This window comes from uncultured Allobaculum sp., assembly GCF_948576815.1.
Lineage (GTDB): Bacteria > Bacillota_I > Bacilli_A > Erysipelotrichales > Erysipelotrichaceae > Allobaculum > Allobaculum fili.
Genome location: NZ_CAPAEZ010000008.1, coordinates 1 through 54,020, shown reverse-complemented (window position 1 = coordinate 54,020; position 54,020 = coordinate 1). Strand labels below are relative to the sequence as shown.

Here is a 54,020-nt window from a genome sequence, read left to right as displayed (position 1 = left end):
TATCCCAAGGAGGCGGTCGAGAAAATACCCGTCTTTTATTTGACGCTTACGTTTCAAGTCCTCCATTCCATATGAAAAAGCGATGATTGCTGATCTTCTGGATCGAATCATCGCTTCTGGCTTTTTCCGTCAATTTTCTGCGTTTTCTGCAGTTGCAGTTTGGCTGGAATTACAGTTCGGCAATTACTTCCACTTCAACGAGAACGCCTTTGGGCAGATCCTTGACGGCTACGCAGCTGCGTGCCGGCTTTTCGGTAAAAGTGTTCGCGTACACGGCGTTGAAGGCCGCAAAGTCTTCGATATTGGCCAGGAAGCAGGTGGTCTTCACAGCCTTTTTCGGGCTGGTTCCGGCTGCTTCGAGAACGGCGGTCAGATTTTTCATGACCTGTTCGGTCTGCTCTTCAATGGTCACAGCTTCGACGGCGCCGGTTGCCGGATTGATCGGAATCTGTCCGGACGTAAATACGAGGCCGTTTACGACAGCCGCCTGACAGTATGGCCCGATGGCCGCTGGAGCGTTCGGTGTAGAAATCTGTTTCATAAAGGTCCTTTCCAGATCGAAGTTCAGGCTCTTTGCTCTCTTTAAAGGAGCTGGAAGCCTTCTTCGATCAGCGTTTTCTCGACCAGATCGATATGGTCCTGGTCGCGGGTTTCAATATTGATGCGCAAAACGCAGTCGGTAATCGATGCGCCTTCGCTCGCTTTTTCATAGAAGACGCTGTCCACATTGGCCCCTAAGGAAGCGAGCAGCGCGGAGACTTTGGCCAGCTGACCTGGACGGTCGGAAAGCTGAATCGCCAGAGTCGCGCTGCGGCCGGACGTGAGAAGACCGCGTTCAATGACTTTCGAAAGAATGGTTACGTCGATGTTGCCCCCCGAGAGGATGCAGACAATGTTCTTGCCTTCGGTCGGGATTTTGTCGAACATGACCGCGGCTACCGATACGGCGCCGGCGCCTTCGGTGATGAGCTTCTGCGTTTCGATCAGCTTCAGAATGGCGGTCGCGACTTCATCGTCGTTAACCGTGACAATTTCATCAACATACTTGCGGCAAAGATCGAACGTGTGTTCGCCAGGTTCTTTTACCTGGATGCCGTCGGCGACGGTACGGACTTTATCGAGGCAGACGATGCGCTCTTCTTCCAGAGACGCCGCCATGCTTGGCGCGCCTTCGGCCTGTACGCCGTACACTTTAACGTCTGGGCGCAAGGTTTTGATGGCGTAGGCGACACCGGAAATCAGCCCGCCGCCGCCAACGGGAACTACAACCGCGTCAAGATCATCGATCTGATCGAGAATTTCGAGACCGATCGTTCCCTGACCGGCGATGACGAGTTCATCGTCGAACGGATGAATGAACGTATAGCCCATTTCGTCGCGCAGACGCAGGGCTTCCGCATACGCATCATCATATACGCCCGGAACGAGAACGACCTGCGCGCCATAGCTGCGGGTCGCTTCAACTTTGGAAATCGGGGCGCCTTCCGGCAGACAGATGATGGCGGGAATGCCGCAGGCCTGGGCGGCGAGCGCTACGCCCTGGGCATGGTTGCCCGCGGAGCAGGCGATGACGCCGTGCGCTTTTTCTTCTTCCGAAAGCTGAGAAATCTTAAAGCTGGCGCCGCGCAGCTTGAACGAGCCGGTTTTCTGCAGGTTTTCGGTTTTCAGAAATACATTGCAGCCGCTTTTAATCTTGGCAGCGGGGATAAGGTCCGTCTGACGGGCGATGTCCTTGAGGACATAACGGGCCTGGTAAATCTTTTCAAGCGTTAACATCTTCGTTCAGTCCTTCCTTTGCTGCCAGATGCGCGGCAAACTGTCTTGCCGCTCTGGCCGATCGGCCGCCCTGCGCAAGCGCAAAGGCCGAAGCCTGTTCATGAATGGCCCTGGGGTCGGCTGCGTGCAGGCCGTATTCTTCTAAAACCGCATCGACAATTTCAAAGAAGCTGCGGTTATCGGGTTTTTCAAAAAAGAGACACTGTCCAAAGCGCTGAGAAAGCGAGAGCGTTTCCTGCAGCGTATCCCGGCGGTGCACGTCGTCCCCGGTACGGGCCGACACGCTTTCCTTGACGAGATGGCGGCGGTTGCTGGTGGCATAAATAACCACATTTGCACTGCGGGCGCAGACGCTGCCTTCTAGCACGGCTTTAAGCGCCGCGAAGGAGTCGTCGTTTTCGCCAAAGGACAGATCATCGATATAGATAATGAATTTCAGCGGCTCTTCAGCCAGGGTATCGAGCAGATCGGGAAGCAGATCGAGCTGTCCCCGGCCGATTTCCACCAGCCGCAGACCCTCGGTTTTAAACCGATTGAGCACCGCCTTGATGCTGGCGGATTTGCCCGTTCCCGCGTCGCCGTAAAGCAACAGGTTGGAACTGGGCAGATTTTTCAGAAGCGCCATCGTGTTTTCGATCAGTCTGGCGTGCTGGTCTTCGTAGCCGTACAGCTGGTCGAACGTGACCGGATCGCCGCTGCGTACCGGAATCAGACGGACTTTGTCTTCGCTGGCCAGCCGGAACATTGAATACTGGGCGAACAGGCCCGTGCCGCGGGTTTTCATCGTTTCCAGACTTTCCAGATACTCCGTTTTCAGATCCTGCGCCTTGCAGTTCCACATTTCGCTTTGCAGGCCGAGATCCCGGCTGGAAAGCCGGCTGGCTTCGCTCAGTGCATCCAGTTCATACATCGCCTGATTGAAAATCAGCTCATTTTTGGGCTGACCGGCGAGATGCCATCGGGACAGACAGGTCGACGTGCGGCAGACCAGATCGCGCAGATAGTCCGGCCAGCTGGGATTTTCCTGCATGTAGAGCAGACCCGCAAAGCGGGCTGCGTACTGGTTCAGACTGCTGGAAAAATGCGAATGGTCCTGAATCATATCCGCAAACGCCTTGAACACTTCGTCTTCGTACAAATTGCGAAACACCGCCAGACCGCAAATCCGATCGTAAAGCAAATCGAGATTTACGCTGCGGCTCATGAAAGAACCGCTCCTTCATCCGCGCCGTGCACCTGAGCGGCATAGCGCTTGAGATAGCCTTCGACCTTGCGCGGTTCTTTTGCGGGCATTTCTTTTTTGCGGCGTTCGATTTCTTCGTCGTCCACGAGCATTTCAATGGAATATTCCGGAATGTTGATGGAAATCAGATCCCCGTTGCATACGTAGCCGATCAGACCGCCTTTGCAGGCTTCTGGCGAAACGTGACCGATCGAAGCGCCGCGAGTGGCTCCGGAGAAGCGGCCGTCGGTAATGAGAGCGACTTCCTTATCGAGACCCATGCCGGCAATGGCCGAGGTCGGCGATAACATTTCCCGCATGCCGGGACCGCCAGCCGGACCTTCGTTGCGGATGACAACGACGTCGCCCGGTTTGACTTTGCCGCCGAAAATGCCGGCAATGCATTCTTCTTCCGATTCAAAAACGTTGGCCGGTCCGGTGTGCACTAACATTTCCGGAGCGACGGCGGAACGTTTTACGACGCAGCCGTTGGGCGCCAGGTTGCCTTTGAGGACGGCCAGACCGCCCGTTTTCGTATACGGATTGTCGATCGGACGAATGACGGTTTCGTCCAGGTTTTTGGCATTGGCCAGATTTTCATGCATCGTCTTGCCGGTTACAGTCATCAGATCGGTTTCCAGCAGACCGGCATCTTCGAGTTCCTTTAATACCGCGTACACGCCGCCCGCTTCATTGAGATCTTCCATGTACGTCGGACCGGCTGGAGCGAGGTGGCAGAGGTTTGGCGTATGTTCCGAAATTTCGTTGACGCTGTCGAGATCGATTTTGATGCCGCATTCGTGCGCGATCGCCGGCAGATGGAGCATCGAGTTCGTCGAGCAGCCAAGCGCCATATCGGCAGTCAGTGCGTTTTTGAACGCTTTTTCGGTGAGAATATCGCGCGGACGGATATCCTTGCGGAACAGTTCCATAACCTGCATGCCCGCGTGCTTCGCGAGTTCAATGCGCTTGGAATACACAGCCGGAATAGTACCGTTGCCCGGCAGAGCCATGCCCAGCACTTCGCTCAGGCAGTTGTGCGAGTTGGCGGTATACATGCCGGAGCAGGAACCGCAGGACGGGCAGGTGTTCTTTTCGTATTCATCGAGTTTGGCTTCATCGATTTTTCCGGCTTTGTAGGCACCGACGGCTTCAAACATGCTGGAAAGCGACGTTTTGTGCTTGTCGATGCGGCCGGCGAGCATCGGTCCGCCGGAAACGAAAATGGTCGGCAGATTCAGACGGGCGGCTGCCATGAGCAGACCGGGAACGTTTTTGTCGCAGTTTGGGATCATGACCAGAGCGTCAAACGCGTGGGCGAGCGCCATGGCTTCCGTGGAATCCGCAATCAGATCGCGGGTGACCAGAGAATAGCGCATGCCGTTATGGCCCATCGCAATTCCGTCACACACCGCAATCGCCGGAAAAACGATGGGTGTTCCGCCAGCCATCGCCACGCCGGTTTTGACCGCTTCGGTAATTTTGTCGAGATTCATGTGGCCGGGAACGATCTCGTTGTAGCTCGAGACGATTCCGACAATTGGACGGTCGATTTCTTCCTGGGTAAGACCCAGTGCGTGCAGCAGACTTCGCTGCGGGGCTTTATCAAACCCCTTCTTCATTTCATCGCTTTTCATTGCGTACTCCTTTGGCCCCGCAAATCCGGAAGCGGATCTGGGAACCTTCCTCTTTTTTCTCTTAGGTAAATCTCTTTTCTCTTTCGTATTCTTCAGTCAAAGGCCGATATTCTGTTGGCCTCGACTGTTCTTTTCTTCTTATGGATTGGATCACTGTATCGGATGATTGTCTTCATCGGACCATGATCTGCATTTTTCCTAGCGCCTATCCGCCTGCTTTATTTGCGGAGTTTTACGCCGTACCAGGCAACGCCTTCACCCTTCCAGCCGTTTTCGGTCAGAAATTTCTGTTCCGCGGCGCTGACGGTAAAGTTGTGCGCGCCGGTTTTCGCGTTCGGGTTATACGCCCTATACAGCGGCAGAGCGCTGGCCTGATCGGTATTGGAATACCAGCCGATTTTTTCCTCCGTCCAGCCCTGGCTGACCAGAAAGTCTTTTTCCGTTTCCTTCAGGGTGTAGTGATGGTCGCCGACATTCGGGTTGTACAGACGATAAACCGCGCTGCCGGTATACGGCGCGATCCAGCCGATGCCTTCATAGCGCCAGCCAAAGCGAATCAGGCTGTTTCGCTCGTTTCGATCGGCGGTATAAAAGTGCTCGCCGGAGTTCGGGTTGTACAGCCGGTACATGTTCTGATTGCCATCGCCTGGCTGGGGTTCCCACGTTCCTTCCAGCGCCTTCTGTTCGTATTCGTTGAGGGCGCCGCGCAGTTCGTCGGTCGTATACATCGTTTCCGCCGCATCCTGGAAAAAGAACACCTGTCCAAAGAGCGGTCCTGGATTTTTGCCGTTTTGCGCAATGGCGAAACCGGTCAGTACATAGCGCGGATCGACGATATTGCGATAATGGCTTCCCCGCTCTGGTTTTTCACGGGTGTACCAGTAGTCAAACGGATTGCTTCCGCTGCCAAAGGGTGTGCCGGTGGACCCGCCCCAGTACAGGTTTTCCCCGACATCAAATATTCGGGAATGATCGAGACTGTTGGAGGAATAGTCGATCTGCACCATGGCGACGGCCATCATCGTCAGCGAAACGCTCAGTTCCGGCTGATTTTCCTGACGGCGCAGCGCGTTGCACTGATCGATATAGTCCAGAGCCTGTCGAAAATGAGCGATAGACATGGCATCGCGGGAATCGTGCAAATCGCCGATGCCGTTTTCCAGGCCGTAAATCAGTACAGCCGCCGCTTCTTTTTCCGGACGCGTCAGCAGAAATCCAAGAATGCCTAAAGACAGCGGATCTTTCCCGTCATACAGGGCGACCCACTCTTCGACCGTTTTTCCGGAGTGCGTCATATCGATGCGCCGAACCTTCTGCGCGGACGAAAGCGAGATTCCGACTCCATCTGCAGGTACGTCACTCCTATGGACTTCCGCTTCTTCCGGTTCCTGTGCCTGCAGGCGCGTTAAATGTTCCGCTGGCACCAAGTGTCAGGCAGGCGGCAAGACTCGAGGCGAGCCATGCGTTTTGTTTTTTGCGGCTGCAGATGGCTTTGTTTTTCTCTGCAGAATGGATACGATTGGTGATCCCGTGTGCTTTGAGCGAACGGGCTTCTTTACTGGACGGACAATCCATGGCCTGATCTCCTTTATTTGAATTCGTTATACTCTCCATTATATATATCGAATATATGTATTCTGAATTCTTCAGCGCGGATGGTTCGGACCGGGTACGATCTGGTCCTCTTTCCGTCAGTCTGTCGTTTTGTGCGATGAATCAAAAGGCCCGTCAAACGGGCCTTTTTTCGGTTGCACGAGGCAATTCCATTAGTTGTTGACGAGTTTGTCTTCGTCAGCCCAGGAATACAGAGCGCGGATTTCTTCGCCGACTTTGGAGCTTGGATGCTCTTTGGCTCTCTTTCGCATTGCGCGGAAGTGCGCCTGGCCGCCTGCATCGGACATGTCGAGCAGGAAGTCTTTTGCGAACGTACCGTCCTGGATGTCCTTGAGGATCTGTTTCATGGCTTTCTTTGTATCTTCGGTGATGATCTTTTCGCCGGTGATGTAGTCGCCGTATTCAGCGGTATTGGAAATGGAGTAGCGCATGCCTTCGAAACCAGACTGGTAGATCAGGTCAACGATCAGCTTCATTTCGTGAATGCATTCGAAGTAGGCGTTTCTTGGGTCGTATCCCGCTTCCACGAGAGTTTCAAAACCAGCCTGCATCAGAGCGACAACGCCGCCGCAGAGCACGGCCTGTTCGCCAAAGAGGTCGGTTTCGGTTTCAGTACGGAAAGTCGTTTCCAGAACGCCCGCACGGGAAGCACCGATTCCAGCTGCATACGCCAGACCGAGTTCAAGCGCGTCGCCGGTTGCATCCTGTTCTACAGCGATCAGAGAAGGAACGCCTTTTCCGGCTTCGTATTCAGAACGAACGGTGTGGCCAGGTCCTTTTGGAGCGACCATGATGACGTTAACGTCCGCAGGCGGAACGATCTGTCCGAAGTGGATGTTGAAGCCGTGGGCAAAGGCGAGTGTCTTGCCGGCTGTGAGGTTTGGCGCGATTTCTGTACGATACACGTCTTTCTGCTTTTCATCCGGGATCAGAATCATGATGATGTCGGCCGCTTTTGCAGCTTCAGCAACCGGCAGAACTTCGAAGCCCTGTTCCTTGGCTTTTTTCGCGGAGCGGCTGCCTTCATACAGGCCGATCACAACGTCTGCGCCGGAGTCTCTGAGGTTGAGCGCATGCGCATGACCCTGAGAGCCGTAGCCGATGATTGCGATCTTCTTGCCTTTCAGACGGTTTACATCGCAGTCCTGTTCATAAAAAATTCTGTTTTCCATGTAGATCGTATGTCCTTTCCTGGGAGTTTTCCCTCAAATTTACGGGCTGCTCCAAACCTTAAAACTGGATGGAGCAGATCTCGCTGCCCGTGGGCAGCGGCCAAAAGTTCCGTTCGGCCAAGACTAGCCGATCAGGTCCTTGCGGTCAGTTTCCATGAAGGCGAATTCATCAAGATCGTCTTCGTACAGGTAGTGGCAGCCTCTCTGAAGCGCCACAACGCCGGTCCGGGACATTTCGAGAATGCCGTAGGGACGGACGATTTCGAGAAACGCGTCAATCTTTGTCGATTCTCCGGTAATTTCCACGCAGAGGGTGTTGGGGGAGAAGTCGATAATCTTGCAGCGGAAAATGTCCACCGCGCTGACGATTTCCGGACGGGTTTCCGGGGTGTTGCGCAGCTTGATGAGCGCGAGTTCGCGCGATACGCGCTGGGCCGGAACCATTTCCTTAACGTTTTTTACGCAATACAGCTTTCTCAGCTGCTTAATGCACTGGGAGCGGATTTTCTCGTCTCCGTTGACCGAGATCGTAATGCGGGAGATCGCCGGATCTTCGGTAGCGCCGACGGTCAGCGAGTTGATGTTGAAGCCGCGGCGGGTAAACATGCTGGCGACGCGCGTCAGTACGCCGGAGTAGTTGTCGACCAGGCAGGCGATTTCAAATTTTTCCATCAGATTTCCTCCCGCAGGGTGATGATCTGCTCCATGCTGCCTCCAGGCGGAAGCATCGGAAGTACGAATTCATCCGGATCGATTTTGACGTCGATCACGACCGGGCCGCTCTTCGCCATGGCTTTGGCGATGACTTCCGGCATTTCTTCAAGCGTATCAATATGGAATCCCGGAACGCCGAACGCTTCCGCGATTTTCGCGAAGTCGCTTTCGCGGTCTTCCAGGTTTGTATTCGAGTAATGGGCGCCATAGAACAGAGTCTGCCACTGACGGACCATGCCGAGCACCTTGTTATTGAAAATGACAACAACGACTGGAGCGCCGGTTGCCTTGAGTGTTGCGAGTTCGCCCAGGTTCATGCCGAAGCTGCCGTCTCCAGTAAAGAGAATCGTGCGCTTGCCAGAACCAAATGCAGCACCGATCGCGGCGCCAAGACCGAAGCCCATCGTGCCCAGGCCGCCGGAGGAAACAAACGTCCGCGGCTGCTGGAACGGGAAGGACTGAGCGACCCACATCTGATGCTGGCCGACATCGGTCGCAATCGGCGTAGAGGCATCGCAATAGCGCGCCACTTCGTGAATCAGCGCCTGCGGCGTCAGCTTATGCGGATTGGCGAGCTGTTCCTGCTGATTCAGTTCCGCCTGCTTCAGATCGGCTATGCGCTGATGCCAGGAGGGATGCGTCTGCAGATTGACCGCGTCGAGCAGTCGCTGTACCGCGTCGTGGATGTCGCCGGCCAGGCCGAGCGTTACCGCTACGTTTTTATTGAGCTCTGCCGCATCAATATCGAGATGCAGGATTTTCGCCTGTCTGGCGTATTTCTTTACGTTGCCTGTAGCCCGGTCGGAGAAGCGGCAGCCGATCGCGATGATCAGATCGCATTCGTTCTGCGCCATGCTCGAGGCGTAGTGGCCGTGCATGCCTTCCATGCCGAGGTAGCGGGGATGGTCGGTCGCTACGGCGGAAAGCCCCATCAGCGTGCAGCCGATCGGCGCATCGATCTTTTCGGCCAGACGCATGATTTCATCGGAAACTTCCGCGCCCAGCGAACCGCCGCCAATATAAATATAGGGGCGCTGGCTTTCGTTGATCATTTCCACCGCAGCAGCCATCTGTTTTTCGTTGACAGTTTTTTCCGGCATTTTTTCGGAATAGCCAAGCGGCTCGTAATCCGTAATTCCCTGCTGAACGTCTTTGGGAACGTCGATCAGCACCGGACCCGGACGGCCGGACTTGGCAATTTCAAACGCTTTATGAATGGTCTGTGCCAGCTCGTCGATGGAGTTGACGAAAAAGTTGTGTTTGGTAACCGGCAGAGTCACGCCGGTAATGTCTACTTCCTGAAAGGAGTCGCGCCCGATCAGATTCGTGGATACGTTTCCGGTAATGGCCACCAGAGGAACGGAATCCAGATAGGCTGTCGCGATTCCGGTCACCAGGTTGGTCGCGCCCGGACCGGATGTCGCAATGACCGTACCGACTTTTCCGGTTGCCCGGAAATAGCCGTCTGCCGCATGACAGGCATGCTGCTCATGCGAACACAGCACGTGCTTAAGACGATCCTGATAGGCATATAAAGCATCATAGAGGTCAATAACCTGTCCGCCCGGATAGCCGAAAACGGTATCCACGCCCTGTTCGAGCAGGCTTTCTACGATGATTTCCGCACCGCTTTTTTTCATGATGAACCTTCCTTTTTTTCGATTAGGTTTGTTATATCACACCGAAATTTTCGGTGGTGAAGAAAATGTAACAAGTTTCCAAAACTTGTGTTTATTTCCATTTTGTTACATTTCTCCTGCTCTCTGTAACCGGTTTCATTAAAAAGACAATAAATTCGGCTTTACCAGAAGAGCGATTTGTATTTATCCATTCTAGGCAAGCCGATTTTTAAAATCAAAATCGTTTCGGTTCTTGTTCAATCCTGTCCAAAAAGAGTGAGAAAAACGTCCATAGTCCGCGATCTTCCCGCCAGCGGCTTAGATTCCCCTGCGCCAAACCGAATCGCTGCCATTAAAAAATGCCTTCTTCATCGTTTCTGGGATGAAGAAGGCATCGTTCATTCGTTTTCTTAAGGCGGACGTATTTTTCAGCGATAGGCAGCAGGACTCTGTTTCCTGTTTTGCAAATCTAAGCCTGCAAAGGAACTGCAGATTCCTGCGGTGCGCTCTGGATGGCATCGCTTGCCGGAGGCGCTGGCTGTTCCACAGGAGGCGTCACTGTCCCCTGATCGCCGCCGCCAGGAGGCGTGACGGTTCCGCCCTGGTCTCCTCCGCCAGGCGGGGTTGTTCCGCCTGTGTCTCCTCCGCCGGGAGGTGTGGTCGATCCGCCCGTATCGCCTCCGCCGGGAGGTGTGGTCGATCCGCCCTGCGAATCGTCGCCCGTATTGTCTCCGGGATTGACAGGCGGCTCAGCTGGAGGCAGATTTGGAGCTTGTCCTGAACTGTTGTTTCCGGGATCATTTCCGCCCGGGTCCGGGGCATATCCGGGATCGGATGGCGGGGTTACAACTGGAGGTACGTAAATGTTGTTGTTGACAGCAGGCGGATAGTAGTAGTCCGGATCCTTGAACTGATCCGCATTTTCTTCATAGAAGTTGCCGTCCGGCTGTTCAACCATTTCGTTTTTCGGCGTGTCGTCTTTCTGATTGCCGCCGTTGGTCTGGTCGCCGCTCATGATGACGTTGTTGTAGTAATCCGACTTGGAAGCAAGTTCCGCATTGAACGCCAGCAGACCAAGGTTTTCGATCAGCGTCTGTTCGTTTGCATACAGGCTTGTTCCCAGACCGAGACGATGGCCTTCGATATCGATGCCCATCGCTTCGATAATGGTCGGGAAAATATCGAGCGTGCAGTATTCACGCGTCTGATTCAGCGTATATTCCGGGCCGTTGAGCACGGTGAAGTACGCCTTGCGCGAATAGTCCGAAGGAATGTTCGGACCGACCGATCCATCCATGCTCAGATGGTCGCCCGAGAGGATGATCGTGGTATTTTCGTAAAACGGCTGTTCCTTGAGCCAGTCGATGAAGGCGCCGACTTTGCGGTCCGAGCAGTGAATGACGTTTTTGTACTGCTCGTCAAATTCGTCCGTGCAGTCCTTGCACTTGTAGCCGTCTACGAAATGCGTGTCGGCCGTGAGCATGGTGAAGTTGAACGGTTCCTCGTTTTTCGAAATCGTATCCAGTTCTGCCTTGGCCCAGTCAAAGAGCTTCTCGTCTTCAAAGCCCCACCATACGCGGTAATCGGAAGGAATCTTCTTTTCGCGGATGGCTTCATCGTAGTCGAGAACTTCGTAATCGCCGTGCTGCTTATAGTAGTTGGTCCGTCCGGCATAGGCGCCTTCCGAACCGCACATGAAGTAGTTTTTATAGCCGTTTTCTTTCAGAATGTCGCCCATCGCCGTCAGATTCGGCATGAACTGCACATCCGAGTCCAGATTGTGAACGAACGCCTGGTTGCCGACATTCAGTGGTACGCCCGCGCTCTGCGCAACGAGTCCGGCAATTGTCCAGCCGGAGTTGTTGGTCACATAGGCGCCCTGTACGTCCGGATTGTCCGCTGCAGCAAAGTTTTCGCCTTCCTGCTGGAGCGCTGTCAGGTTCGGAATGAGGTCTTCCTCATATCCCCCGCCGTTTTCGCGGCTGGCGTACGTGCTTTCCATGGATTCCATAACAATATGGATCACGTTGCGCTTCTTTTCGGGGAACGTCAGCTTGACGTCGTCTGGCTGTACGAAATGGTCTTCATACAGTTCGCTGACGCGGTTGGCGTTCTTGACATATTCTTCGTAGCCGACCGCATCGAGTCCGGTAAAGACGCCGCTGATCGCCAGCGCGGCACAGATCACAATCGCCGCAACCGAAGACAGGTTGAACGCCAGATTCCATTTTTTATCCGCAAACAGCCTGCGGCCTTTTTTCTTTAAGCGGATGCGCTTGATGCAGAAATACATGTACACTCCAAAAACGAGCGTACCGATGATCAGCAGCAGCCAGTTCTGTTCAAAAAATCCCGCTACAGCCGCCCCGATTGTTCCCTGCGCTCCTTCTGCACCCGCGTTCAGCGTATACAGCACCTGGGAGAAGCTGGTCACCTGAATGACCTGCGTCAGGTAATAGATCGTATAGAAAACAATGCAGGCGAGCCAGAACAGGATATAAGCGAGAATTCCAGTAAAAATCCACATAATCCTTTTTCCTTTCCGATTCTGCTTCTTTCCTCATTCAATTTTTTACGGCCTGCTGCATCCGCGTAAACCGTCTTTGGCAGCTTGCCCGTAAAAAGGTTTTTCGTTTTGTGTTTTCGGTTCCGTTTTCTCTTTCCAAAACCGTTTTAAAAGCGGATTCCGATTTTACCTTCGCGTAAAATCCGGTTTTCCGATTGAGAGAAACGGACACTAATTTCACATAATACGGGATTCGGCATGGATTACAAGCGATTGAGGATTTTCCTGAAATCTTCGAAGAAAGGGCCAAATCCTTTTGAAACTATGTGAAATGTTTTTATTCTTTCAAATGAAAAAAGCACCCGAAGGTGCTTTTGCATTTCCTGTTTATTTTCTGTTTTCCGTTACTTCGACGCGGACTTTCTCTCCGCCGTCTACCAGATCGAATGTGATCTTGGAGAAGGCGTCCAAGTTGTCAGCAAGAATTTCACGGACCGTCGAGAACACTTCATCCTGGCTGGCTTCACTTGGCGTGTCGTATTCAATCGACGTTACGATATGTTTTTTTCCCTGAATATCCGTCAGGTCTTTGACAATTGAACTCATAATATATGTCCTCTGGACCAAGTTTAAACCCCGCAGGCGCTGAAATCAAATCTCAGCTTTTGGCTTTTCCCACCGGTTTCTCAGCGGCCGATCGCTCTGCAGGCCTGTTTCCAGTCTTCGTATTCCTGTCTGGCAGCTTTTCGGTCGTTTTCATCAAGCACGCGAATGACGCGGCACGGATTGCCAGCCGCAAATACACCACAGGGAATATCGTCAACCACAACCGAACCGCTGCCGATCACACTGCCTTCATGAATCGTGACGCCGCCGTTGATCACACAGCTGCCGGCGATCCAGACATGATCTTCAATAACGATGGGCAGCGCTTTTTCCAGACCCGTTTTGCGAATGTCTCGATCCATGGGATGAACCGGGGTGTAAAACGAACAGCGCGGCCCGATCAGAACATGATTTCCAATTACGATCTTTCCTTCATCGAGCATCAGACCGTCCATATTGATCATGGAGTGTTCTCCAATATAAATCCGATGACCGAGATCGCAGTAAAACGGCAAGACGATATGCGCGTTGGCACTCATGTTGGGCACAAGCACGCGAAGCAGCGTCTGGGCTTCTTCTTCTGTCGGCGCCTGCGCGATCTGGCGCATCGTCTGGCGGGCAAAACTCCAGTGGCCGTCCTTTACTCCATACACATCGTACAGAAGACCGGCATCTCTGCGGCTGGACTGCAGAGAAATTTCCGGATGGCTCAGATCGGGATCGAGAGGCGAATCGAAAGAAGCGGACGCAACACTAGCCGCGTCCGTATTCTTTTTCGATTCCTGTTTTGAATCTGGATTCATTGTTGAACCGGACTTAGCACACTTTGCGCGTCCAGCCGAATTTGTCTTCGACATTGCCCCACTGAATGCCGGTCAGCGTATCGTACAGCTTCTGGGTGAGGTCACCTGTCTTGAAGTCATTGATAACGGCTTTTTCGCCTTTGTAGCAAAGTTCGCCGATTGGAGAAATAACGGCTGCGGTACCGGTACCCCACGCTTCCTGCAGTCTTCCGTCGCGGGCAGCGGCCATCAGATCGTCAATGGACAGATGTTCTTCGTGAACGGGGTAGCCAAGATCGCGGACGATGTGCAGAATCGAGTCGCGGGTTACGCCCGGCAGTACAGTTCCGTCAACCGGAGCGGTCCAGATTTCGCCGTCGATCAGGAACATGACGTTCATGCTTCCGACTTCTTCGACATATTTCTTGTGGACACCGTCCAGCCAGAGAACCTGGATATAGCCCTGTTCTTCGGCTTTTTCCTGTGCTTTCAGTGAGCCGGCGTAGTTGCCGCCGCACTTGGTGAAGCCGGTTCCGCCTGGAGCGGCACGTACGTATTCATCTTCCACCCAGATTTTTACCGGAGACATGCCTTCTGGATAGTAGGCGCCTACCGGGGAAAGGATGATCATGAATTTATAGGAAACCGCCGGATGTACGCCAACAGCGGCTTCGGAAGCGAACATGTAAGGACGGATATACAGAGATTCGCCCTCGTTAGCGGGAACCCAGTCCTTTTCGACGCGGACGAGTTCTTCAATGGCCTGTACAAACAGATCTTCCGGAACGGCCGGCATCGACAGACGGCTATTGGAGTTGGCAAAACGCTGCGCGTTTTTTTCCGGACGGAAGAGCTGAATGCTGCCGTCTTTTGTGCGGTAGGCTTTCAGACCTTCAAAAGTTTCCTGCGCATAATGAAGAACCATGGAAGCCGGATCCATTTCGATCGGTCCAAACGGGACGATGCGGGCATCATGAAAGCCGCCCTGATCCTTATCGTAATCACAGATGAACATGTAGTCGGTGTAGTATTTGCCAAAGCCAAGCGGGCCCTGGGGTTTTTCTTTCAGTTCTTTGCGCGGTTCAAAACGAATATCCATACAAATAAACCTTCCTTCTTTGAATTTTCTTAACCTTACGCCCCGCATAATTCTTTGGCAATCGGTGCGGGGCAAACGCCGTGATCCCGACGAAAAAATGAATCAAAACCATGCCAAAACCGACAATCTTCTTTCAGGCCGCTTTCAAAATGTTTCTTTGTTTTCACTACTTGACGATTTTAAGAAAAAACACGGCTCCCGGATAGCTGTCCGGGCTGTTCCCGCCGTCACTGCCTTCGGATTTTCCGTCCGTTTCGGTTTGCCGCCGCCTTTTCTCAAGGACACCGCAAAAAATGAAAAATGCTTTCCTTTCCCCACCTTTTTGAACCCTCTTTTCCCGAATTTTGCGGATTGGAATGACCAGAGGAATCAGCCAATGACGTGCGTGCTATACTGTTTCAGATTTTCCAGAAAGAAAGAAGGAAACAAAATGAATCTGATCATCCCAGAAAACTATGACCCGGTCCTCGATATTCGGCAGACCCAGGAAGCCATCAAATACATTCGGGATACTTTTCAGCACGAATTTGGCAAGGAAATGAACCTCACCCGTATTTCGGCACCGCTTTTTGTACCGAAAAGTTCCGGACTGAATGACAACCTGAACGGTGTGGAACAGCCGGTTCACTTTTCCATGAAAGTCCTTCCGGAAGAAGATATTGAAATTGTGCATTCCCTCGCGAAATGGAAACGCGCCGCTTTAGGCAAGTACGGCTTTGGCCTTCATGAAGGTCTCTATACCAACATGAACGCGATCCGTAAGGACGAAGACCTCGACAATCTCCACTCCGCCTATGTGGATCAGTGGGACTGGGAAGAAGTCATCGCCAAAGACGAACGCACGGAGCAGACGCTGCGCGAACATGTACTTCGCATTTTTAAAATCATCAAGCACATGGAACACGAAGTCTGGTACAAATACCCGCAGGCGGTAAACCGCCTTCCCGATTCCATTACCTTCATCACATCCCAGCAGCTTCTCGACCGCTATCCCGATCTTTCTCCGAAAGAACGTGAAGACGCGGCGACAAAAGAATACGGATGCATCTTCCTGATGAAAATCGGCGCTCCGCTGTCCAACGGTCAGAAGCACGACGGCCGCGCACCGGACTACGACGACTGGCAGCTTAACGGCGATATCCTGTTCTGGTACGAACCGCTCCAGACCACGCTGGAAATTTCCAGCATGGGTATCCGCGTCGACGAAAACTCGCTGCACGACCAGCTGAAAGCGGAAAAAGCGCTCGACCGGGAAAACCTGCCGTTCCATAAAGCCATTCTGGAACAGAAACTGCCATACACCATCGGCGGCGGTATCGGTCAGTCCAGACTGTGCATGCTTCTCCTTAAGAAAGCGCACATCGGCGAAGTTCAGGCGTCCATCTGGCCGCAGGATATGCTCGATGCATGCGAAGAAGCCGACATTCAGATTCTGTAAGAATAAGAATCCTGTATTTCCATTCGACACAGGCTAGACACTGGGCAGTTCTTTCCGTCCTGCTGATTCAAAAGAAAAGCAGCCGCTCACGCGGCTGTTTTTGTATGCATTTTTAAAATTCCAGTTTCGATCTTTGCAGGTTACGAAGAACAAAATCGTTTGAGAATCCCTTTATTCTTCGATGAATTCGCGAATCTGATGCAGATCGAGGGAAGGATACTGTTCGAGGAATTCAAGCAGTTCGCGCGCCATGATCTTGGCGCCTTCCGTCTGTTTGGATTCGATGTTGAGCGGAAGCAGATTTTCGTGCAGCGACATGCGCAGCAGAGCCCATCCGTCACCATGATCCGTACCAAATTTCAGACGGACGCCTTCGTAGTTTGGCTGTACGAGCGTAATCGTGCTGCTTTCCTGCGCGGCGTACGCCTTGAGATCTTCAATGACCTGGCGGCCATATTCCTTGAACGCCTTCTCGTTAATTTTGAGACGGAGTTCCTTTTCGGCTTTTGGATGGCCGAGCGAAGCGATCAGATCGCTGATGGAATGCGAAGCCGCTTCGACCACAATCCGGCTGGCGAGATAGGCGCCGTCATCCAGATAGTAGTTTTCACGGAACGCCGCATGACCGCTGGTTTCAATGGCCAGTTCGGCATCGACGCCTTCGTCGTTCAGACGCTTGGCTTCGTTAATGACATTTTTGTAGCCGCGTTTGAAGCGGTGATGCTGGATATTATGCTTCTCCAGGAATTCGCCAAGCTCATCGGACGTAACCGAATCCGTTACTACGGTCATGCCCGGATGATGACGAGCCGCCAGAACGGATGCCAGAGCGACAATATCGTTACGTCCAATCGGGTTCCCATTGCCGTCTACAGCAGAAGAGCGGTCGACATCGGTATCGAAGATGATGCCCAGATCCGCATGATTGTCTTTTACCGCCTTTACGAGCGATGCCATGGCTTCCGGATTTTCCGGGTTTGGAATGTGGTTAGGGAAATGTCCGTCCGGATCGAGGAACTGGCTGCCTTCGGTATTCGCGCCAAGCGGCTTCAGAACCTGATCGACGAAGAAACCGCCGGCACCGTTTCCGGCATCTACAACCACGTGAAGTTCTTCAAGCGGAAGATCGGGGTTCACGGCTTCCTGATCGACTTTTTCCCGAATGATGTTGCGCAGATGCTCCGCGTAGACGCTCATCAGATCCGATTTGGTAATGGAACCGCCGGGTTTATGGTTGAACGCTTCCCGTTCGGCAATATCGATGACCTGAGCAATTTCATTGGAATCCAGGCCGCCGCCTTTATAGAAAAACTTCATGCCGTTGCGGTTGGCCGGCATGTGACTGGCGGTAAGCATAATGGCACCGTCCGCATCGAAATCATCAAAAATGGTCGACATGAACATCGCCGGCGTCGTGGAAAGACCAGTATCAAAAACGTCCACGCCATCATAAACGAGGCCGTCCATGACCGCATTCGCCAGAGCTGGACCCGAAAGACGGGAATCGCGGCCGACCGCGATCGTCATATCCGTTTTGCCGGTCCGTTTGCGCAGCCAGGCCGTAAACGCACGAGCCAGAGCGCGCACTTCCTTATCGGTCAGATTGACCGGTTCTTCCGGATTCAGATCCAGGGCAACTCCGCGAATATCGCTGCCGTTCTGGAGTTCTTTTAAATTCATCGTATTCTCTCCTTTGCGTATGTTTTCTCATCCAGATCCGCAAGCGTGATTTGCCCTTGCGCTCTGGCTTGGTATTCGTATTTCGTCTGAAAACAGATTCTTTCTGGCTTTACCAACCCGATCGAGAATCGTTTTCCATCGTTTTCATTATAGCCGTACCGACATCCTCTCTGCCGGACAGCGCATAAAGAAAACGGCTGTCTAAACCGTGCAGGTTTTCGACAGCCGTTCTGTTCCATCCGCAACGCAGGGTGAAAATGGAATTCAGTTTTTCATAAATTGGAAGAATGTTTAGTGTTCATGGCGGATCAGGCCGAACGCTTTCGAGCATTCCATCACAACGACTGGAACGAAGATCAGACCGATACCGATCAGATACAGTTCGCCCGTCAGATAAATCGTACTGAATGCGCTCATGACACCTGGAACAAAGAGAACCAGCGCCATCATGACAAGGGAGAACAGAGCCGCGTAGTTCAGATGCTTATTGGAGAACACGCCGATTTTGAACAGAGACTGCTCGGAACGCATGTTATACGCCTGAACGGTCTGCGAGCAGGCAAGAACCATGAACGCGAGCGTACGGCCGGCGTTTTCCACATGCATCGTATTTTCACCGATGTAAAACGCTATAATCGCGAGGGCGCCAAACATCAGACCCTGAAGGATGATCCGCAGACCGAAGCCGCGGGCGAAGATGCCTTCATTGCGCGGTTTTGGTTTTGCCAGCATAACCGAATCGGGGACAGCTTCCATGCCCAGCGCAATGGCGGGCAGAGAGTCGGTGACCATATTGATCCACAGCAGCTGCATCGAAAGGAAAATGCTCTGTTTTGAAATCAGCATGACCAGGAATACGCAGATGACTTCGCCGATGTTCGTGCCAAGCAGATAGCCGACGACGTTCTTGATGTTGTTGTAAATGCCGCGGCCTTCCTTGACCGCTGCGAGAATCGTCGCAAAGTTGTCGTCGGTCAGCGTCATGTCCGCTGCACCTTTGGCAACATCGGTACCGGTAATGCCCATCGCTACGCCGATATCGGCGGATTTCAGAGCCGGCGCGTCGTTGACGCCGTCGCCGGTCATGGCAACGACTTTACCCTGACGCTGCCAGCTCTTTACGATACGAATCTTGTTTTCAGGCGATACGCGCGCATAAACCGCGATGTCGTTGACGTTCTGGTCGAGTTCACGATCGCTCATGGCGTCGATCTGACGGCCGGTAACGGCTTTTTCACCCGGCTCAAGAATGCCGAGTTCCCTGGCAATCGCACTGGCGGTAACTACGTGGTCGCCGGTAATCATAACGGTACGGATGCCGGCTTTCCTGGCTTCCGCAACCGCATCCCTGGCTTCCGGTCTTGCCGGGTCAATCATGCCGACCATGCCCAGGAACGTCAGATCCTTCTCAATGTTTTCTGCGGAAAGATCGGAAGGCAGTTCATCGAATTCACGCTTGGCAATCGCAATGACACGCAGCGCGTTTTCCGACATTTTCTGGTTGATCTCTCTGGCTTTTTCCTTGTCGCCATGCGTGATCTTATCGAGCATTTCGTCAACCGCACCTTTAGTGATGGCAACGTATTTTCCATCCATCTTGTTGATGGACGTCATCATCTTTCGATCCGAGTCAAACGGAAGTTCCACAACACGCGGATATTCCTTGTTCAGATCTTCCTGTTTCATGCCGTTTTCGTCAGCGGCCATGACAATGGACGTTTCCGTCGGATCGCCGATCTGAATGGCTTTGCCGTTTTCCCAGCTGATTGTACCGTCGGAATCGAGCGTGCCGTATTTAAGCAGTTCACGAAGACCTTTGGAACTGTCGCTGGTCACTTTTTCCACGACGTTCGAACCGTCGACATAGCCTTCAACGACCGTCATGAGGTTCTGAGTCAGCGTACCGGTTTTATCGGAACAGATGACCGAAGTCGAGCCGAGGGTTTCGACCGCCGGCAACTTGCGGATAATGGCGTTCTTCTTGACCATGCGCTGAACGCCAATGGAAAGAACAATGGTAACGATGGCGGGCAGACCTTCTGGAATAGCCGATACCGCCAGCGATACGGACGTCATGAACAGTTCCAGAGGCGGCTGACCGTCCATGAGGCCCACAACGAAGATAATCGCGCAGCAGACGATCGCCAGAATGCCGAGATACTTGCCCAGGGTGTTGAGCTTTTTCTGCAGCGGCGTCATCGTCTCGTTTTCATTATCGAGCAGGTTGGCAATGCGGCCCATTTCGGTATCCATACCGGTCGCGGTAACGAGCGCCGTGCCGGTACCGTAGGAAATCGAACAGCCGGAATACACCATCGTCTTTCGATCGCCCAGCGGAGCGCCTTCCTCGATGATCGCATCCGCTTCCTTCGTGGATGGAACACTCTCGCCGGTCAAGGCGGACTCTTCGGATTTTAATGCCGAAGACGTAATCAGACGCGCATCCGCCGGCACGTAATCGCCAGCTTCCAGACGAATCAGATCGCCGGGAACGAGTTCACTCGATTCCACGAGTGTTTCCTTGCCGTCACGGATGACTTTCGCCTGCGGGGCAGACATTTTACGCAGCGCATCCAGCGCTTTCTGCGCCTTGTCTTCCTGCATGACACCCATGATCGCGTTCACGACGACAATCAGAAGAATCAGAAACGGTTCAAACAGACCTTTGATTCCTTCATGATTCAGAAGCGATACGCTCAGCGAAATAACAGCAGCCGCAACAAGGATCAGGATCATCGGATCCTTGAACTGATCTATGAAGCGGGCGAACATGGTTTTCTGCTTTTTTTCTCGAAGCTTGTTGGGCCCGTATTTGGCAAGCCGGGCCTTGACTTCTTCACTGCTCAGACCATTCTGGATACTCGTCTTGAGTTCCTTTTCGGTCTGTGCAGGAGACTGATCATAAAATTTCATAAAGTCTCCTTCTGTCTTTAGACAAATCGAGTATAACAAGAGCATTTTTTGAAAACGCCCGCAGTGCCTGAGGCATTTGGGCAGCCAAAAACATGTGCCCAGTATAAAAGGCCTGACTGTTCGAAAACAGCCAGGCCTTTCTTGTTTTGTTTTATTTTCGGAATTCTTCATACAAATCTGATGATTTCATGGAGAATTCAAGACAACACGATACAGACTGCCTTACTTGGAGCCCTTAATATCGAGATGATCAATGGCATCCGCAAAGCTTTCCGGGTCGTTGAGGATGGAATAGTTTTCCGGGATTGGAAGATCTTCCGCTACAGGTTCTGGCAGAGCGGCATCCTTAGTTTCCGCAGTGCCCATCGCCGATTTGGCGAAGCTGTCGAACTGGCTGTCGGTCGTCTTCTTAACCTGACGTTCGAGACGGCGCTTGCGCAGTTTTTCCGCCATGGCACGGACTTCACGGTTCTGCGGACGGTCGCCGGTGCAGCCGGTTCCGGCAGGAATCAGCTTACCGATGATGACGTTTTCCTTCAGGCCGACGAGGTGATCGACTTTACCCTTGATGGTGGCATCGGTCAGTACTTTAGTCGTTTCCTGGAAGGAAGCCGCAGACAGGAAGGAGTCGGTTTCTACCGAAGCCTTCGAAATACCGAGCAGAACCGGCTTGAATTCGGCTGGGATCTTGTTCTGGTGCAGGTAGTCGCGATTGATGCGGGTGATGTTGTTCAGAGAGAGCTGAACACCGGTATTCAGATCGGTGTCGCCCGGATTGACAACGATAACTTTACGCATCATCTGGCGAATCATGACTTCCAGATGCTTGTCGGCAATTTCGATACCCTGCGACTGGTAAACCTTCTTAACCTCTTTCAGGATGTAGTTCTGAACTTCGGTTACGCCGGCAACCGCAAGCAGTTCCTTCGGGTCAAGCGGACCTTCGGTCAGAGGCTGACCGGCCACGATTTTCTGGCCGACCGCAACCCATGGACGAAGAGTCTGGTTTGCGTTGATCTTATGGGATACTTCTTCTTTTTCGGACTTGATGATAACTTCCTGACGCAGCGAGTTTTCTATACGTTTGATGGAAGTGATTTCACCGGTCACTTTGGCAATTACGGCAACGCCTTTCGGGTGACGCGCTTCGAACAGCTCTTCTACACGCGGAAGACCCTGGGTGATATCGCCGCCGTCACCGCCGGCAACACCGCCGGTATGGAACGTACGCATGGTCAGCTGGGTACCTGGTTCACCGATGGACTGCGCAGCCATGGTTCCTACGGCTTCGCCGACTTCAACGTCTTTACCGGTTGCCATATTCTTGCCGTAGCACTTGCGGCAGATGCCGTTTGTGGTCTTGCAGGAGAACGGCGAACGGATGGTTACTTCCTTAACGCCGGCATCGACGATCTTCTGCGCGAGATCTTCGGTTATGTACGTATCGGCTGGAACGATGACTTCGCCCGTTTCCGGGTTCAGAACATCCTGCTGGCTGTAACGGCCAACCAGACGATCGTACAGGGATTCGATAACCGTGTTGTTCTTGCGGTCGATCAGTTCGCTGACTTTGAAGCCGCGGTCGGTTCCGCAGTCGTCTTCCTTAATGATGACATCCTGCGCAACGTCGACCAGACGACGGGTCAGGTAACCCGATTCAGCTGTCTTCAGCGCGGTATCAGTCAGACCTTTACGTACGCCGTGGGTGGAAATGAAGAACTCGGATACGTTCAGACCTTCACGGAAGCAGGAATAAATAGGTACCTCGATGATGGATGGAACGTATTCGCCGGCTCTGGATTTGCCTTTCGCCGGGCGGGCCATCAGACCGCGCATGCCGGCGAGCTGGGTAAAGTTCGAAGTATTACCACGGGCACCGGAAGTCGCCATCATGTTGATTGGGTTTTTACGCGGCAGGTTGCTCATCAGCTCGTCTACGATATCGTTCTTGACGTTATCCCAGAGCTTGTTGAGGTGACGCTCCCATTCCTGCATGGTGAGCAGACCTTTCTGCTGGTAGTGCTTGAGTTCGTCGGCTTTTTCACGGCCTTCATCGACGTGCTGTTCCTTGTTCGGAGCAACTTCGATGTCGGACAGCGCAACCGTAATGCCGGCAACGGTGGAGTATTTGAATCCGAGAGACTTGATCTGGTCAAGAATATCGGCAACATCATCCACTTTGTAGCGCTTGAAGACTTCGGCGATGACTTTTCCGAGGTCTTTTTTCTTAACGGCTTCCGCAAGCGGGAGTTCACGGATGAATTCCTTCACGTCTTCACCCGGTTTGATGAAGTAGCGTTCCGGAGTCGCCTGGAAGTTTTCGGCGGAAACTTCGTTCAGGAACGGGAAGTCTTCCGGGAACATGCCGTTGAAGATGATTTTTCCGACGGTTGTCGCCAGATAGTCATTGGCGTGTTCGGGAGCGAACGAAGTTTTGTTCAGGCCGGATACAGGCACAGCGATACGGGAGTGCAGGTGAACCTGGCCGGTCTTGTAGGCGAGCATGACTTCGTCCACATCGGCGTAAACGGTACCTTCTGCATTCGCATAGCGGTCCCAGGCTTCGGCTTCTTTTTCGATGCCGGCTGCACGGTAGCGGTCGGCTTCTTCATGAAGTTCTTCGCTGGTTTCTTCCATCGTCAGATAGAAGTTGCCCATGACCATGTCCTGGCCAGGCGTAACGATAGGCTTGCCGTCTTTTGGACCCAGAATGTTATGGCTGCCAAGCATCATAACGAGGGCTTCGGCACGTGCTTCTTCACTCAGCGGTACGTGAATCGCCATCTGGTCGCCGTCAAAGTCGGCGTTGAACGCAGTACATACCAGCGGGTGCAGACGCATGGCGCGTCCTTCAACCAGTTTTGGAAGGAAGGCCTGGATACCCAGACGGTGCAGCGTAGGCGCACGGTTGAGCAGTACAGGATAGCCTTCGATAACTTTTTCAACGATCGGCCAGATTCTTTCGTCACGGGCTTCGATCAGTTTTTCAGCCTGTTTCGGGTTGTTGATGCCAGGGATGGCACCGGAAGCGGTGATTTCGTTAATAACGAACGGCTTGAACAGGTTGATCACCATTTCACGCGGAATACCGCACTGGTACATTTTCAGGTCCGGTCCTACCGCGATTACGGAACGTCCGGAGAAGTCTACACGCTTGCCGAGCAGGTTCTGACGGAAACGTCCCTGTTTACCTTTCAGGGAGTGAGACAGCGATTTCAGCGCACGGTTGCCGGCACCGGTGATCGCCTTGGAACGGCGTCCGTTATCGATCAGAGCATCGACAGCTTCCTGCAGCATACGCTTTTCGTTCTGCACGATGATGTTCGGCGTACCGAGATCGAGCAGACGTTTCAGACGGTTGTTACGGGTGATGACGCGGCGGTACAGGTCATTCAGGTCACTGGTCGCGAAGCGGCCGCCGTCCAGCTGCAGCATAGGACGCAGATCAGGCGGAATAACCGGGATGTTCTGAAGAATCATCCATTCCGGCTTGTTGTTGGAATGACGGAACGCGTTGATGGTATCCAGGCGCTTGATCAGTTTCTTGCGCTTTTCACTGCCGTCGGCCGCATCTTCGAGCTGCGAAGTCACTTTCGTGTACTCAGCTTCGAGATCGACATTCTGCAGCAGTTCCAGAACGGCTTCCGCACCGGTCTTGGCCTTGAATCCGCCAGGTCCGTACTGTGCGAGCTTTTCACGGTATTCCTTTTCAGCGAGAACCTGCTTGTAGGACAGGTCGCTGTCCATTGGATCGGTAACGATATAGCTGACGAAGTATACAACTTCTTCAAGCTGCTTCGGTGTCAGATCCAGAAGCAGGGCCATGCGGGAAGGAATTCCGCGCAGATACCAGATGTGTGCGACCGGAGCGGCCAGATGAATGTGGCCCATCCTCTCGCGGCGGACTTTGGACTGCGTGATTTCAACGCCGCAGCGTTCGCAGACCATTCCGTTGTAGTGACGGACTTTTTTATATTTGCCGCAGAAGCATTCGTAGTCCTTGGTCGGGCCGAAAATGCGTTCGCAGAACAGGCCGTCACGTTCTGCTTTCTGCGAGCGGTAGTTGATCGTTTCAGGTTTGGTTACTTCACCGTGTGACCATTTTTCAATGGTTTCCGGAGAAGCAAGCTGTACCTGAATCGAGGAAAAATTGTTTACTGACATTCGAGAAGTTCGCCCTCCAGTTCTTTGGTTTCATCTTCCTCCTGGTCGAGCTCGCTCTGGACATCTTCTGTATCGTCGCCTGCGTAGGTCGTGCCTTCGAGCGCTTGGGCTACAGCATCCGGATCGAGATCGTTTTCAAGAGGGGAATCGCTGACTTCTGCATCGGCTTTGCCGTCATCGACAATTTCAGCATCCTGAATGATGTCGATTTTTGCATTGTCATCTTCCACGTATTTCTGACCAGGTTTCGCGCTCGAAGCGTTCAGAGAAACTTCGTTGCCGTCGTCATCGAACAGTTTGACGTCGATGGCAAGACCCTGAAGTTCGTTGATCAGTACGCGGAAGGATTCCGGAACGCCAGGTTCCGGGATATCCTGGCCCTTGGTGATGGCTTCGTACGTCTGGATACGGCCGGTGATGTCGTCGGATTTGATGGTCAGGATTTCCTGCAGCGTATGGCTGGCGCCATAAGCTTCAAGAGCCCATACCTCCATCTCACCGAAACGCTGGCCGCCGTTCTGTGCTTTACCGCCAAGAGGCTGCTGGGTGATGGTGGAATACGGACCGGTGGCACGGGCATGCAGCTTGTCGTCAACCATGTGGGCAAGCTTGATCATGTACATGACGCCGACCGAGATACGTTCATCAAAGGGGAGACCCGTCTGACCGTCGTACAGAACCTGTTTTCCATCGAAAGTCATCTGGGCTTCTTTCATGACATCCGCCAGATCTTCGTTGGAAAGACCGTCAAATACGGACGTCGCAAATTTCTGGTTCAGTTTCTTGGCGGCATAGCCGAGGTGAATCTCAAGAATCTGACCGATGTTCATACGGGAAGGTACGCCGAACGGGTTCAGGATGATGTCGATTGGACGGCCGTCCTGCATGAACGGCATGTCTTCGATCGGCAGGATCTTGGAAATAACACCCTTGTTACCGTGACGGCCGGACATTTTGTCGCCTTCGGAAATCTTACGTTTCTGAGCAATGTAGACCTTGACGCGCTTGATAACTCCAGGCGGCAGATCCACGCCTTCTTCTCCTCGTTTGAACACCTTGGTGGAATGCACGATGCCGGCACCGCCGTGCGGTACTTTCAGGGAGTTGTCGCGCACTTCGCGGGACTTCTCGCCGAAGATCGCCAGGAGCAGCTTTTCTTCCGGAGAAGATTCAGACTGGCCTTTCGGGGTTACCTTTCCGACAAGGATATCGTTTTCGTGCACTTCGCTGCCGACCATGATGACGCCGTTTTCGTCCAGCTTCTTAATGGCGGCTTCGGATACGCTTGGAATGTCGCGGGTGATTTCTTCCGGTCCAAGCTTGGTTTCGCGGCAGTCGATATCGTATTCCTCAAGATGGATGGACGTGTAGACATCGTCGCTGACCATTCTCTCGGACATGATGATGGCATCCTCATAGTTGTAGCCGTACCAGGTCATGTACGCGATCGTTACGTTCTGACCCAGAGCCAGCTCGCCGTTTTCCATGGACGGTCCATCGGCAAGGATGTCGCCTTTTTCGACTTCTTCACCGACTTTGACAATCGGTTTCTGGTTAATGCAGGTCGATGCGTTGGAACGGCTGAACTTGCGCAGGTGATACGTATGTTCCACGCCGTTTGCATCGGTGTTTACGATTCGCAGGGAGTCGACATACGTAATTACGCCGTCTTCCTTGGCGATGATGCCGACACCGGAGTCCTTGGCAATCTTGTATTCGATACCGGTTCCGACGTACGGGGAATGCGGAGAAAGCAGAGGTACGGCCTGACGCTGCATGTTCGCACCCATCAGGGCTCGGGATGCGTCATCGTTTTCGAGGAACGGTACGCAGGCGGTCGCTACCGAAACGATCTGTTTTGGGGATACGTCGGCGAGTTCGACATCGGCGCGGTCGGCGATAATCGTTTCGCCGCCTTTACGGGCTACGACACGGTCGTGAATCAGACGGCCGTCGCGCACTTCGTTCGCCTGAGCGATAACGTAATCCGCTTCTTCATCCGCGGACAGATAACGCGCTTCTTCCGAAACGGTTCCATCCTTGTTTACAACACGGTACGGAGTCTGAATGAAGCCGTACTCGTTGATTTTTGCATAGGTAGTGAGGTTGGAAATCAGACCGATGTTCGGACCTTCAGGGGTCTCAATCGGGCAGATTCGGCCATAGTGAGACGAGTGAACGTCTCGAACTTCGAAGCCGGCACGATCACGGGTCAGACCGCCTGGGCCCAGCGCGGAAATACGGCGCTTGTTGGTCAGCTCAGCCAGCGGGTTCTGCTGGTCCATGAACTGCGACAGCTGCGAGGAAGAGAAAAATTCCTTAATGGCAGCGGTCAGCGGGCGGACGTTGGTCAGCTTCTTCGGAGTAATGCTCTTGGCTTCCTGAATCGACATTCTTTCCTTAACCACGCGTTCCATACGGGAAAGACCGATACGGAACTGGTTCTGGATGAGTTCGCCGACGGAACGGATACGACGGTTGCCGAGCATATCGATGTCGTCGGTTTCGCCGATGCCTTCCATAACGCTCAGGTTGTAGTCGAAGAAGGCATAAATATCCGGAATGGTGATCGTGTGAATCTGAGCAAACGGGTCGTTGCCGATAATGTGACGGCGAACGCCGTTCTTGTCTTCAATGTCGAATTCCTGTACGGCGGCACCGATCAGCCAGGCGGTGACGGTTTCGTCGTTCATGCGGGTCTTCAGATCGAAGACGGCGGCATCACTTAAGCGTTCTGGGGTAACGCCGATTTCATAGCGGCCGGCAATGAGGTCGAGATCGGAGTTGACGAGATCCTGACCTTTTGCGTTGGTCAGACGGCCGAGAGTGTACAGACGCTGACCGTAGTTGAGAACCGGATCAAAGTTTTCTTCACTCAGGATAACGGGTCTGGCGATCAGACCGGCGTAAATCCTGACGTCCTTGCCGTGCTCAACGATTTTAGCGACATCTTCTTCAGAAAGAACCTGTCCGCGTTCGAACAGCTCTTCGTCGATGGTGATGTCTTCGGCCAGGACACGGCCGATGAGACCGGTCCGGTAGCTGGCCGGAATGGTCACGATGTCCGCTTCAAGGAATTCCGGCTTGAAGGGGAACGGGTTCATGTAGGTACCCTTGGCGAGTTCTTCACGCAGACGGTTGCGGATATCGCGGGTTACATGGGTGCCTTTGGGGTAAACGACGTCTCCGTTAACATCCAGGATGTCCTGGGCGAGGGTGTTGTTCATCGTACGGGAGACGGCGGAAAGTTTCTTGCCGAGTTTGTAGCGTCCGGCTTTGGTCAGATCGTAGCGGCGCGGATCGAACAGCTTGTTCTGCATCAGCGTGATGGATCCGTCCAGAGTCGGGATTTCGTCGGAGCGCTGGTTGCCGTAGAAGGAAAGCAGCGCTTCTTCAGTGGTCATGACTTTGTCAGCCAGGAGGGTGTTTTCGATTTCTTCCGACTTGCCGAAGAAACCGTTGAACAGCATCAGATACTGATCCATGTATTCGCGATGGGTTTCATCCTGAATCGGATCCTTAGCCTGCTTGTCGATCGCCTTCATGAAGGTATCGAGTGCAGTCGTATCCTGGGTGTCGTCTCCTTTTTCCAGGGAGAAGGACATGCCCAGTGCTTTAAAGAAGATGGTAGACAGCATTTTGCGGCTGCTGTCGATCGATGTCATAATGGCTCGTCCGTTGGTGTTCTTCTTCTGCTCCGTCATGAACTCGAGCCAGGTTCCCCGGCTCGGGATGAGTTCACTGGCGTAGTTCTGTTTTCCAGTTTTGCTGTCAAAGCTTTCGGAAAAATAGGCGCCTGGAGAACGAACGATCTGGCTGACGATGACACGCTCCGCTCCATTGATAATGAAGGTACCGGTTTCAGTCATCATCGGGAAATCGCCAAGGAAGACTTTTTCCTGCTTGGTGATGACTTCTCCGTTCTCATTGACAATTTCAAGTTCCATGTCAACATCTAAGCGTGAAGCGTAGTTGCACTCACGCTCCATGGCTTTCTGCGCGGAACATTTTGGAGGTTCGAAGTGGAAGCCTTTGTATTTAAGTTTGATATTTCTGCCGTGGTTCTCGATCGGGAAGATTTCTTCGAATACTTCCTGGATTCCGTATTTTTTGAACCATTCAAACGAGTTGGTCTGAATTTCTACGAGGTTTGGAAGTTCGAGCTTGCCGGATACTTTGGAATAGTCCCGACGGAATGCTTTTTTCCCTTCCGGAACGATTTGGTATGGTTTATTGCTGTCCATGCGCACGATCCTTTCTTCTGAATTTCAAAAACAGTCAAAAACCCTCGGTTTATTGACTATTTAGCAATTTACTATAATATTATTAGCTTGCCAGCCTGTCAATCGATTGTTCTTTTTTTATTCTGAAAATTCTTGCATTCCGGCAGTTTTAATGCTAATACCAGTCGAACCCCCTCCTTTTTTGGGCATACGCCCCCGTATTGCGGCCCCTGAAATCGTCCGCTTTTCTTACTTTTTTCGTATTTTCGCACCGTTGCGAATCTGTACTTCCCTTTATTCTGAAGGTCCATACCGGAAAAATCGAACAGAGCGCCCACAAAACGCCCGACTTTTCCAAAGGATCTGCCAATCCTGAACACCTTAAGACGCAGACAGTCCAGGAGCGATTTCCAAGCGAAATCGTTTCCTGGACTGTTTTTTTGCATGAATTTCATTTTCGCGAAAACTCTGTATTTTTCCGCTCTGTTTTTTAAGCCGTTCTTACGGCTGAAAGAAACCATTTTTCCTTTCTGACCCGTACTCATTCCAGAGCGGTCTGGGTTAAAAGGCGCAGGCGCCTTGGCCTCTGTTTTCGCATAAGCGCCGGACTCGGTTCGAAATCCGGATCTTTCGGTTTTCGCCGCGGTTCTGGTTTTGGACGCAGTCTTTTTTCGGAACTTGACGGTGCGCGCTGAAAGCCCTGATTTTTCGAGCGGGAGCGCTGTGTGTGAATGCGGCGGGTCAGTTTGATCGTGCCTTCCCACATCTGCGGGATGAGCAGCAGAAGCAGCGGAATGAGTTCAAGACGCCCGGCCAGCATCGCAAAGCTCAGGACATACTTGGAAAAATCCGAGAAGGCGCCAAAATTGCCCATCGGACCGACTTCGCCTAGCCCCGGACCGATATTGTTGAGCGTAGCGGCTACCGCGGTGAAACTGGTCGCGAGATCCTTGCCGTCGAGCGTTACAAGAACGAGGCACACGACAAACGTCACCAGATAAATGGCGATGAACACGTTGATGGAACGAACCGTTTCGTGCGCGATCGGCTTGCCATCCATTTTGACCTTGCGCACCAGGCCGGGATGCAGAAGCATCTGCAGTTCCTTTTCAATGCCCTTGAACATGACGATAATGCGGGAGACCTTAATGCCGCCGCCCGTAGATCCGGCGCAGGCGCCGATGAACATGATCAGAACGACGAGTGTTTTCGCAAACGGGGTCCACTGGTTGAAATCGACCGTGGCGTAGCCGGTCGTCGTAATGATCGACGAGACGGTAAAGAAGACGTGATGGAACGCTTCAAACAGATTTGGGAACATCCACCATACCGATGTCACGATGAGCAGCACGACCGCGAGGATGATCGCCAGATACGTCAGAACTTCTTCCATGGAAACGGCCGTTTTGAATTTTTTCCGGACAATCAGGAAATAAAAGCTGAAGTTGATGCCAAACAGAACCATGAACACCGCGATAATTCCCTGCTGGAGCATCGTATAGTCCGCAAAGCCGCTGCTGCGCACGCTGAAGCCGCCCGTTCCGGCCGTTCCCATCGTCAGGGTGATCGAATCGAACAGCGGCATACCCGCCAGCAGAAGCAAAACGATCTGTACGATCGTCATCGTCAGATAAATGGTATACAGATACTTGGCTGTCTGCCGGACTTTCGGCACCAGCTTGGAAACCGAGGGACCCGGCGATTCAGCAACCATCAGGTTCATGAACGTGCTGCTCGTCGAAGGCAGAATGGCCAGCACAAAGACGAGAACGCCCATGCCGCCGATCCAGTGCGTAAACGAACGCCAGAAGCGGCTGCCGCAGGACATCGCGTCGATATCGCTTAAAATGCTCGATCCCGTGGTGGTAACCCCGAAGACCGTTTCAAAAAACGCGTCCGCAAACCGGGGAATCTCGCCCGAGATCCTGAAGGGCAGACAGCCCAGAACGGAAATCACGATCCAGGAAAGGGCGGTTGCCGCCATGGCTTCCTTCGGCCGTAAGCGCATGTGTTCCGGCTTTTAAGCGTCAGGAAAAAGCCGACCGTCAGACACAGCAGGGCGCACAGAAAGAAAATGAGCGCGATGGAATATTCGCTGTAGCACAGGGCGCAGACCATGGGCAGAAGCATGAAGCCCGCTTCAAACTTGCACACCTGTCCAAGTACGTAGGCAATGACAAACAGGTTCATAGGATTCTCTTCTTCCCTTCCAGAATGTCGTCCACATCCGTAAAGCCTTTACGGTTGGTAATGACCACGACCAGGTCGCCGGGCAAAATGACATCGTTTCCGCGGGGCAGAATGAGCATGCCCTTTCGCTCAATAAGCGTGATCAGCACCCCGCTTTTGAGCGCCAGACGCATCAGGGGCACGCCGATGACTTTCGATCCTTCCCGGATCTGGAATTCCAGCGCTTCCGCCTGATCGCTGGCCAGACGGTGCACCGTCCGGACATTGGAGCCCATGGAATTGGCCAGCGCACGCACGTGGCGAATGATGTATTCCGCGCTGAGCGTCTTCGGGTTGATGACCGTATCCAGTTCAAAGTCTTCAAACAGTTCATCCATATCAATATGGGTGACTTTCGTTACGGTTTTCAGATCCGCCTTGCGCTGGGCGAACAGGCTGAGAAAGACGTTCTGCTCATCCACGCCGGTCATGGCGATAAAGGCGTCCATTTCCTCCAGACCTTCTTCGAGCAGCACGTTCTGGCTCGAGGCGTCCGCGTGAATGACGACCGTATCCGGATACAGAACGGTCATGCCTCGCAGGCGTCGAGATCCTTATCGATAATTGTCGTTTCAATGCCCACACGTTCGAGCAGCTCGATCAGATAGTGAGACAGCTTGCCGGCACCGACCGCCATCACATGACGGATGCCGCCGACCGGAAGACCGGCGCTTGAAAAGAACTTGACGGACTGCGCGCGGGCACCGGCTATATTCAGAAGATCGCGCGCGTGGAAAACAAAGTCGCCGTCCGGAATGTACGTTTCCTTGCCGCGCTGGCAGATGCAGACGAGCACTTCGGCGTGAATGTGCGAATGAATTTCCTTAACGCGCAAGCCGTCCAGACAGGATCCCGGCTGAATGCGCAGTTTCAGAATTTCGCCATGACCGCTCGTAAAGTCATCGACATTCATCGCGCCGGGAAGCGAGAGAACGCGTTCGATTTCCTTGGCGGCCAGCAGTTCCGGGTTGATGATCATTTCCAGGCCCAGCGCTTCCTTGAGATAGTCCATGGACGAGCTGTATTCCGGATTGCGAACGCGGGCAATCGTTTTGGAACAGCCGGCCCGTTTGGCGAGCAGACAGGAAAGAAGATTGACTTCATCCTGCGTCGTCACCGCGATAAACAGATCCGCGTCGGCCACATCGAGTTCCGCCAGCGTATCCGGATCCGCGGCGTTTCCGCTGAATCCCATGATGTCGAATTTGGACGTCGCCTTGCGCACCTGCTCCGGCTTTGTATCCACAACTGTCAGATCATGCCCTTCCGCCGAAAGTTCGCCAGCCAGGCACATTCCGACTTTTCCAAGACCTGCAATGATGATCTGCATAACAAGCTCCTTTACTTCGCCGTGCCTTCCTGCACTCAGGACGGTTTATTTCGCGATACAGATTTTGAAAGCATCCGCTTTCGCGGGCTTTCTTTGGAAATCCTTTGGTTTCCATTTCGTCGTTTTTAATCTCAGTCACGCATCCTCTATCTGGACGCGTCGAATTCCTTAAATTTATAAAGCATCCATTCCAGAGCAACCGGATCGATTTCTTCTTCCTTCGCCATGGACATGACCATGAAAATGAATTTCTGGTAGGTCGGATCTTTCTGCATGCGCAGCAGATCGATCGTGGAAAGCCGCTCTTTGAGCTCGCCGTACTTTCGCATGTAATCCGCTTCCGCTAACATTTCCTTTTTCAGGGCAGCCAGCGTCCAGTCCAGATTGTTTTCGGTCGCTGTCGCACATTCAAACAGACCGATCTGCGCCTGATTCAGCTTGTCGTACAAAGTAAACACGGCATCGTGATCGAAACCGTCCAGATACAGAATCGTCAGCGCGTCCGAAGCAGCTTCGTCTGTGCTGGAATCGGCATACGTGTCACTTGGCGCATCGACGCTGGTACAGGGAGACGCTTCGGCCGCCTGCAGCAGATCGCGCATCGTCTTTTCGTCGGATCCGTCCGGGATCCAGGAATACGAATGGTTTCCCAGAGCTTTGAGCAGAGCCTTCTGCTGCTTTTCATTCATCGTGCTGGCGCGTTCAATCAGGATCATAGAGGTTCCTCCCTGTTTCTATAGATGCCCTTTTCTGTTTTTTTCTTTTTCGACGGTTTAGCCGTCCGCATGGGCTGACGATTTATAGAGTATCTGCATAGATAGGATTTATAAACCGTGGCGGATCGATCGTCATTCGTTCTGTATTGATTTGCTTTCAGACTATTGTATCGAAAACCGCAAAGCGCTTTCGGATTCATCTTCGACAGATACGTGAATCTGCCTGTATTTTTTTCGAATTTCTGAATATTCTGTTCTTGCGCCGGTTTCCTTTTCTGGAAACCGTCCGAAAAGGACGAAAACCGGACGGTAAGTCCTTATTTTTTTATTTCTATTTCGAATTCTGCTTTTCTGCATTTTGTCAGGCGGACGTTCTTTGCCGCCTGTGTGCCGCTTAATAACCCTGCCGCTCTGCTCTTCCTTCTGATTTGAGTCGATGCAGACCGGTCCAATTTCTTTTGAAAGGAGAACGCATGCTCTCAAAACACGCATTTCGCACTGCAGCGCTCTGTACGCTGTTCGCCTTTTCTTCTCTGGCTGCCGGCTGTTCGAATGCCGGCAGCGCCCAGAAAAAAGAGGCCGTAAACCTGTTTTTCGAATCCTGGAACCGCCTTTGCGAAGCCGATTCGCTCAAAGCCCACGGGGATATGAATCTTCTGGGCATCGATCTGGATTTCAACGCAGCGTATCAAAGCCAGCCGGCTGAACTGGCTTTTCTCGGAAAAGGCAGCGTTGCCGGACAGAGCGTGGACGCCGATTTTTATATTCGTGACGGTCACACGTATCTCAATTATGCCGGAACCAAATCGTCTTCTCTCGCCGCAAACCTCGGTATTAACGAAGAAGACGGATTCCATATGCCCAACCCGTTTCTGGAACTTTCCCGCAGCGAGCGGGAAAACCTCTTTGAATCCGTAAAAGTGGAAGGCAATGAATACACTTTTGTGCTCAAACCTTCAGAAGTCGCCAAATTTCTGGATTCTTATGGCGCGGTCGAAGTCGACAAAACCGTCCTTGAAGTCGAGATCGAAAACAAAACGATCAGGGAACTTTCGATTGACCTCAAGGGAACGTACGACATCGATGCGGCCAGCACGCCGCTTACCTTCCAGGCCGACATCGAAATCGATCAGGTCGGCGGAACCGTTCCCATCGACTTCCCTTCGGATCTGGCTTCATGGCCCGTCCAGTAAAACCAGGACTTTGTTTTCCTGTGTGCAGGCGGAAGCATCCGCCTGCTTTTTCTTTGGGCAGCCGTATGCAATCTGCTCTTGCCGTTTACGCGGTTTTGAGCTGGAAATGTAAATTGTTACATTTTATTCATTTTCTCCATGATGGTTTTGGATCTTTAGGCGGCCTTTGTTTATATTCTTTTTTCCCATTAAGGTTTGATAATTCCGCTCCGGCGATGAATCGGGAGGTCTCCAGCGCGCCTATACTTGAGAAAAGGAGGTGTATACCTCATGTATTCATTCCTCACCCCCGGCCAGGACCCTTTACCTTTCTCGGAAGAAATGCTCCTGGAATTTGAAGACCGCTATAATCTGTGTCTTCCCGGCGCCCTCAAGGACTTCTACCGCACGTGCAACGGTATGAGTATGGTCCATACCCCTCTGGAGGTAGACGGCCATACGTATGTCGTCGATCATTTCATTCCTTTATTTACCGGAAATATGTCAGCCGATCATATTCTCGACTTGTACTCGATGGGCAATCTCATTCCCGATACGTATTTTCCGCTCGCTTTAAGCGATACGGACGATGACTTTTTCCTCGACACCAGTACGGGATCGATCGTTCTGCTGCCGCTGGAGAGGCCGTCCAAGAAGAAGGAAATCGCCAGCGATATCGAGTCCTTCTTTAAGATGCTTGAACAGGCGCAGTGCGCCGGCTCCAGCAGTGCGGATCAGGATCTCTCCAGACGCATCCGCAAAAAGCGGCGCAGATCGTAACCTTTTTCTGCGATCGAATGCATAACACACAAAGCCATAAGAAAACCGCCCGTCGGCGCAGCTGTCTGTATTTTCATACAGTCCCCTGCGGCCGACGAGCGTTTTTTTGTTTCTTAACGTTTTATTCGGATGCGTATACGGATTGTGTGCAAAAGCGGGATTGCAGGACTCGTTTTCAGTGCGTTTCCCGTTTTCACGCTCTGCGATTTGCTTCTGCTTTTCCTCAGGTCAGTCTTTGACTTCGTCTTCCATCTGTACGAGAACCGGGAAATCCGCGGCTTTCATATGGTGATCGGCCACTTCAAAGTCGGTTCCGGTAAAGAGGTTGTACCATACGCCGTCTTTCAGGTTCGTCGAAATCAGAGCATCCGGCTCGGTTTTTGCGAGCAGGAAGGCACCCGCATAACCGTCCCGGCTGATGCGCAGAACAGGATGTGTTTCATCGATTTCATAGTCGATGACCGGCTGCGCCGAGAACAGCGTTTTGTGCAGATGCGCCAGCGTTCGAATCCAGTCTGCTGCCGCATCGTCTTCTTTCCATGCGATCGGATCGGCAGTAAAAATGTCCGGACGATGACTTGTTCGAATTTCCTGACCATGGTAAACGAGCGGCATGCCTTTGAGCGTAAACTGCAGCGCCGTCCAGTTTTTCCAGAGCGGCCAGTCCTTTACGTACTGACTGATCCGGTCGGTATCGTGGTTTTCCAGATAGCGCAGCTTGATGGCGTTTTGTGGAAGCTCGGCATCCTGACGGATCAGCGCGTCGACCCATTCTTCCATCGGCTTGCCGTCTTCAAAAATTTTCTCGCAGTACGGGAAGGCGTCGTAGTCATAGAGCACATCGAACGCTTCATACAGCGCCGAATCGCTTTCGCCGACGCGGCCATTGTCACGGCAGAACTTAATAAAGGGAAGATGACAGCTTTCCGCCAGCCAGAACAAATCCGGCTTTACTGTGTCGCAGGCCGCTCTGGCTTTTTTCCAGAAACTGGCCGGTACGCGGCTGGCGACATCGCAGCGAAAGCCGTCCACGATCGAAGCGTAATGCTTCAGAATTCGAATGAGTTCCTCCTGAAGCGCTTTGCTCGAAAAGTCGAGATCGACGATATCGCTCCATTCCCGGAACATCGGATACGGCTTGCCGTCTTCATCGCGGTAAAACCATTCGGGATGTTCCTGGACCATTTTCGAATCGGGCGAAGTGTGGTTGAAGACAATATCGAGAATGACTTTCATGCCTTTTTCATGCGCGCTCTGCACCAGATGTTTCAGATCCTCTTCCGTTCCCATTTTCGGATCGATTTTCCAGTAGTCGGCAATCGCGTAGGGACTTCCGTCCTCGCCTTTGCGCTCGACTTTACCCGTCGGGTGAATCGGCATGAGCCAGAGAATATCGGTTCCCAGATCGCGGATGCGGTCGAGATCTTCTTCGACTTTCGCAAAGGTTCCTTCTCTGGAATGGTTGCGTACGAATACGGAATAAATCATCTGCTTACTGAGATTTGGATTGGTGGATTCAGCCATAGTTTTCCTTCTTTCTTTGCGGTATTTTTCGGTTTCAGTATAGCGGCCGTATGCAGGGTTTGCCTTGCCTGCGCCTCATACCCGGCCGTCCTTTCAGGTCCCCAGAAGCGCATGCGTGAAAAAAGGACCGGATTTCTCCGGTCCCAGACTGCATAAATCGTATCGCTTCAATCGTATAAGGAAGAACTTCTGAATTACGCTTCGACTTCTTCGATGTCGAGTACGGTAAAGCCTTCCTTGGAAAACTGCTCAGTCATTCGTTTCTGATCGAACGGGCCCGTTGTCTTAACGAGCACTTCCGCGTTTTCCTGGCCGTGTTCGTACACGCTGATGGATGTTACCGAAATGTTGTTCTGCGCAAAAATGCGGCTGACTTTTTCGAGAACGCCTACGCCTTCGGGCAAGGACAGAATGATGCGGGTGCCTTTCTGTCCCCAGGAAAGCATGTCGAGGAACGCCTTGAAAATGTCGTTCTGGGTCAGAATGCCCGTCACCTGATCCTTGTCGTTCACGACCGGCAGGCAGCCGATGTCGTTTTTGAGCAGCTTTTCGGCCGCTTCTTCGAGCAGCGCGTTTTCGCCGATGGAAATCGGGTGCTTGATCATGACGGTGCGAACATCGGTTTTGGACAGCAGATAGTTGAGTTCGTAAATACTGAGGCTGGTCGCCTTGTTATTGGCGGCGATCATGCCTTCGGTAATCAGACCGATCAGATGATCGTTTTCATCGGTGACCGGAATGCGGTGAATCTTGTTGTAGCGCATCAGGTCGAGCGCGGCGGAAATCTTTTCGTCGCTGCCGACCGTGATGGGATTTTTCGTCATAAAGTTGTATACGCGAAACATAGTGGTCTCCTTTGCGCCGATCAGGACGCGCTTCCGCCCAGATAGGCGTTCTTGACGTCTTCAGACTGTGCCAGTTCGCTGGCCGGTCCCTGCAGGGAAATTTTCCCGGTTTCCAGTACATAGGCATAGTCCGCAATGGAAAGAGCCATGCGGGCGTTCTGTTCAACGAGCAGAATCGTCGTTCCCGTCTTCTGGATATCCTGAATAATATTGAAGATTTCCTTGACGAGAATCGGAGCCAGACCCATGGACGGCTCATCGAGCAGAAGCAGCTGCGGTCTGGCCATCAGGGCGCGGCCCATGGCGAGCATCTGCTGTTCGCCGCCGGAAAGCGTCGACGCATCCTGGTTTTTACGTTTTTCGAGAATCGGGAAGCGTTCGTAGACTTTCTGCAGATCTTCGGCGATGCCCTTCTTGTCCTTGCGCAGATAGGCGCCCATCATCAGGTTTTCATACACGCTCAGACCCGGGAAGACGTGGCGGCCTTCCGGAACCTGCACCAGTCCGTTGGACACGATATGGCGCGGTTTGGCTTTGTAAATGGACTCATCCTTGAAGATGACATCGCCTTCGCTCTTTTTCACGATGCCGGAAATGGCCTGCAGAAGCGAAGTCTTGCCGGCGCCGTTGGAGCCGATCAGCGTAACGATCTGTCCGGGTTCAACGGAAATGGAAACGCCTTTAAGCGCTTCGATTACGCCATAGTGAACATGGAGATTTTTAACTTCGAGCAAAGCCATGCTTACACCTCCTCGCCCAGGTACGCCTTGATGACGAATTCGTTGTTCTTGATTTCATCCGGCGTTCCGTACGCGATCAGCTGGCCGTAGTTCAGAACGAAGATGCGTTCGCACAGGTTCATGACCAGGGACATGTCGTGCTCGATCAGAATGATGGTGAGCTTGTACTTGTCGCGCAGATGATGAATCAGCTGGGTAAGCTCTTCGGTTTCCTGCGGGTTCATGCCGGCTGCCGGTTCATCCAGAAAGAGGATGCTTGGCTGGGTTGCCAGCGCCCGGGCGATTTCCAGGCGGCGCTGTTCGCCGTACGGCAGGTTCGTCGCCTTGTCGTAGCGCTTTTTGTACAGACCGACTTCCTGCAGATATTCGCAGGCTTTTTCTTCGATCCAGCGTTCCGCGTTGTAATAGCGGGACGTACGGAGCAGACCGTTGAATACGCCGTAGCCGGCGTTCTTGTGCATGGCGAGCTTGACGTTTTCCAGAACGGTCATGCTTTTGAACAGACGAATGTTCTGGAACGTCCGCGCCATGCCAAGTGCGGTGATCTTGTACGGCTTCATGCCGCCGATCTGCTGCTTCTTGCCGTCGACATTGAGTTCAATCAGACCTTCGGACGGTTCATACACGCCGGTCAGCAAGTTGAACAGCGTGGTCTTGCCGGCACCGTTCGGTCCGATCAGACCGATCAGTTCGCCGGGGTAGATTTCCATGTTGATGCCGGAAACCGCAGCCAGACCGCCGAAGTTTTTGGAAAGGCCGGTAATTTTTAATACGGAGTCCATCACGCTTCCTCCTTTTTCAGTTTACGCTTTTTCAGGAAACGCTCGATGGAAAGTTCCCAGGAGCCAAGGATGCCCTGCGGACGGAAGATCATCATCAGAACCAGAGCGGCGCCGTAAATGATCATGCGCAGGTCGGTGAACTGCTGCAGCCACATGTTGAGGATGCCGATCGCGATGGCCGCGATAACGGAAGCGGACATGCTGCCCATGCCGCCGAAGACGACCATAACCAGAATGTCGATCGATTTGTTGAAGGTAAACTGGTTCGGGTTCAGTACATAGAAGTAGTTGGCGAACAGGCTGCCGGCCAGAGAAGCCAGAATGGCACCGATAATAAACGCCATGACTTTGTATTTCGTGGTGTTGATGCCCATGGCTTCGGCTGCGATTTCGTCATCGTTGATGGCGATGCAGGCACGGCCCTGGGTCGAGCGGACGAAGTTTGTGCAGACGATAATCGAAAGCACAACCGCGAAAAACAGGATCGGCCAGGTGGTCAGTTTGGGGATGCCCATCAGACCGGCTGCGCCGTTGGTGATTTTCATGTTCTGAATGCAGATTCGAATAATTTCTGAAAAGCCCAGCGTCGCAATGGCGAGGTAGTCGCCGCGCAGACGCAGCGTCGGAATGGAAACGACCAGAGCGGCCAGCGTCGAAATGACAAAGCCGATCAGAATGCCCAGCGCCATGCCGCCGTAGTTGGGCATCATTTTCGTAACGATACCGGCAGAATAGGCGCCGATCGCCATGAATCCCGCATGTCCTAAGGAGAACTGTCCGCAGACGCCGACAATCAGATTCAGGGAGACAGCCAGAATAATATTGAAGCAGATCGTAAAGATCGTCGATTCATAGTAGGAGTTGATAACGCCCGCGCCCATCAGAACCCAGACGAGGGTAAAGATGCTCAGTGCAATCACCGTCCAGATCAGGTTGGTTTTTGTCAGAACCTGTTTTGCCATGGATTACACCTTCTCTCTTTCGTTCTTGCCAAACAGACCGGTCGGCTTGATGATCAGCACCAGAATCAGGATGGCATACACGATGGCGTCGCGGTACAACGAGGAGCCGTAGGCAACGACCAGCGTTTCGGCAACGCCGATAAACAGACCGCCCACAAGCGCGCCCGGAATGGAGCCGATGCCGCCGAAGACGGCCGCAACGAACGCTTTCAGACCAGGAACCATACCCATCAGCGGGCTGGCTGCGTTGTAGTACACACCGACCAGCATACCGGCCGCGCCCGCGAGGGCGGAACCGATCAGGAAGGTGAAGGAAATCGTATTGTCGACGGAAATACCCATCAGCTTGGCGGCATTTTCATCGGCGGAAACGGCACGCATCGCGCGGCCGATTTTTGTTTTCTGAATGACGAGCGTCAGAAGAATCATCAGTACGATCGTTACGGTAAAGATGACCATCTGAATATAGGAAATACGAACCGGACCGAGCTGCCATGAGGTATCCGGCAGAAGCTTCGGATACGTTCTTGTGGACGTGCCCATGAACATCTGGGTCGTGTATTCAATGACATAGCTGACGCCGATCGCGGTAATCAGCGCGGTAATACGGGGCGCCTTTCGCAGAGGACGATAGGCAATGCGTTCGATGAGTACACCGAGAATTCCGCAGACGATCATGCACACGATCAGGGCCGGCAGAAATCTCATGCCCATGTAGGTAGTTACGAAAAAGGCTGTGTAGGCACCGATCATATAGATGTCGCCGTGTGCAAAGTTGATCAGTTTGATGATTCCGTACACCATCGTATAGCCGAGGGCGACCAGCGCGTAAATACTGCCAAGCGACAGTCCGTTGATCACCTGCTGCAGAAACACTTCCATATGGAGTTCTCCTTTCTTTTGAAAAAAGCAGGGGATCAGACCCCTGCTTTCTGAATGGATTCAGGTTTTCAGCTTATTCTACGCTTACTTCCTTGACGTTGGACTGAACACCGTCAACGAGTTCAACAACGAGAACGGATTTTGCTGGAGTGTGGTTTGTCTCATCAAATGTGAAGGATCCAGTGATACCGGAGAAGTCTGCTTTCTTGATGGCTTCGTTCAGTTCTGCACCCGTCGCACCGGACGTTTCGAGACTGGAGAGGAGCAGGTTGGTTGCATCATAGGCAAGCGCCGCAAACATGCTTGGTTCTTCGCCGTATGCTGCTTTGTAGTCTTCGATGAACTTGGACAGTTCTTCGCTTGGATCAATCGCTGTGTAGGCGGTTGTGTAATAAATATTGTTGGCGTAGTCGTTGCCGATCTGCTGGATGAAGTCAGCGGAGTCAAATCCGTCTGCACCGATGATCGGTTTTTCAATGCCGGCTGCCTTGGCTGCCTTTACGATCTGGGCTGCTTCGTTATAGTAGCCGCCAACGTAAATAACATCGAAGTCGAGGTCTTTGATTTTGGTAATGAAGCTTGCAAAATCCTTGTCGCCGGACTGGTATTCGGAACGGTCGAGAACTTCGCCGCCGAGGCTTTCGAATTCTTCGGTGAAGGCTTCGGCCAGGCCGGAACCGTAGTCGGATACTTCGTTCAGGACAACGGCTTTTTTCGCGTCAAGATCGTTGTAGGCATATTCCGCCATGCCTTTGCCCTGATAGCTGTCTTCAAAGCAGACACGCCACGCATATTCATATGGTGTACCATCTGCCTTGAGCATGGCGTTTACCTGCGTTGCGGAAGGAGAAATTACAGGAACCTGCTTCGATGTCGCAAATTCATACGTAGCGATGGAGCTTGCGGAAGTCGCAGGTCCGACAACGCCGACAACACCGTCCTGTTCGATCAGTTTCGTAATTGCAGCAACCGATTCAGCCGGTTCGCCCTTGTCATCAAATTCAACCGTTTCTACGGTGAAGGGCTTGTCTTCACGGGCGTTGAACTGCTGTACAGCGATTTTCGCACCGTTAATTTCTTTTGTGCCGTAGTCAGCGACCTGACCGGTCAGCTCGAAGTTGAGACCGATTTTAACGGTATCGCCAGCTTTGGCGGAAGAGCCTGCAGCAGAATCTGCGCTACTGCTGCCAGTTGCAGGAGTGCTTGAGCAGCCAGCGAGCATGGATGTGCAGAGTAATGTGGCTCCGGCTGCTTTCCAGAAGTGTTTTGTCATTTTGTTCCTCTTTCTAAAAAGATAGCTTAAATATTAAACGCAAAACCGATAATCTCAACATATCTTCCCGTGCCCTTCCCTTATTTCTGCGTTTTTGTGTGCTTTGTACGTTTTTTTCATGAAAATAATTGAAAATGAAATGAAAACTTCTTGCTTTGGTGTACACGTTTCATTCACATTTGACCCGATTTGGATCGAAAACGCCCGAGTCACCCGTACAATCGTTCTCCCTGCCGTCAAAAAGCGCACTTTTCTTCCCGATCCGATCCTTTCCGAAAACCGTCGTTTCCTTTCCACAAGCAGACGCATTCCGACAAAACCCGCCCGATCGAGCCAAAATTTCGATCGGACGGGTTTTATTCTCTGGTTTTTGCGATCTGCGAACCGTTTCTGTGAGTACCTTACGGGGTGCGGATCGCATTCCAAAGTCAGCGCGACGAGAAAAACTCATCAAACCGGAAGCGGAAAGGCGGCATGCCCAGCGTACTGATAATGGCTTCGCCAATCTGCAGCCGGGTGATATCCACGTCTTCAACGACCGTCGTTTCCCGAATCTGCTCGACCAGTCCTCTTGACGTGATATTGGACAGGAAGCTTGCCGAACGCAGATTCATTCCATAAAGATCCTTGATGTAGCCGCGGGAATTGGAATCGTTGACCCGAAAAGCGAACGTTGTCGCGAAACCGGAAAGAATGCTTCGCGCCAGGTTTTCGCCATACGCTGCCGAAATCTGATCCACGTTCTGAATTCCGATCGCGAACTTGGCGCCCAGGCTTCGTCCAAAATTGACGCCGTCGTCAATGTGTTCGAGATGCGGAAGCAGCCGGAATTCATCGAGCATGAAATAAACGTTTCCTTCGTTGCTCTTGCGGCAGAGCGCTTCCTTGATTGCCAGATCGACCAGCAGCTTATAAATCGGTGTAAGCAGATTGCCGATGCCCGTGTCATATTCGATGAAAATGACACGGCCGCCTTTCTGGCGAACCAGTTCCCGCATGGAGAGCGTTCCCTTCTGCTTAAAATTGCCGATCAGAATTTCCCGCACTGCCTGCTGCAGTTCCGAGACGACGCCCATTGTCTGTCCGGACTTCGGATCATCAATATACGTACTCATCGACTTCAGATCCGGATAGGAAAGAAGAATTTTCTTCATGGCTTCCGGAGAGAACGTATCCAGCATGGAACGGAGCGCCTTGTTATTGTGATGCGCCGCCATTTTCTCGGAGCGGATCATGTGCAGCATCAGCGCCGCAAACAGGTCTTTCGCCGCATTTGGGAAAAACGGCTGCGAGCTGTTGTGAATCTTGTCATAAAAAAGCGTACCGGCAATTTCGTAGACGTTTTCTTCGACGCGGTCATCGATCATGACTTCGTTAAAGACGTTCCAGCAGTCAAAACCAGCGCCGCCGGTAGCCCGGGCATCGTTGCTGATGACGACATCGCCCGGACAGTAAAACTCATCGTAATAGTCGCCTTTGGTATCAAAAATGATCAGCACATCCTGTCCGGTCAGTCCGGCACGGACATTGCGGATCAGGTGATTGAAGCAGTTGGATTTGCCGCTTCCAATTCCGCCAAGCAGAAGCAGATGGCGTGACAGCATCTGCTCACCCGGACAGAGCAGTACACTGTTCCCGGTTCGAAGCGTTCCGGGAAGGCCGAATTTTGCCGTCTGTTCTACGTAAGTCAGATCATCATGAAGATATTCACCGCTGAGAATCTGTTCGTTGTATTCCATTTTCTTTTCCTTTCTTCCATACATTGAGGCTGAAGCATTGGACTAGCTGGGAGGAATCAGTAGGACATGCCCTTCTGTTCGTCTTCTTCCTCCTCTTTAGAGGAACTCTCCCCGCTGTCTGATGGCAAAGAACCGTCCTCCATGCTGGGCTCATCGGACAGACTCTGATCTTCGGACTGGGCCTGTTCTTCGTTTTCAGATGTTTCTTCTTCCTGATCTGCCGATTCATCCATGTTTACATCATCCGAATGGTTCCGATCTTCCTGTTCTCTCTGGTCTTCGTTTTCGTCGTAAGAGTCGTCCATGTTCAATTCGTCGGATTCGACCTGATCCTCCTGTTCCGTCTCGTCTTCACTTTCCTCGGGAGAATCGTCCATGTTCAGTTCATCGGACTCGACCTGATCTTCCTGTTCGCTCTGGTCTTCACTTTCTTCGGGAGAGTCGTCCATGTTCAGTTCATCGGATTCGACCTGATCTTCCTGTTCAGTCTGATCTTCACTTTCGGCTGCGGATTTGTCCTCGGTCTCTTCGACCGCTTCGCTTTCCTCTTCCTGTTCGCTCTGATCTTCGCTTTCAGCCTCAGATTCGTCCTCGGTCTCTTCAGACCTTTCACTCTGATCTTCCTGCTCAGTTTCGTCTTCACTTTCTTCGGGGGAGTCGTCCATGTTCAGTTCATCGGACTCGACCTGATCTTCCTGTTCAGTCTGATCTTCACTTTCGGCTGCGGATTTGTCCTCGGTCTCTTCGACCGCTTCGCTTTCCTCTTCCTGTTCGCTCTGATCTTCGCTTTCAGCCTCAGATTCGTCCTCGGTCTCTTCCGCTGTTTTGCTTTCGCCTTCCTGCTGATCCTGGTCTTCGCTTTCGGCAGCTTCTTCCGCTTTCTTTGGTAAAACCTCCGTGTTCAGTTCTCTGTTGATCGTCTGGTCTTCCTGCTCGGCCTTTTCCGCTTCTTTGTGGAAAGAGGGATCCGGCGGCAAGTTATTTATGCCTTCGCGTTCTCCATAAACTGCCTGATGCAGCCGCTGCCATTCCGGATCCCGCTTATACTCCGTCTGGTTTTCCGGACTGTATCCATGATCATCCATGTACTGCTTAAGCCGCTCCTGTTCCGGGGTCAGCAGAGATTTTTCGGAAGCGGGCTCAGCTGGACCAAGTTCTGGATGCTCTGCCTGCCGAATCCGATTGCAGACATCCTTATAGCTGTCCTCTGCTTTATAGTCGATTCCATGATCATCGCAGTATTTCATGAGCATCTCTTTATCGAGATTTTCTTCGATGTTCGGATCCTGTAACTGGCTGATCGCATCCTGAAGGTGTCTGGAATATGAATCACAGGCATGCGATTTTTTATACTCTTCATACATCTGGTCTTTGCCGAGAGTTCTTTCGTTGGATTCAAAAACTTTTCGAACGCCTTCTTCTCCTTTGCGGTCGGCTGTTCGCTCCCCGGACTGGACGTTATAGCGCGGATCCACTTTGTCTTGATTGCTGTAGTAGTTCACGAGCTGATTGCCCGCATCCCGTTTAAAATTGCTTTCCCAGACTTTGACTTCCATGGGATCCGGATGCGTCACTTTTCCGTCGATCGCATCCCGCTGATAGGCGTGATAGTATTCGTGATAAACCGTATTCACCAGTTCGGCCGGCGCATCCGGACGATCGCAGTAATACAGCTGCCCGTTTTCCGCCATATACTGCCGGCCTTCTTCCACAAGGTAGCGGTTGAGGCGTACGACATTTTCTTTCTCATCAAAAGATCCGAAGTATCCTCCGCTCATGGGTTCAAACCACATCGGCCGGCGTTCAATCCCGTATTCGTCTGCGACGCGATTGCCCAGCTCCTGCAGCGCTGCCTTCCGGTTTTCGACGCTCATCCGGTTCCAGTTCGAAGAAGCAAAAGACTGATAGAGCTTTTCATCGCTCATAAGCGCAAAGCGCATCTGTCGTAAGTTCATGACTTTCTGCTCCTTTTAGCGCGGTCCCTGCCAGATGAGCCGTTCGCCCAGGACGGGATCTTTTTTCCACAGATCGTAAAGACGGAATGCTTCCACAATTCCTCCGGCTCTGTGAATTTTTTGAATCACAGGAACGGTATATTTTTCATCCGTCTCAAACGGCTCATGATTCATCCATCGCTCCAGTGCGGGTTTCGAGCCGTCTTCAAAGGTGCGCTGAAAGTCTCTGGCGTAATACATTGCCGCCTGCGCATCGAGGTACGGACACTCTTCCTGAATGCGTTTTGCGAGACGGTTTACATTAATATCAATCATTTCGATTTCCTTTCCAAAACAAAGACAGGCAGCGAAAGCCGATGCCTGTCTTTGTTGCGATCGCAGAATTTCGATCGGCTATTTCCATTTTTTGATGGCCAGATCGCCCTGCGTCTGAAGATCCTGAATCAGAGCGCCGAGCTCATCCATCATCTTGTTGGTGTCGACAGTCGGGCCGCCGGTCAGCGAAAGCAGCGCCGCATTGCCGAGCATGTTGGTCGGCCCGCTCCCAAACGAAATACTGTTGCCGGTGTAGTTGCTGGAATGAATGCCCAGCTTGAAGCATTTTTGCATCAGGCCGACAATGATCAGTAAGATCCCCAGCCCCATAAACAGAAACAGTACGAGCGGATTGACCATCGCTGCAAAGGGGGAACAGAGAAGAAGAAGTGCTCCGCCAACGACCATCGAAATCTGAATGTCGCGCCCGTAATAGGCGGTAACGCCGGTGACGCCGTCAATCCAGGCCTGCTGAGCGATCCGGCTTCCGCTGCCTTCTCCGTTAAAGAGGACGCGCTTATTCGTTACGGTAAGATATCCCATACAGCGCGGGGAGCGGATATCGGCACATACGTAGTCCCGGATTACGACTTCCCCGTCCGAAAGAATTACGCCATGACACGTCTTGTCCCGGTTTGGCGCTTCCGCATTTTCCACTGCGCGCTGAGCGACCGGCCGAGAAGCCGCCGAGGCATTATCCACAAACGACTGAACCGAACCGGCGACCGCCTGCACGGTCTGCATGGCGGAAGAAGCAGCCGCCGAGGCAGCGGAAGAAACGGACTGCGTCTGGACGTTTGTCTTTACCGCATTCGAAAACTGTCCGTTCTGCGCATTCTGGACGGGCTGCGCGTTCTGCGCATAAGGCGTACTGGATACAGCCTGGGCATTCTGAGGATATCCGGCATTTTTTGCCGGCTGAACAGTTTTGCCAGGCTGAACTCTCTGCGCCGATGCGTTTTGGACCGGATTCGCCTTTGCCGGCTGACTGGCCGGAGAGGATTTGGAAACAGGCGTTCCGCAGCTGGTGCAGAACAGCGCCGTATCGGAAATGGGAGCATGACAGTGCTCACAGTATTTCATAATTTTCCTTCTTTCTTTTCTTACTTTTTTCTTTTAAAGCGCAACAGGTACGGAAAATTGAGCGTCTGGTTTGACACTCACGTTTTCTTTTGACTGTCATTGTCTTTTTTGTACCATAGTCTTTCCCTGCATCGTCCAATTATTCTGAAAATCAATCAATTTATGCCAGCGCTGCTCATTCTTGCAATACCGGATTGTACCTTTCGTTTTTCTATAGGCGATGGCTTTTCGAAGCGTGCAAACGAATAATGGATCCCGCCTTTTTGGAAAAAGAAAAAGAGTCTGCAGGTACCATTGCAGTACGTACAGACTCAAAAAGGGTTCACAACAGAGCGGTTCAGAACGGAATTTCCAGACAATCCCGTTCGATCTCTTTCGTTTGTGCGGCGCCTTGGACTGGATGATCCAGTCCCCCGCGCGTAAACAGGCCGTTTAAATAAACGGAGAAAGCAGCCAGAGCGCTCCGCTTTCCATCCAGCCGATCATGGTGGAACGCATCATGGCCAGCGGTCCATCGAGAATGCCGGAGAAAATTACAACCAGAAACAGCAGGGACATCCAGGCAGGCGGATTATTGACTTTGAAGTATTCTCGGTCCGGCAAAAATGCCCAGAAAATGCGGGATCCGTCCAGCGGCGGGATCGGAATCAGGTTGAAGACGCCAAATCCCATGGACATCACCGCGGTCGCGGACAGAAGCGAGATCAGATACGATCCGATGGCAGTGTTCACGAAGCCGCCGGTGAAATAAACCAGCACTTCAAAAAGGAACACGCAGACAAAGGAAAGCAGGAAGTTGGTCATCGGACCCGCAAAAGCGGTCCAGATCATGCCGGTTTTCGGATCCTTGTAGCGGGATGGATCGACCGGTACCGGTTTGGCCCATCCAAAACCAAAGAGCAGCAGGCAGAGCAGACCCATCCAGTCGATATGGTGGAACGGGTTTAAAGAAATTCGTCCGCGCGATTTTGCCAGCGAATCCCCCAGCCAGTAGGAGACCAGTCCATGCGCCATTTCATGAAGCGTCATGGAAAGGAAAACGGCAATCAGATAAATCGAAATCATGCGCAGATCGAATGTTCGAAGGGCAGATAACATAAATTCTCCTTTCGCAAAGCCAGAGCCTTGCAAAGTCATTTGCGTCGAATTCGGTCCATTGGAGTTCGCAAAAGCATTCTTTTTGCGGCTATACATTTTGGGACCGTATACCCATCATACAGAACGCCATCCAAAAGAAAAGGATTCCGGTTTGATTTGGGCACAGTGTAAGAATTCAAAAAGACTCTCCGCGATCGAGACGGAGAGTCAAATTGTTTTCAGATGGAATGGAATACCGTCCTGTCGGATTAGACGTTGAAGCGGAAATGCATCACGTCGCCGTCCTGAACGACATAGTCCTTGCCTTCCAGGCGCAGCTTGCCGGCTTCCTTAACCGCCTGTTCGCTTTCGAGACGATCGATGTCATCAAAGGCGTACACTTCGGCACGGATAAAGCCGCGCTTGAAGTCGGTGTGAATGACGCCGGCGCAGTCCGGCGCTTTCATGCCGCGCTTGAATGTCCATGCACGACATTCGTCGGTGCCTGCAGTCAGGAACGTGCAGAGATCGAGCGTCGCGTACGCAGTCTGAATCAGATGATCGAGACCGGACTGCGGAAGACCGAGATCTTCGAGGAACGCGTCCTTTTCTTCCGGTTCCAGACTGGAAAGTTCTTCCTCAAGACGGGCGCAGATCGGAACGATGCGCGCGCCTTCGGCTTCGGCCATTTTGGACAGTGCCTGGAAATACGGATTGGCCGACGGATCGGCGATGCCTTCGTCATCCATGTTGGCTACGTAAATGACCGGTTTGACAGTCAGCAGACCGTACTGGTGCAGAATCGGCGCTTCGTCTTCCGTAATTTCCAGAGAGCGGGCCGGATTTCCGGCTTCCAGATGCGGTTTAAGACGGGAAAGCAGATTCATTTCCGCTTTGGCGCTCTTATCGCCGCTCGATGCCTTTCGTTCAACTTTGGCAATGCGGTTTTCTGCCGTCGACAGATCGGCGAGGATCAGTTCGAGATTGATAATTTCGGCATCACGAACCGGGTCGACTGAGTTTTCCACATGCGTGATGTTCGGATCGTCAAAGCAGCGAACGACATGGCAGATCGCATCCGTGTTCCGGATGTTCGCCAGAAACTGGTTGCCCAGTCCTTCGCCTTTGGACGCGCCTTTGACCAGACCGGCAATATCGGTAAATTCAAAGGTCGTATAAATCGTTTTCTTCGGATGAAACAGTTCCGTCAGGCGGTCTACGCGGCGATCGGGTACTTCAACGACGCCGACGTTGGGCGAGATGGTCGCAAACGGATAGTTGGCAGCCTCCGCCTGCGAGTTGGTGATGGCATTAAACAGGGTGGACTTGCCTACGTTTGGCAGTCCGACAATTCCTGCAGTTAAAGACATTGATTCTATTCCTCCTTGTTCTGATCCGCTTTCCGGATGACGCGCTTGAGCTTTTTCTCAAATTTGGAACGCGGCATCAGAACGCTGGTCTGACAGCCCTGGCACTTGATTCGAATATCGGCGCCCATGCGAATGATTTTCCATTCCTTGGAAAGATGGCAGGGGTGCTCTTTTTTCATTTCCACAATGTCGCCAAGGTCGTATTGAATATCAGTCATGAATTCCCTCGTGTTTTTTCCAGGCTTCGATGGTGTTGTCGAGAAGCATGCATACGGTCATCGGGCCGACGCCTTTCGGTACGGGCGTGATGACGGACGCTTTCGGAGCCACTTCATCAAATTTTACGTCGCCTTTCAGTTTTCCGTCTACGCGGTTGATTCCTACATCGATTACGATGGCGCCGTCCTGGACATATTCAGCAGTTACAAATTCCGGCTTGCCGATGGCGGCGATCAGAATGTCGGCTTCGCGGCAGATCGAAGGCGCGTCTTTCGTTCTCGAATGGATGACCGTAACGGTGGCATTGGCGTTCTGCAGAAGCTGCGCGACCGGTTTTCCGACGAGATTGGAACGGCCCATGACTACCGCACGCATACCGGAAAGATCAGTATAGCCGGCTTCTTTCAGAATTTCCATGACACCGCGCGGGGTGCATGGAGCGAAGCCTTCGCGGCCAAGTGCGAGCGCGCCGGCGTTCAGCGGATGAAGTCCGTCGACATCCTTGTCGGGGCTGATGGCCATCAGTGCCTTTTCTTCGTTCAGTCCGGAACCAGCCGGCAGCGGCAGCTGGATCAGAATGCCGTCAACGTTTGGATCTTCGTTTTCTTTCTGTACAACGGCTTCGAGTTCTTCCTGAGAAATGTCGGCAGGAAGATGAATGGTGCGATTTTCAATGCCGATTTTGTGGCAGGCATTGGCTTTGCTTTTGACATAGGACTGGCTGGCTGGATTGTCGCCGACCAGAATGACGGACAGGCACGGAAGGCGCAGACCTTTTTCCTTGATCTGATCGATTTCCTCTTTCATGCCTGCCTGCAGTTTTGCAGCAAGTTCATTTCCATAAAGAATCATTTTTCTATACCTCTCTACTGTCGAGTACGATGGTGATCGGCCCGTCATTGAGCAGATCAATTTTCATATCTGCCTGAAAGACGCCCTTCTGTACGGGGACTTCCTGTTCAAGCAGTGCATTAAACTGATCATATAACATGCGCGCCTGCTCTGCAGGGGCTGCTTCGATAAAACTTGGACGATTTCCCTTTTTGCAGGAAGCGTATAAGGTAAACTGCGAAATCGAAAGCACTTCTCCTTTTATATCCAGGACGGAGCGGTTCAGCTTGCCTTCTTCATCGCCAAAGATGCGCATGTTGACAATTTTGCGAATCATCTTCGACAAAACCGACGCATCGTCTTCCCGGTTAAACCCCACCAGAAGAAGCAGTCCGTCCTGAATCTGGCCGATAATTTCACCGTCCACCGTGCAGGAGGCGTGACTTACGCGCTGAATGACGACTTTCATTCGTCTTCCTCCAGAAGGCAGACAGCCAGAGCGGTCATTCCTTCCTGTCTGCCGACAAAGCCAAGCTTTTCGCCGCGGGTTGCCTTAATGGAAATCTGATCGACGTCGCAGTGAAGAATGGACGCGACATTTTCCGTCATCTGCGCCTTATAGCCGGCCAGATGCGGCTTTTCGGCCATGATTGTCGCGTCGACGTTGCCGATATGATATTTTTTCTCGCGCATTTTCCGATAGACTTCATCGAGAAGCAGCGTCGAGGCGATGCCTTTGTATTTGGGATCGGTGTCCGGGAAATTGGCGCCCAGATCGCCGAGGGCCAGTGCCCCGAGAATGCTTTCCGCAATCGCATGCAGAAGCACATCCGCATCCGAGTGGCCTTTCAGGCCTTTGGGCGAGTCAATCTCTACGCCGCCAAGCACCAGCGGCCTCCCGCTTTCGAGCGGATGAATGTCGATGGCCTGCCCGATTCTCATTCGTGCCATAGTTAACCTCCAGCTTTCGTAACCCGTCCGCCGCATTGGCAGCCGCATAACAGGACGAAAGCTTTTTCTTCCGATTCCAGAAAACGAAAAACACTTCAGACAAAGCCGAATTCTGTATTGAGTTTTAAGCCGGCTTTCTGCCATAAGAGGCCATGCGTCTTTCCGGAAATCCGGCCAGGCAGAGTGAGCGCGCTTTCGTTCCTGATTCTTTCATTGTACGGAAGTTTTTCGCAGATAGAGAAATTTGAAAGAAGATCCGGAAATTTCAAAACAGAAAAAGAGAAGAAAAAAAAGAGAAGAAAAAGGAAGGAAGCACCGGGCAGCTTTCAAAGCCCCGACCGATCCAGATTCTTCTGGCTCCAAAGAAAAAGACGAATCCGCATAATGGGCAGATTCGTCTAGATCTTTGAACTTCAACCGTTCAACGGAAGGATCGGCTTGTTTTCGGTCGGCCTAGCGGCAGACCTGAATAAATGCATAGTAAGAATAATTTCCGGTTTCTACCGGTGCAATTTTGGTATAGCCTTTGCCGTCAATGACGTAGTTTCCATGGACGGCCATGCCGTTTCCAATGTAAATGGCGATATGGTCCAGACCGTTCCCGCCCTGTTCATAGTAGATCAGGTTGCCTGGCTGCGGCGTATCCGTGTAGTAGCCGTACATCGCCGCATAATCCTTTGGCCAGAGCGACATGGCATCGCTGACGCCGGCTTTTGCCAGAGCGAGCTGAACGACTTCCGTGCAGGAGAGTCCGTCGGTCGTTCCCACCAGGCTGAGGGCCGACTGGGCGATGGCCGCGTTCAAAGCGGAGTAATCGCCGGCAGGCTTATTGTCATCGTCACCCGGCTGATTCTGCCCCGGATCGACATCGCTGGGCGGATTCGGGGTGATGGGCGGCTGCGGATTCGGATCGTCGATCGGCGGCTGATCGTCAGGCGGATTATCCGCTGGAGGCTGCGCGTTTGGATCATAATCCGAAGGAAGGTCGTCTTCCGGAATCTGGGTAACGGCAGAAGGATCGGTCTGAACCGGATCGGTGACAACCGGAAGAATCGGCTGTACCGTGATCGTTTCGTCCAGATTGATCGCATCGCCGGTCATCGCCTGATCGGCGCCGTTATCGGCTTCGACGCCGCTTTCCGGAATGGATTCGCCTCCCGCTACGGACGCATTGCCATTCACAACCGGAACCTGTGCCACGGGAACCTGTTCTGCAGGCATATTCGCTGCGGGCTGTGCTGCCGGCTGCTCAGCGACAGGCTGTGTAAGAACAGGCTGCGCATTCATCGCTGCGTCGGCAACGACAGAATCCTGCGTTTCCAGCGTCTGCTCAGAAGAAGCATCCGCGTTCGGCGCAAGATCTGCGCTCTGTGCGGCGGGATCCTCGGACTGGACTTCTGGATTGGGGTCTGCCGGTTCACTCTGAGTTTCGATCAGAGCGACAGCGGCTTTCTCGCGATCCTGCGCTTCCAGACGGGCCAGTTCCCGACGGGCCACATCTTCGGCCTGTGAATCGGTAAGTGTTCTCTGTTGGACTGCATCAGACTGGGATGCTGGTGCTTCGAGATAATATTTCGTATCCAGCTGGACAGGGCTTGGGGTTTCCTGCGCGGCATAGACTTTATCGTCCAGTCTGTCCTGCGCTTCACTGGTGGTGAAGGCAGTGATCGTGGAAACCGTGGCTCCGATCACAGACAGAGTACATATAGCGGCTGCTGCCTTAACGGCAGATGGTTCGTTTGCCTTCATCTCAATACCCTCCAAACTTTTGTATGCGATCCCTCCATTTCCTATCTTAGGCGACTCGAAAATGGCGGACAACAACGGGGTGAATTTTAATATACATTGTCGCTTTAAAAGAAACAGCCCCGAATCCTGTCCAGATGCCGGAGCACTTATAAAGATAGTATAAAGATTCGGGGTGAAAAGGGTAAAGGGAAAAGACTGAAAGTTTAGTTGTGTGAAGCGAAAAAGTAAATTTCATGCCTGGCGCGAAAAAATGGAAATTACTTTTATTAGAACTTTCCCAATGCTGTTCACTTAAGCTTCACAAGCTCACTTACAAATCAGGTTAGTTCCT

At 52.5% G+C, this 54,020-nt stretch carries 44 protein-coding genes; 3 read left to right on the top strand and 41 right to left on the bottom strand.

Going from position 1 to position 54,020, the window contains the following annotated elements; translation table 11 throughout:
- Window positions 1–169 precede the first annotated feature (169 nt).
- The 13 genes from Q2J39_RS02000 to Q2J39_RS01940 all read right to left on the bottom strand — a co-directional run bounded on the left by Q2J39_RS02000 (window position 170) and on the right by Q2J39_RS01940 (window position 14,747).
- Complete coding sequence (locus tag Q2J39_RS02000; RefSeq protein ID WP_230267993.1) at window positions 170–541, bottom strand: Rid family detoxifying hydrolase; 372 nt, start codon at window positions 539–541, stop codon at window positions 170–172.
- Between the two features lie 41 nt (window positions 542–582).
- Window positions 583–1,776 (bottom strand): threonine ammonia-lyase, encoded by a 1,194-nt coding sequence (gene ilvA / locus Q2J39_RS01995; RefSeq protein WP_230267994.1) that lies wholly within the window; start codon window positions 1,774–1,776, stop codon window positions 583–585.
- A complete protein-coding gene (locus tag Q2J39_RS01990; protein WP_288338976.1) occupies window positions 1,763–2,980 on the bottom strand; it encodes an ATP-binding protein in 1,218 nt (405 codons plus the stop codon). The genes ilvA and Q2J39_RS01990 overlap by 14 nt, the downstream gene beginning before the upstream one ends.
- Window positions 2,977–4,635, bottom strand: coding sequence for a dihydroxy-acid dehydratase (ilvD, locus tag Q2J39_RS01985; protein WP_288338977.1), 1,659 nt, complete (start codon window positions 4,633–4,635; stop codon window positions 2,977–2,979). The genes Q2J39_RS01990 and ilvD overlap by 4 nt, the downstream gene beginning before the upstream one ends.
- Before the next feature lie 218 nt (window positions 4,636–4,853).
- Complete coding sequence (locus tag Q2J39_RS01980) at window positions 4,854–5,930, bottom strand: CAP domain-containing protein (protein ID WP_288338978.1); 1,077 nt, start codon at window positions 5,928–5,930, stop codon at window positions 4,854–4,856.
- A gap of 67 nt (window positions 5,931–5,997) precedes the next feature.
- Window positions 5,998–6,210, bottom strand: coding sequence for a hypothetical protein (locus tag Q2J39_RS01975; protein WP_288338979.1), 213 nt, complete (start codon window positions 6,208–6,210; stop codon window positions 5,998–6,000).
- Between the two features lie 191 nt (window positions 6,211–6,401).
- The gene (ilvC, locus tag Q2J39_RS01970; RefSeq protein WP_230267998.1) at window positions 6,402–7,421 is read right to left on the bottom strand and encodes a ketol-acid reductoisomerase; all 1,020 of its coding nucleotides are present in this window, start codon (window positions 7,419–7,421) and stop codon (window positions 6,402–6,404) included.
- A gap of 123 nt (window positions 7,422–7,544) precedes the next feature.
- Window positions 7,545–8,093, bottom strand: coding sequence for an acetolactate synthase small subunit (ilvN, locus tag Q2J39_RS01965; protein ID WP_230267999.1), 549 nt, complete (start codon window positions 8,091–8,093; stop codon window positions 7,545–7,547).
- Entirely contained in the window at window positions 8,093–9,775 is a 1,683-nt protein-coding gene (gene ilvB / locus Q2J39_RS01960) for a biosynthetic-type acetolactate synthase large subunit (RefSeq protein WP_230268000.1), read from the bottom strand. Before ilvB ends, ilvN begins: the two co-directional genes overlap by 1 nt.
- 448 nt (window positions 9,776–10,223) lie before the next feature.
- Window positions 10,224–12,281, bottom strand: a complete 2,058-nt coding sequence (locus Q2J39_RS01955; RefSeq protein ID WP_288338980.1) for a sulfatase-like hydrolase/transferase — start codon at window positions 12,279–12,281, stop codon at window positions 10,224–10,226.
- A gap of 366 nt (window positions 12,282–12,647) precedes the next feature.
- Entirely contained in the window at window positions 12,648–12,866 is a 219-nt protein-coding gene (locus Q2J39_RS01950) for a hypothetical protein (RefSeq protein ID WP_230268002.1), read from the bottom strand.
- A gap of 80 nt (window positions 12,867–12,946) precedes the next feature.
- Window positions 12,947–13,723, bottom strand: a complete 777-nt coding sequence (locus tag Q2J39_RS01945; protein ID WP_230268003.1) for a sugar O-acetyltransferase — start codon at window positions 13,721–13,723, stop codon at window positions 12,947–12,949.
- Window positions 13,683–14,747: a branched-chain amino acid aminotransferase gene (locus Q2J39_RS01940; RefSeq protein WP_288338981.1), complete on the bottom strand. Its 1,065-nt coding sequence runs from the start codon at window positions 14,745–14,747 to the stop codon at window positions 13,683–13,685. Before Q2J39_RS01940 ends, Q2J39_RS01945 begins: the two co-directional genes overlap by 41 nt.
- 430 nt (window positions 14,748–15,177) lie before the next feature.
- Between Q2J39_RS01940 and asnA the strand changes: the two genes are divergently transcribed.
- On the top strand, window positions 15,178–16,185 hold the full coding sequence (gene asnA, locus Q2J39_RS01935; RefSeq protein WP_288338982.1) for an aspartate--ammonia ligase: 1,008 nt from the start codon (window positions 15,178–15,180) through the stop codon (window positions 16,183–16,185).
- Window positions 16,186–16,356: 171 nt separating this feature from the next.
- Here asnA and Q2J39_RS01930 read toward each other — a convergent pair whose 3' ends face one another.
- The 10 genes from Q2J39_RS01930 to Q2J39_RS01885 all read right to left on the bottom strand — a co-directional run bounded on the left by Q2J39_RS01930 (window position 16,357) and on the right by Q2J39_RS01885 (window position 33,440).
- Window positions 16,357–17,865: a phosphomannomutase/phosphoglucomutase gene (locus tag Q2J39_RS01930; protein ID WP_288338983.1), complete on the bottom strand. Its 1,509-nt coding sequence runs from the start codon at window positions 17,863–17,865 to the stop codon at window positions 16,357–16,359.
- Between the two features lie 291 nt (window positions 17,866–18,156).
- Complete coding sequence (locus tag Q2J39_RS01925; protein WP_288338984.1) at window positions 18,157–20,778, bottom strand: calcium-translocating P-type ATPase, PMCA-type; 2,622 nt, start codon at window positions 20,776–20,778, stop codon at window positions 18,157–18,159.
- Between the two features lie 222 nt (window positions 20,779–21,000).
- Complete coding sequence (rpoC, locus tag Q2J39_RS01920) at window positions 21,001–24,942, bottom strand: DNA-directed RNA polymerase subunit beta' (protein ID WP_288338985.1); 3,942 nt, start codon at window positions 24,940–24,942, stop codon at window positions 21,001–21,003.
- On the bottom strand, window positions 24,933–29,186 hold the full coding sequence (locus tag Q2J39_RS01915) for a DNA-directed RNA polymerase subunit beta (protein WP_288338986.1): 4,254 nt from the start codon (window positions 29,184–29,186) through the stop codon (window positions 24,933–24,935). The genes rpoC and Q2J39_RS01915 overlap by 10 nt, the downstream gene beginning before the upstream one ends.
- Window positions 29,187–29,284: 98 nt before the next feature.
- Complete coding sequence (locus Q2J39_RS01910) at window positions 29,285–29,710, bottom strand: hypothetical protein (RefSeq protein WP_288338987.1); 426 nt, start codon at window positions 29,708–29,710, stop codon at window positions 29,285–29,287.
- Window positions 29,707–31,149 carry a potassium transporter TrkG gene (locus Q2J39_RS01905; protein WP_288338988.1) on the bottom strand — a complete coding sequence of 481 codons (1,443 nt, stop codon included), beginning with the start codon at window positions 31,147–31,149 and terminating at the stop codon, window positions 29,707–29,709. The genes Q2J39_RS01910 and Q2J39_RS01905 overlap by 4 nt, the downstream gene beginning before the upstream one ends.
- Window positions 31,119–31,355 carry a hypothetical protein gene (locus tag Q2J39_RS01900; RefSeq protein WP_288338989.1) on the bottom strand — a complete coding sequence of 79 codons (237 nt, stop codon included), beginning with the start codon at window positions 31,353–31,355 and terminating at the stop codon, window positions 31,119–31,121. The genes Q2J39_RS01905 and Q2J39_RS01900 overlap by 31 nt, the downstream gene beginning before the upstream one ends.
- The gene (locus tag Q2J39_RS01895) at window positions 31,352–31,927 is read right to left on the bottom strand and encodes an NAD-binding protein (RefSeq protein ID WP_288338990.1); all 576 of its coding nucleotides are present in this window, start codon (window positions 31,925–31,927) and stop codon (window positions 31,352–31,354) included. The genes Q2J39_RS01900 and Q2J39_RS01895 overlap by 4 nt, the downstream gene beginning before the upstream one ends.
- On the bottom strand, window positions 31,924–32,724 hold the full coding sequence (locus Q2J39_RS01890) for an NAD-binding protein (RefSeq protein WP_288338991.1): 801 nt from the start codon (window positions 32,722–32,724) through the stop codon (window positions 31,924–31,926). The genes Q2J39_RS01895 and Q2J39_RS01890 overlap by 4 nt, the downstream gene beginning before the upstream one ends.
- Window positions 32,725–32,870: 146 nt before the next feature.
- Complete coding sequence (locus Q2J39_RS01885; protein WP_288338992.1) at window positions 32,871–33,440, bottom strand: DUF3783 domain-containing protein; 570 nt, start codon at window positions 33,438–33,440, stop codon at window positions 32,871–32,873.
- A gap of 473 nt (window positions 33,441–33,913) precedes the next feature.
- Here Q2J39_RS01885 and Q2J39_RS01880 point away from each other — a divergent pair, with 473 nt between their 5' ends.
- Both Q2J39_RS01880 and Q2J39_RS01875 read left to right on the top strand, forming a co-directional pair.
- The gene (locus Q2J39_RS01880) at window positions 33,914–34,633 is read left to right on the top strand and encodes a hypothetical protein (protein ID WP_288338993.1); all 720 of its coding nucleotides are present in this window, start codon (window positions 33,914–33,916) and stop codon (window positions 34,631–34,633) included.
- A 270-nt stretch (window positions 34,634–34,903) separates the two neighbouring features.
- Window positions 34,904–35,392: an SMI1/KNR4 family protein gene (locus Q2J39_RS01875; protein WP_288338994.1), complete on the top strand. Its 489-nt coding sequence runs from the start codon at window positions 34,904–34,906 to the stop codon at window positions 35,390–35,392.
- A 228-nt stretch (window positions 35,393–35,620) separates the two neighbouring features.
- Here the strand turns inward: Q2J39_RS01875 and Q2J39_RS01870 are convergent, their stop codons facing one another.
- The 18 genes from Q2J39_RS01870 to Q2J39_RS01785 form a co-directional block, all read right to left on the bottom strand.
- Window positions 35,621–36,916, bottom strand: coding sequence for an alpha-amylase family glycosyl hydrolase (locus tag Q2J39_RS01870; protein ID WP_288338995.1), 1,296 nt, complete (start codon window positions 36,914–36,916; stop codon window positions 35,621–35,623).
- Window positions 36,917–37,110: 194 nt separating this feature from the next.
- Window positions 37,111–37,761: a CBS and ACT domain-containing protein gene (locus Q2J39_RS01865; RefSeq protein ID WP_230267823.1), complete on the bottom strand. Its 651-nt coding sequence runs from the start codon at window positions 37,759–37,761 to the stop codon at window positions 37,111–37,113.
- Between the two features lie 20 nt (window positions 37,762–37,781).
- On the bottom strand, window positions 37,782–38,495 hold the full coding sequence (locus Q2J39_RS01860; protein ID WP_230267833.1) for an ABC transporter ATP-binding protein: 714 nt from the start codon (window positions 38,493–38,495) through the stop codon (window positions 37,782–37,784).
- 8 nt (window positions 38,496–38,503) lie between these two features.
- Window positions 38,504–39,283 (bottom strand): ABC transporter ATP-binding protein, encoded by a 780-nt coding sequence (locus Q2J39_RS01855; protein WP_288338996.1) that lies wholly within the window; start codon window positions 39,281–39,283, stop codon window positions 38,504–38,506.
- Window positions 39,283–40,245 carry a branched-chain amino acid ABC transporter permease gene (locus Q2J39_RS01850; RefSeq protein WP_230267821.1) on the bottom strand — a complete coding sequence of 321 codons (963 nt, stop codon included), beginning with the start codon at window positions 40,243–40,245 and terminating at the stop codon, window positions 39,283–39,285. Before Q2J39_RS01850 ends, Q2J39_RS01855 begins: the two co-directional genes overlap by 1 nt.
- A 3-nt stretch (window positions 40,246–40,248) precedes the next feature.
- Window positions 40,249–41,127, bottom strand: a complete 879-nt coding sequence (locus Q2J39_RS01845) for a branched-chain amino acid ABC transporter permease (protein WP_230267820.1) — start codon at window positions 41,125–41,127, stop codon at window positions 40,249–40,251.
- 73 nt (window positions 41,128–41,200) lie between these two features.
- Complete coding sequence (locus tag Q2J39_RS01840; protein ID WP_288338997.1) at window positions 41,201–42,400, bottom strand: ABC transporter substrate-binding protein; 1,200 nt, start codon at window positions 42,398–42,400, stop codon at window positions 41,201–41,203.
- Window positions 42,401–42,828: 428 nt separating this feature from the next.
- Window positions 42,829–44,139, bottom strand: a complete 1,311-nt coding sequence (locus Q2J39_RS01835) for a type IV secretory system conjugative DNA transfer family protein (protein ID WP_288338998.1) — start codon at window positions 44,137–44,139, stop codon at window positions 42,829–42,831.
- Window positions 44,140–44,195: 56 nt separating this feature from the next.
- Complete coding sequence (locus Q2J39_RS01830) at window positions 44,196–46,094, bottom strand: hypothetical protein (protein WP_288338999.1); 1,899 nt, start codon at window positions 46,092–46,094, stop codon at window positions 44,196–44,198.
- 15 nt (window positions 46,095–46,109) lie between these two features.
- Window positions 46,110–46,409, bottom strand: coding sequence for a hypothetical protein (locus tag Q2J39_RS01825; RefSeq protein WP_230267816.1), 300 nt, complete (start codon window positions 46,407–46,409; stop codon window positions 46,110–46,112).
- A 78-nt stretch (window positions 46,410–46,487) separates the two neighbouring features.
- On the bottom strand, window positions 46,488–47,492 hold the full coding sequence (locus Q2J39_RS01820; RefSeq protein WP_288339000.1) for a zinc ribbon domain-containing protein: 1,005 nt from the start codon (window positions 47,490–47,492) through the stop codon (window positions 46,488–46,490).
- Between the two features lie 432 nt (window positions 47,493–47,924).
- Entirely contained in the window at window positions 47,925–48,590 is a 666-nt protein-coding gene (locus Q2J39_RS01815; protein WP_230267813.1) for a site-2 protease family protein, read from the bottom strand.
- Window positions 48,591–48,838: 248 nt separating this feature from the next.
- Window positions 48,839–49,939 (bottom strand): redox-regulated ATPase YchF, encoded by a 1,101-nt coding sequence (gene ychF / locus Q2J39_RS01810; protein WP_230267812.1) that lies wholly within the window; start codon window positions 49,937–49,939, stop codon window positions 48,839–48,841.
- Between the two features lie 5 nt (window positions 49,940–49,944).
- Window positions 49,945–50,157 carry a DUF951 domain-containing protein gene (locus Q2J39_RS01805; RefSeq protein ID WP_230267811.1) on the bottom strand — a complete coding sequence of 71 codons (213 nt, stop codon included), beginning with the start codon at window positions 50,155–50,157 and terminating at the stop codon, window positions 49,945–49,947.
- Window positions 50,150–51,010, bottom strand: coding sequence for a bifunctional methylenetetrahydrofolate dehydrogenase/methenyltetrahydrofolate cyclohydrolase FolD (folD, locus tag Q2J39_RS01800; protein WP_230267810.1), 861 nt, complete (start codon window positions 51,008–51,010; stop codon window positions 50,150–50,152). Before folD ends, Q2J39_RS01805 begins: the two co-directional genes overlap by 8 nt.
- Before the next feature lie 4 nt (window positions 51,011–51,014).
- Entirely contained in the window at window positions 51,015–51,458 is a 444-nt protein-coding gene (dtd, locus tag Q2J39_RS01795) for a D-aminoacyl-tRNA deacylase (RefSeq protein ID WP_288339001.1), read from the bottom strand.
- Window positions 51,455–51,931 carry a 2-C-methyl-D-erythritol 2,4-cyclodiphosphate synthase gene (ispF, locus tag Q2J39_RS01790; RefSeq protein ID WP_230267832.1) on the bottom strand — a complete coding sequence of 159 codons (477 nt, stop codon included), beginning with the start codon at window positions 51,929–51,931 and terminating at the stop codon, window positions 51,455–51,457. The genes dtd and ispF overlap by 4 nt, the downstream gene beginning before the upstream one ends.
- A gap of 462 nt (window positions 51,932–52,393) precedes the next feature.
- The gene (locus Q2J39_RS01785; RefSeq protein WP_288339002.1) at window positions 52,394–53,689 is read right to left on the bottom strand and encodes an NlpC/P60 family protein; all 1,296 of its coding nucleotides are present in this window, start codon (window positions 53,687–53,689) and stop codon (window positions 52,394–52,396) included.
- Between the last annotated feature and the right edge of the window lie 331 nt (window positions 53,690–54,020).

Coding starts and splice junctions, on each gene's coding strand:
- Q2J39_RS01955 (WP_288338980.1), bottom strand. CDS start 12,281: ATGTGGATTTTTACTGGAATTCTCGCTTATATCCTGTTCTGGCTCGCC.
- Q2J39_RS01825 (WP_230267816.1), bottom strand. CDS start 46,409: ATGATTGATATTAATGTAAACCGTCTCGCAAAACGCATTCAGGAAGAG.
- Q2J39_RS01805 (WP_230267811.1), bottom strand. CDS start 50,157: ATGACTGATATTCAATACGACCTTGGCGACATTGTGGAAATGAAAAAA.
- Q2J39_RS01865 (WP_230267823.1), bottom strand. CDS start 37,761: ATGTTTCGCGTATACAACTTTATGACGAAAAATCCCATCACGGTCGGC.
- ispF (WP_230267832.1), bottom strand. CDS start 51,931: ATGAGAATCGGGCAGGCCATCGACATTCATCCGCTCGAAAGCGGGAGG.
- Q2J39_RS01845 (WP_230267820.1), bottom strand. CDS start 41,127: ATGGAAGTGTTTCTGCAGCAGGTGATCAACGGACTGTCGCTTGGCAGT.
- Q2J39_RS01905 (WP_288338988.1), bottom strand. CDS start 31,149: ATGGCGGCAACCGCCCTTTCCTGGATCGTGATTTCCGTTCTGGGCTGT.
- Q2J39_RS01940 (WP_288338981.1), bottom strand. CDS start 14,747: ATGGATATTCGTTTTGAACCGCGCAAAGAACTGAAAGAAAAACCCCAG.
- Q2J39_RS01895 (WP_288338990.1), bottom strand. CDS start 31,927: ATGACCGTTCTGTATCCGGATACGGTCGTCATTCACGCGGACGCCTCG.
- Q2J39_RS01900 (WP_288338989.1), bottom strand. CDS start 31,355: ATGAACCTGTTTGTCATTGCCTACGTACTTGGACAGGTGTGCAAGTTT.
- Q2J39_RS01880 (WP_288338993.1), top strand. CDS start 33,914: ATGCTCTCAAAACACGCATTTCGCACTGCAGCGCTCTGTACGCTGTTC.
- Q2J39_RS01830 (WP_288338999.1), bottom strand. CDS start 46,094: ATGAACTTACGACAGATGCGCTTTGCGCTTATGAGCGATGAAAAGCTC.
- ilvC (WP_230267998.1), bottom strand. CDS start 7,421: ATGGAAAACAGAATTTTTTATGAACAGGACTGCGATGTAAACCGTCTG.
- Q2J39_RS01820 (WP_288339000.1), bottom strand. CDS start 47,492: ATGAAATACTGTGAGCACTGTCATGCTCCCATTTCCGATACGGCGCTG.
- ilvD (WP_288338977.1), bottom strand. CDS start 4,635: ATGAAAAGCGATGAAATGAAGAAGGGGTTTGATAAAGCCCCGCAGCGA.
- folD (WP_230267810.1), bottom strand. CDS start 51,010: ATGATTCTTTATGGAAATGAACTTGCTGCAAAACTGCAGGCAGGCATG.
- ilvB (WP_230268000.1), bottom strand. CDS start 9,775: ATGAAAAAAAGCGGTGCGGAAATCATCGTAGAAAGCCTGCTCGAACAG.
- Q2J39_RS01835 (WP_288338998.1), bottom strand. CDS start 44,139: ATGGAATACAACGAACAGATTCTCAGCGGTGAATATCTTCATGATGAT.
- ilvA (WP_230267994.1), bottom strand. CDS start 1,776: ATGTTAACGCTTGAAAAGATTTACCAGGCCCGTTATGTCCTCAAGGAC.
- Q2J39_RS01915 (WP_288338986.1), bottom strand. CDS start 29,186: ATGGACAGCAATAAACCATACCAAATCGTTCCGGAAGGGAAAAAAGCA.
- Q2J39_RS01840 (WP_288338997.1), bottom strand. CDS start 42,400: ATGACAAAACACTTCTGGAAAGCAGCCGGAGCCACATTACTCTGCACA.
- asnA (WP_288338982.1), top strand. CDS start 15,178: ATGAATCTGATCATCCCAGAAAACTATGACCCGGTCCTCGATATTCGG.
- Q2J39_RS01910 (WP_288338987.1), bottom strand. CDS start 29,710: ATGAGTACGGGTCAGAAAGGAAAAATGGTTTCTTTCAGCCGTAAGAAC.
- Q2J39_RS01980 (WP_288338978.1), bottom strand. CDS start 5,930: ATGACGCACTCCGGAAAAACGGTCGAAGAGTGGGTCGCCCTGTATGAC.
- Q2J39_RS01815 (WP_230267813.1), bottom strand. CDS start 48,590: ATGTTATCTGCCCTTCGAACATTCGATCTGCGCATGATTTCGATTTAT.
- Q2J39_RS01855 (WP_288338996.1), bottom strand. CDS start 39,283: ATGGACTCCGTATTAAAAATTACCGGCCTTTCCAAAAACTTCGGCGGT.
- ilvN (WP_230267999.1), bottom strand. CDS start 8,093: ATGGAAAAATTTGAAATCGCCTGCCTGGTCGACAACTACTCCGGCGTA.
- dtd (WP_288339001.1), bottom strand. CDS start 51,458: ATGAAAGTCGTCATTCAGCGCGTAAGTCACGCCTCCTGCACGGTGGAC.
- Q2J39_RS01870 (WP_288338995.1), bottom strand. CDS start 36,916: ATGGCTGAATCCACCAATCCAAATCTCAGTAAGCAGATGATTTATTCC.
- ychF (WP_230267812.1), bottom strand. CDS start 49,939: ATGTCTTTAACTGCAGGAATTGTCGGACTGCCAAACGTAGGCAAGTCC.
- Q2J39_RS02000 (WP_230267993.1), bottom strand. CDS start 541: ATGAAACAGATTTCTACACCGAACGCTCCAGCGGCCATCGGGCCATAC.
- Q2J39_RS01990 (WP_288338976.1), bottom strand. CDS start 2,980: ATGAGCCGCAGCGTAAATCTCGATTTGCTTTACGATCGGATTTGCGGT.
- Q2J39_RS01850 (WP_230267821.1), bottom strand. CDS start 40,245: ATGGCAAAACAGGTTCTGACAAAAACCAACCTGATCTGGACGGTGATT.
- Q2J39_RS01925 (WP_288338984.1), bottom strand. CDS start 20,778: ATGAAATTTTATGATCAGTCTCCTGCACAGACCGAAAAGGAACTCAAG.
- Q2J39_RS01950 (WP_230268002.1), bottom strand. CDS start 12,866: ATGAGTTCAATTGTCAAAGACCTGACGGATATTCAGGGAAAAAAACAT.
- Q2J39_RS01930 (WP_288338983.1), bottom strand. CDS start 17,865: ATGAATTTAAAAGAACTCCAGAACGGCAGCGATATTCGCGGAGTTGCC.
- Q2J39_RS01975 (WP_288338979.1), bottom strand. CDS start 6,210: ATGGATTGTCCGTCCAGTAAAGAAGCCCGTTCGCTCAAAGCACACGGG.
- rpoC (WP_288338985.1), bottom strand. CDS start 24,942: ATGTCAGTAAACAATTTTTCCTCGATTCAGGTACAGCTTGCTTCTCCG.
- Q2J39_RS01785 (WP_288339002.1), bottom strand. CDS start 53,689: ATGAAGGCAAACGAACCATCTGCCGTTAAGGCAGCAGCCGCTATATGT.
- Q2J39_RS01945 (WP_230268003.1), bottom strand. CDS start 13,723: ATGTCGAAGACAAATTCGGCTGGACGCGCAAAGTGTGCTAAGTCCGGT.
- Q2J39_RS01890 (WP_288338991.1), bottom strand. CDS start 32,724: ATGCAGATCATCATTGCAGGTCTTGGAAAAGTCGGAATGTGCCTGGCT.
- Q2J39_RS01875 (WP_288338994.1), top strand. CDS start 34,904: ATGTATTCATTCCTCACCCCCGGCCAGGACCCTTTACCTTTCTCGGAA.
- Q2J39_RS01885 (WP_288338992.1), bottom strand. CDS start 33,440: ATGATCCTGATTGAACGCGCCAGCACGATGAATGAAAAGCAGCAGAAG.